A 54,464-nucleotide genomic window follows, 5' to 3' on the forward strand; every position below is an offset into this window, starting at 1 on the left:
TTCTGAACTTGCATTCGCTCTAACACTTCGCACATCGCACACGTTTTTTCGATCAACAGAGGACTGACGTTCCCGACCGGCGTTCGGGGAGTTTCCTTCCTGATGAAAGTTTCTGAAGCTCTGTCGTCCGCTTTTCGAAGCTCAGCCCAAAACGAGGCCCGCAGCGGGAGATGGCATGGTCTGACGACTCTTGTAAGATAGCCCGGCGCGCCGCCTGGTTGCGACGCCTTATCGAGCGAACAAAGAGAAGACTATGAACAAGAACAAACTGGTTGTCGTCGACGCCGGACATGTGGGTTCCTACGTCCTGGCGGGCGCCATGAAGATCGGCCTTTTTGCCGAAATCGGGGTCACCGACATCCTGAAGGACGTCGCCTTCGGTGAGGCGCTCGATCAGGCACAGGCAACCGCTTTGACCTACATGAACAATGTCGACGTCACCGACGACGGATACGAACAGTGCGCCGATGCCGACGTGATCATCGTCGCGGCCGGGCCGAGCGTAATCCCCGATCCCACTGACCCGAAAGGCGAGCCGGACCGCACCTTGCTGACGAAGTCATTCGCGAGGTCATGTCGGGGATCACCAAATACACCAAGGATGCGATCGTCATCCTGATCACCAACCCGCTCGACACGATGGTCTATATCGCGGAGAACGAGTTCGGCTATCCCAAGGGCCGCGTCTTCGGCACGGGCACGATGCTCGATTCCGCCCATCTGCGCCGCCTGATCGCCGACACCTACAATGTCGATCCGAAATCCGTTACCGGCTACATGATGGGCGAACACGGCAGCACCGCCTTCCCCGTCCTGAGCCACGTCAACATTGTCGACGTTCCCTTCGACGAACTCGACGATTATTTCGAGGCCTCGCAAGACATCCGCGATCCGGAGACAGTCAAGTCCAAGATCATCAGCGCCGCCTATGAAGTCTTCAACGGCAAGGGCTGGACCAATGCCGGCGTCGCCCAGTCCGCGGTGACGATGGCCAAGACCGTCCTGCTGGACGAGCGCAGCGTCTGTCCCGCCTGCACGACGCTTCGCGGCCAGTACGGGCATGACGGCGACGTTGCCTTCTCCATGCCGTGCGTCATCGGGCGCGAAGGCATCCTGAAGCAGATCCCGGTCAAGTTGAACGAGTGGGAAGCGAAGAAGCTGGAAGCCTCGATCGCCTTCATCAAGGAAGCGATGAAAGACGCAAAGACCGGCCCCGACAAGCGGAGCTGACGGAACCCGATCGTTGCGGGCAGATGAAGACATTTGCCCGTTTCGACGGCGCGGCCCATCCTTCGACGGATCGAACCAAAACCGCCGGGCCCTTGCTGGGCCCGGCGGTTTTGGTTCAGCCGTTGTAGTCTTCGTCGGAAACATGCTCCATCCAGGTAACGGGGCTGCCATTGATGCTTTCCTGAATGGCGATGTGGCTCATCACCGTATCGGGCGAGGCTCCGTGCCAGTGCTTTTCACCGGCCGGGAACCAGACGCAGTCGCCCTGGGAAATCTCTTCCACCGGGCCACCTTCGCGCTGAACGCGGCCGCGACTGAAGGTGACAATCAGCATCTGACCGGTGGGATTGGTGTGCCACGCGGTGCGTGCGCCCGGCTCGAAGGTGACGTGACCGGCGCTGGCACGACCGGGCTCTTCGGCGGCCACAAGCGGATCGATGCGCACCGTGCCGGTGAACCAGTCGCCCGGGCCCTTGGCCGAGGGGGTGGATCCTGAACGAATGATCTTCCTTTCCTTGCGCTTGCCGCACCTTGCCCATCCAGGGCCTTGCACGTCGGGACGCACAATTTCTCAAATCGATAACTCAATGGCGAATCGTCGGGCCGGTCGGCGGACGAATACGCCGACGAGCGTGCCGCGGTTACGCGGAGAGAAACCAGGAGGCTTCGTCCCGGCTCATCGAACTTCGCGATAAGATGATCTGGACGTTGCGGGCGGCAATCTGAATAGCCTTATTGCCCACACTACTCATGACTTCAGCTCATGAACCCCGGATCCGGGTGCAATTGCTCAATAAAACCGACCAAGCCCGGCCGATCATCCGTGCTCGCGCAGAACGTCCAGCACAAGCTGAAATGCGGAAGAAGGCCGTAACCGGCTGGGATAATGCTGGGATAATAGAGATGGAAGCCGGGGAAATAGGAGGAATAGGCTTCCAGGCAGGATTTCAGGCGACCGGCGGCCAGACGCTCGGGCACGAGCGCGAGGCCATAGCCCTCGCGTGCAGCGCGCAGCACCGGATTGACCGTGTTGAAACAGACCTGCCTCTACACCTTGACCCGGATTTCCTGCCCGTTCTCGTCCTCGAATTCCCAGGCATAGAGGACACCGTGGGTCGACAGGCGCAGGTTGATGCAAGTGTGCTCGCTCAAGGACTGCGGTGTCTCAGGGATACCGTGTTGCGCGAAATAGTCCGGCGCGCCGACACAAACCATGCGCTCGTCCGGGCCGATGCGCACGGAGATCATGCCCTCGCTCACCTGATCGGAATAGCGCACGCCCGCATCGCAGCGCGCGGCGGCCAGATAGGTGTATCCGTAGTTCATCACGAACTCGACATTGACCGCCGGATAGTCCCTTCAGGACCGGGGCAAGCTTCGGCCAGAGCAGTGACTCGATCGCATATTCGACCGCACCCAGCGCACCGTGCCGGTGCGCTGGGTGCGGTGATCGTTGAGGGCCTGCAGGCGCGCTTCGATCATCTCGAAACACGGATTGAGCGTCGCCAGCAGATCCTCGCCCTCCTGCGTGGAGGTGACGGATCGGGTGGTGCGGGTCAGAAGCCGCAGGCCGAGCCGTTCCTCCAACCCCTTGATGGTATGGCTCAATGCGGATTGCGACACGTTCAGCCGCGCGGCCGCGCGCGTAAAGCTGCTTTCCTCGGCCAGGGCGATCAGATCGTGGATATTTTCCCTGAGCATATGCGGGGCCTTAATTTGCGCGTCGAAACTCATGAACGGACTCTCGCCACTATATGGACAGTGCCGGAAGCGTCCATTGCGTCTACGCCTCTCCGCACTTCCCCTTAAGGTCGCCGCTGCCGCGCTCCACCGTGCCAAAATCGCGGCAGATCATATCTGGCGACAGGATAGACGGACGCGTGCGCGGGATAATCCGTCGAACGCGGATGCCTCCCATAAGCATGGCTCTGAATGCCGCGCCTCTTGGCGTCGCTTCAGTCCCCGTCGCGGTGGACGTGCGCGTGGGCATGCGTATGGGGGTGGGTATGGATCTTCGCCGGTTCAAGCTGCCCATCCTCCAGGATCAGCGCCCGGCTCGCCAGTTCGGCCACGAAGTCGCTGTCATGGGAAACCAGCACCATCGCTCCGGTGAAACGCGTCAACGCATCGCGCAGGCGTTCGCCGTTGGGCCCGATCGATGCCGTTGGAGGGCTCGTCGAGCAGCAGCACGTCCGGCGACATGGCGAACAGTCCGGCAAGGCACACGAGCCGCTTTTCACCACCCGACAGCTTGTGGCTAATGCGCTGCGCCAGATGCGCGATGCCGAAGCCTTCGAGCGCGGCTTGCGCGATCTCCTCCGCCTCCTTCGGCGTGTGGCCGATATTCAGAGGACCGAAGGAAACATCCTCGATCACCGTCGGACAGAAGATCTGGTCGTCGCTGTCCTGAAACAGTAAGCCGATGCGCGGACGGTGGGTACGGAACTGTTTTCCGATACACAGATCTCGTCGAAGAGCCGGACCTCGCCCGCCTCAGCCGTTTCCAGACCGACGATCGCAAGCCTTTCACCGGCCGACAAGCTCATGGACACGGACTTCAGGACAGCGTTGCCGTCGCGGGTGACCGTAACGGCATCCAATACGATGGGATCGTTCATAAACGATCCCCTAGCAGCGCGGCGACAGCGCATCGCCTCCTCCACCCGGTCGGCGCGTTCCAGCGCACGCACCAGAAGCATGCCGATGAGATAGCCGTAGCTGCGCCAGGTATGGCGGTTGGAGCGGGGATGGAAGGCGCGGGCGCGCATGAATTCGCGCAGGCGGTGCGCCTCCTCGCGGATCAGCGACAGGTAGCGCACCATCATGACCAGCAGGCGCACGATCGTCTCGGGAACGCGCAACGACTGGAGGGCCGCGCCCAGCCGGTTCACCTCCACCGCGCCGAGAAAGAGCATCAGGATCAGGGCGGCCACCGACACCTTGCAGGCAACGAGCGCCGCCCGCGCGATGCCTTCCGCGCTCGCCGCCAACGGCCCGTATGTGAGAACCGGCCTCCCCTCCACCACGAAGGGAAGGGTGATCAGCAGCAGCACGAACCCTTCCACATGCAGCAAACACCGCAGCAGACGCCGTTCGATCCCAGCAGCAAGCGTGACGAGCGCGACAGCGAGAAGCACGAAGACCGCAACGGTGAGGTCATGCAACTGCGACAGCGCGGCCACGACCGCGAAGGCCGTCACAAGGCGCAAGCGCAGGTCCTGAGGGACGATCAGTGCCGCCGCGCGCCCATAGCCCGATCCCGACAAGTCCGATGATGAAAAAGACGCCCGACAGGATGTCCGTGAAGCGCAAGCGCTCATCCATTTGCTCGATCCGCTCCAGAAGCGGTTCGACCTGCCGCTGAACCGCGGCCTCCACCAGAAGGGCGATCTGCTTGTCGGAAAGTCCGGCAGAAGATCCTGCACTTTCCTTCTCGTTGTCGCCGGAAGCGGCCGGGACTTTCGCGGGAGCCGATGCGGGGGCGCTCAGTGTTGCGGTTTCCTCGGAGAGCGCCAGCGCGCCGAAGCGATCCGCCCTGACCGTACCGGAGGCTATGTGGCCCTCGTGCGTATCGACTGTGACCGTGATGTCGGAGGTGACGGACTCGGGTGGCACGAGGCGGAAGCGGCCCTCGCGCCGTCTTGCCTGACGCGATGACCTTGCCGGCGGCATCCTTGGCCACCCACGGCGTGCCCATGGCGCGACCGCCGCCGATGAAGAAGGCATAGCCCGTCATGGCATCGCCCTCGACGGTCGCGAAGACCTTGAGCTTGTGGGCGGCGGCGGGACCGGCAAGTCCGAACGCAAGGGCAAGGGCCATTGCAAGCGAAAGAAGAACGGAGCGGATCATGACAGGGCAGGCTTCAGAGAAGCTGGGGAAACGCGGGCGAGGAAACCAACCACCACGGCGGTGATGAAGGCTTCCGCGATGGCGAGCGGAATGTAGGTCGCAAGCAGCACGCTGGCGACGGGGGTATAAATCGGGTGAAGACAGCGTCAACGCCAGCGCGACGCACCCGTCGGTTCCCAGTACCGCCAGCGCACCGACCAATGCCGAAAGCCCCATGCGCACCTGTTGCGACGTGGTGTTGCGGATGGTCGGGCCGAAGATCATCGCCAGCACGACACCGGGCAAGGCCATATCGACGATGTTGACGTCGAGTGAGGTCAATCCGCCGAAACCGAACAGAAATGCCTGCAACAACAACGCCACAGCGAGGGCCGGAAAGGTGGCGAAACCGAGCAGGATGCCCATCAGCCCTGACAGCAGCAGATGCACGCTGGAGGGGCCGACCGGCACCACGATGAGGGATCCGGCAAAGAACGCGGCGGCGAGAATGCCGGCGCGCGGCAGGGTGCGATCATCGAGCCGACGAAGGCCCAGTCCCACGCCGCCGACTGCGATGACGGCGCCTCCGATGAGAACGGGGGCGGATAGGATACCGTCGGGTATGTGGGCCATGGCCTGTTGCTTTCATCTTGCCGGTTCGCGCCCCCGCGCGACCGGCGTTTGGGCCCCCGGTCCGGCCGGGGCCCGAAATGTCGAGCGGCACCGGATTGTCGCCCGGTGCCGATATTGAGCTTCGCAGAGAAGCCGGAGTTGACGGCCAGTCTTACTTGCCACCCATGTCGGTCGTCTTGACCCAGATCAGGGCGCCCTCTTCCACCGGCACCTTGTTACCTTCCGGCGAGGTCATCGGCTTGTCGCCTTCCAGCAGAGCGGCAAAGCCCCACCACCCGGCGCGCGGCATGGCGTAGGTGAAGCTGCCGTTGGCATCGGCCTTGATGACCTGCGTGATGAAGGCATCGTTCGGCGCCTTGACCGAGCCGTCATTGATGAACTCGACCTCGATCTCGGCAAACGGCGCGGGCTTACCGTCCTTCAGAAGGACGCCGGAAAAGACGTTGCCCGTCCAGATACCTTGTGGGACGTGTGAGCGGCTGGATTTCCACCGGCAGGCCGACCAGTTCATCCCAGCCTTCGCCGAAGGCGTAGTTGTCGACCACAACCTTGGCATAGTGGACGATATACCTGCCTTCCGCAGGTTCCCAATAGGGCTGCGGCTCGACATAGAAGATCGCCGCGTCCGGCTCGGCAAGGTCGTAGGACACGGTCCAGGCCTCTTTACCGTCCACCGGCTTTTCGGCTATGCGCGGCAGGAGGTCGACGTTCTTGCCCTGATCGAGCACGCCGAGACGGACGGGCTTCTTCATCTGCATCACCGGAGCGCCCTCGAAGGGATGGGTGAAGATCAGATTGAGCGAAACGCTGCCGCCGTCCTCAAGAACGTCGGCAGAGGGAATGATTTCCTGAAAATGGGCCGACGCAGGAGTGGAAAAGCCTATGATGCAGGAAAAGACGGCGAGGGACATCAGAGAACGGCGCATGTGAACTCCTGTCGGTATGAAATTTTCTGCAAAAAATTATACTTTCCGTCGCCGCTCAACCCCGGGAAGGGATTTTGCCAAATAATTCAATATATTGCCGTTATGGGAAGCGGTTATACTGGGCGCCATTGGAGGCACCATGCAACGCATAACGATCACTATCGACGACGGACTTGCCGCCGAACTCGACGCGCACATGACGGCAACGGGCGTCTCGGGGCGCTCCGAAGCGATTCGGGATCTAGTGCGACGCGGGCTTGCCACAGTTCGCAACGCGCCGAGCGAAGCTCCGTGCTACGGCGTGGTCAGTTGCGCAATCGACCAGTCGGTTCGCCAACTCGCCACCCGCATCCCGCAAGGCCGTCTCGACCGGCACGACCAGACCGTCGCCGCCCTCTCCGTTCCGCTCGATCACACCACATCGATCGACGTGGCGGTGATGCGCGGCCGCATGGCCGACGTCACGGCCTACGCGGAAGCACTGTTTCTGGAACGCGGCGTGATGCACGGTTCGCTGGGGCTGATCCCGGTAGCGGAGGACAAGACCGTGCATACCCACGAGCACGGCCACTCGCACGAGCACACCCACTTCAAGGTGCAGAGCGGTTTGTAGGGGGAGCGGGTTCGAATGTAGAGCCCATCCTTCGAGACGGCCCTTTGGGCATTCTGAGTGTCCGGCTCTTAAATGGTACTGGGTTATTCCAGCTACAGTTCCCTCGTCATTGCCGGCTCCGACCAGCAATCCATGCCGTGATGCTTCAGCGCTGTAAGGGGTTGATATGGATGAAATAATTGAGCTCATTCCATACCGATAGATCACGGAATGAATCCCGGCTCGGAGGCCGGGATGACGAGCGGAAAGTGTCGCGAGAAATTCGATACCATTTACGAGCCGGACACTCAGGGTGATGTTATCGCGGTGTTGGTTTTGAAGATGCGCTCAACACATACAATGTCATCGTGAGGAGGTCGCGACAGCGACCGTCTCGAAGGATGGGCCTCCCGATGAACCACGGCCGACACCCAGATCCATTGCAAGAAGACCCTACCGCACTCCGACCCGCAAACCGGGAGACGGACGCTCGCGCAGCACCTGACGGCGGAAGCGGAAGAGTGCGGCCGGACGCCCACCGGTGCGCGAGGTGGAGGCGCCGGTCGGCTCCACCAGTTCCGTCGTCTCAACCAGCCTGCGGAAATTCTGCTTGTGCAGGTGACGGCCCGAAATCGCCTCCACGGTGTGCTGAAGCTCAGTCAGGGTGAAGGCTTTCGGCATCAGTTCGAAGATCACCGGCCGGTATTTCAGTTTTCCCCGCAAGCGGGTGATCGCGGTCGCGAGGATACGGCGGTGATCGTATTGCATGGCCCGGCCCATATAGGGGCGCGTCTCCAGTCCCGGCGCCAACGGCCGTCCGTCGCGTTCGGCTTCCGCCAGAAGCCCGACCTCGTAGCACAGCTCGTAGCGTTCCAGCGCGCGTTCCTCGTCCCACAGATTTCCGTCGCCGCCGAAGGACAGGCGCAACCGGTCCTGCCTGCGGGCCGCGCGGGCGGCGTCGCCCTCATTCAGGGGGGCCTGCGCCCAGTTATCGAGCGCGGGAAGGATCACGTCGTCCAGCATGGCCGGACGTCTCTCGCGCCAATCTTCCCAGGGGAAATAGTCGTACCACGGCCGCCAGCTTGCCCGCGCCCGGACAAGGGCGGCTTCGGAATCCGCGCTTTGCCGTGCCAGCGCCAGATAGCCGACGGAGACGACATGCGGCCCCTGATCGCCGGGCTGCGTGTGCCGACCGCGATCGCCGTAGGTGTAGAGCTGCTCCACATAGCCGAGCCGGAGCGCGGTCTGCTGTTCCACCCAGGCCCGCAGGCCGATCTCGAAGGTGCGGTGATGAACGGGATCGAAAGGGCCGAACGGCAGGGATTCCGGGACATCCGGACCGCTCCCGCCGATGGCGAGAACCAGCGGGGTCGGATGCGTCACGGCGACGATCACGGCATTGAGGCCGATCTCGATGGCGGGTGCCGCCGTGTCCATGCGTGTCGCTCCGTACCTTGTTCCCGCCCCGGCGCGGGGCGCGAGCCTTTTCTAGTCGATTTGCGCGGTATTTTGAACCGTCGAGTACGTCTGCCGGATCGGAACAAGACGTTGAGTTGCGGCTATTTTCTGCAAAACCTTGCCACAACGAAAATCATGCTGCGATTTGCGCAAGTCCCTAGTCCAGCGCCAGCTCGAAGGGTTCCCCCTCGAAAGCATCACGCCCGCGCCCGATATTGCGGATCGCGGAGACCATCCGCCCCTCGCGGCCGAGGATACGGTCGGCGAACATCACCAGCCGGGCATTGGGCGTGGCGGACGGCGAAGCGGCGCGCAGGGCGTCGGCGATCTCGGCCTCGTCGCGTTCCGGTTTCAGCGCGCAGGCCGTGATGTAGGCCGCCGCGGTGGAGCGCGAGATGCCCGCAAAACAATGGATCACCAGCGGGTCCTGCCGCTCCCACGCACTGACATACCCGAGCAGCGCTTCCACATGGATTTCGCCCGGAGGGATCATGCCCTCGATCGGCTCCACGATATCGTTGAAGCCAAGAAAGAGATGATCTTCAGGCCGGATTGAAGCCGGGCGGTTCACCGAGGTCCCCTCGTTGATCAGGGTCACCAGATGACGCGCGCCGGTGCGCTCGACCGTATCGTGCAGTTTGGAGAGGGAACAGATATAAAGCATAAGCGATATGTCGGCGATGAGCCGCACGGATTCAAGCGGCAAATGCGCAGAATGTGGCGATGGAGGTGTGGAAGAGCGGTTTCTTCAGAAGGCAGGGAAGTGAAAGATCGCGCCCGTGGTCGATCCCTCAAGACGAGCCTTCGGCCTTCCTCTGTGTCTAGCCCGCGAATGGTACTGGGTTACTCCAGCAGCAATTCCCTCGTCATTGCCGGCTCCGACCGGCAATCCATGCCGTGATGCTTCAGCGCGGCAAGGGGCAGATATCGATGAACAATCCAGCCGCATTCCATGCCGATAGATCACGGAATGGATCCCGGCCCAGATCTCGACCATGGGGCCGGGATGACGGGCGGAGAGTATTGCGAGCTACTCGATGCCATTTGCAGACCGGACACTGAAGGGGCCCAAAGGTTCGTCTCGAGGGATCGGCCGCGAGCACGATTGGCTCGGGTCCCGTCGCCCCAGCCTCAGATCGACTGGTTGTACGCGCCCACTTCCCCGTTCTCGCGCAGCACCGTGTCCACGGTCTTGAACATGGCGCGCATGCGCTCCTCGGAAACGGGGCTTTCCACCACCACTACGAGTTCCGGCTTGTTGGAGGACGCGCGCACCAGTCCCCAGGTGCCGTCCTCCGCCACAACGCGGATGCCGTTGACGGTGATGAGGTTGGCAATCGGCTGACCGTCGATCTTCTCGCCCTTCTCCTTCATCGCGGTGAAGCGCGCGATGACCTTGTCCACCACCTCGTACTTCTTCTCGTCGTCGCAATGCGGCGACATGGTGGGCGAGCCCCAGGTCTTCGGCAGATCGTTCCTGAGATCCGCCATGGACTTGTCCGGGTTGCGATCGAGCATATCGAGAATGGCAAGCGCGGAGACGAAGCCGTCGTCATAGCCGCGCCCGATGGGGGCGTTGAAGAAATAGTGGCCGGATTTCTCGAAGCCGACCAGGGCGTTCAACTCGTTCACCCGGCGCTTGATGTAGGAATGGCCGGTCTTCCAGTAGTCGGTCTTCGCACCGTTTTTGATCAGCACCGGATCAGTATTGAAGAGGCCCGTCGACTTCACGTCGACCACGAATTGCACGCCCGGATTGAGCTTGGAAATATCGCGCGCCAGCATGACGCCGACCTTGTCGGCGAATATCTCCTCGCCCGTATTGTCGACCATGCCGCAGCGGTCGCCGTCACCGTCAAAGCCGAGGCCGACGGCAGCGCCCGTTTCGCGCACTGTCTCGGCGATGGCGTGCAGCATCTTCATGTCTTCCGGGTTCGGATTGTAGCGCGGGAAGGAGTGATCCAGCTCGCAATCGAGCGGCACAACCTCGGCGCCGATCGCGCTCAGGATCCGTTCCGCGAAAGCGCCGGCAGTACCGTTGCCGCAGGCCGCCACCACCTTGATCGGGTGCTTCAGTTTCGCCCGGTCGGTGAGATCGGCGATGTAGCGATCGGGGAAGTTCTCCACGAACTGATAGGCCCCGCCCCCCTTCAGATCGAAGGCGGCTTCAAGCACGATTTCCTTCAGTCGGCCCATTTCGTCGGGGCCGAAGGTTAGCGGGCGGGCAGCGCCCATCTTCACACCGGTCCAGTCATTGTCATTGTGCGAGGCGGTGACCATGGCGACGGCGGGAACGTCGAGGGCGAACTGGGCGAAGTAGGTCATTGGCGTCGTCGCGAGGCCAATGTCGTGCACCTTGACGCCCGCAGCCATCAGGCCGGTGACAAGTACCATCTTGATGGAGGCCGAATAGGACCGAAAATCGTGGCCTGTGACGATTTCGGGGCACACGCCCATTTCATGCAGCAAGGTGCCAAGGCCCATCCCCAGGGCTTGAACGCCCATGAGGTTGATTTCCTTTTCAAACAGCCAACGCGCATCGTATTCGCGAAAGCCGGTTGCCTTGACCATGGGCGAGGATTCGTAGGCGTAAGTGTTGGGCATCAACGCGGCGGCCGGCTTGGGAAACATGGAAGCTCCTGAAATCGCTCAATGCGGAATTCGAACGGTATAGGATGGCGCTGCGACCAAAGGAAGGCGGCATCCGTTCCCGCAAGGAGAAACGATACCGGGGCCGATTGGTTCCGCAAGCCGCGTGCGACGTCTCGCACCTATTGCTGCATCACCAGTTCGCCGTTGCGCATTTCCACATGCTTGAGCTGGCGTAGAAAGCTCATGCCGCGGAGCGACGAGGGCGGGGACATCGTAGACTCGGATCGTGTCGATGCGCACTTCGCGCAAGGTGACGGGTGCGCTTTTCTGGATGCCGTTGGCGGCCGACGTCTCGATCGTGAATTCGGAATTTCCCGGCCGCATGCCAAGGCGCACCGCCTCTTCGTAAGGAAGGGCAACGGCCGTTGCGCTGGTGTCGACGAGGACGTCGACCAGTCGCCGGTTGATGCGGGCGGTGACGGCGAAGTGGTCGGTTTTCTCCGCTTCCAGCACCACAGTGCCGTGACCGACAGGACGGTAGACGGGGTCGACCTTCGCCTTCACCGGCTCCGGCTTTTGAGAGATCTGATGACCCCCCATTGCACCACGGTCGGTCCGGCAAGCGCCGCGACGATGATCAGCACCAGTATGAAAATGAACCGTTGCATCGCTCAAAACCCGCCCTCTTCCGCGCCCCGTCTTGGCACGCAGAGCATTAGCGGACAGTGAAAAACGACAAGGCAGAAGCGATCATGGTTAGCGCGTCGTTAACGGCGCCGACGCTAAGATTAGCAGCACGATATTCCCGGGCCCAAGACCTGACTTTTGCCGACCCGAATTTCGCCGTCTTGTCGACGTTCAAGAAACGCCCAAAGCGTCCCCCTCGTTGCGGAGACCTTCGATGCGCCCTCTCCTGTCCGTGTTCGCGCTCGTTTTCCTTCTGGCCGGTTGTGCGGGCGGGCTGACGGATTTCGGCGACAAAGCGGAGCTTACCCGCGTTCCCGTGAACGATCAGGCCACCCTTGCCGCGATCAACGGCTACCGCGCGCAGCATAGGCTACCGCCGCTCACCCTGTCGGCGGAAGTCGAGGTCGCGGCACAGGACATGGCCGATTACATCGCCCGGTGCGACAAGCGGAAATCCCCGCTCCACAGCAAGAACGGCCTGTTCAAGCGACTCACCGAACACGGTATCCGTCACGATGCGGCGGCGGAAAATCTCGGCTACGGCTATCAGAGTTTCGACGCCACCTTCAAAGGCTGGCAGGGCTCGCCCGGCCATGACAAGAAACTGCTCAATTCGTACGTGACCGAGATGGGCATTGCCCGTACCACCCGACCCGACGGCATGTGGACAATTTCTGGGCGCTGATCATGGTGCGTCCATCGACGCGCTGACGGGTGTCAACGGCGCCTTCAGGCCGCCTCAGGGGCGTTTTTGAAACGCATTAAAATTCGCGTCGCATTTGCGTTTAAGGTCTCTCGAATTTCTCGATTTTCTCGAGACCTTCAAAAATGCTCAGGCGGTCAGGTGCGAGAAGGCGGAAACGACGTCTTCATAGACCCGACGCTTGAACGAAATGATCAGCTCCGGCAGCTTCGCCGCCCTCTCCCATCGCCATTCGGAAAATTCCGGCTTGTTGCCTTCCGGCGGACGGATGACGTCGATCTCGCCCTCGTCGCCCTCGAAGCGGAAGGCGAACCAGTGTTGCGCCTGGCCCTGGTAGCGGCCCTTCCAGCTCTTTTGCGCAACCTGGGCCGGCAGGTCGTAGACAAGCCAGCCCGAGGCCTCGGCGAGGAGAGAGACGGAGCGGACTGAGGTTTCCTCGTAAAGCTCGCGGCGGGCGGCGGAAAGCGGGTCCTCTCCGGCATCGATCCCGCCCTGCGGCATCTGCCAGCTATGGGTTGCATCGACGTGTTCCGGCCCGCCCTTGTAGCGCTTGCCTACCCAGACGAGACCGGCCGGATTGATCAGCATGATGCCGACGCAGGGACGATAATGGGCGGGAGGGAAATCGGTCACGAAAGGAATCCTCAAACGGTGTGATGCGCGAAACCTAGCGCATATTCGGAACCGTTTGAATCATCGGTGTGGGGATTTCTCGATGGCGCGACGGGAATCCGGGACGGGCTTTCGAGCAAGCCGCCCATTCTTCGAGACGCCGTCTCACGACGGCTCCTCAGGATGACGTTATCGAGTGGATATCGCGATAAAATCTTCAATACGACAACGTCATCCTGAGGAGGCGCGCAGCGCCGTCTCGAAGGATGGGCTGCTCACTCGGAGCAGATCGCCAGGCGGCGTCAGCCGCGAAACTCAGGAGTTGTTGAAGCGAACGCCGGCGCTGAGCGGCACCAGTTGCAGGCCGCGTTTTTCCAGGCTCTTGGCCCATTCGCTGATCCGGTCGATGGAGACCCGCAAGGTAGAGGCATAGCCCACCGCGAAGCCCTTGGTGCGAGCGACCGCCTCCAGCTCCAGAAGCCGGACATAGATCTCGTCGCGCGAGGGATTGCGGTCAAGCGGCAGATCGGCACACAGGAACGGCGTGTTCGTGGTGTTGGCGATCGTGGCGGCGGTCGAGCGCGAGGAGGATCCGTCGTCCATATACATCAGCCCGCGGTGACCGACTTCTTCCAGCACCGGCTGGAGGGCTCCGGCGGATGCCGTGAAGTGGGCGCCCATCTCGTTGACGGCGCCGACATAGTTGGTGATACGCGCCATCAGCCAGTGCAGCCGGTCAATGTTCTGCTGGTGGGATTGATCGACCAGCAGGGTGTGCGGACCGGGGTCGTTGTCGGGATAGTCGAAGGGCTCCAGCGGCACCTGCAGCAACAGTTCGTGACCGTCCTGACGGGCACGGGTCTGCCAGTCCTTCAGATCGTTGCCATAGGGCGCGAAGGCGAGCGTCACGTCAGCGGGAAGCTTGGAGAGCGCCAGGTTCGTACCGGCCTCGCTCAGCCCCAGTCCGCCAACGACTATCGCGATACGGGCGACGCCGATGGTTTTGGTATCGAAGGGCCGGGCGTAGTAGTCGAGCGCCCGCGCGCCGTCATCGACCATCTTGGGCAGAATGCCGTAGCGGGTAGCTTCGGAAATCCGAGGATCTGGTTCGATGGGAGCGCCTGGGAATTCCCATCCACGGACTTCAGCCCGGCATCGGACGGCGGCAGAACGGGCTCGAAACGGGGAGAGCGGGTCGTCCCCGCAGCACCGGGCTGGCTCACGGGTTTCCCGTCGTTGGCCAGACCGGGTTGCAGCCCGACCACGGTGATATCGCGCACGGAAACGCCCTGAACGAAGGTCTGTTGAGAGCGACGACAGCGGAGGGCTCGCCGCCATAGGGATCATCGACGACCGCGACCCAGACACCGACGGTCACGATCAGAGCCGCGATGATCACGATGCCGATCAGACCGAGAGGAATACGGAAATGCCGTTTCCCAATGCCCAAGCCCAGGGGGTTGTCAGGTCGTCTCCCCGGCCATAAACCTTATTCCGCCGCTTGCCATTTACGCCATCGCACCGGGCGGCCTTACCCGGACGCACGATGGGGCGAGTCTACCGCAAACATAGTTAACATTTTCTAAGCGAACGCAATCGGAAGATGAGGGAAGGTCAGGCACAATCCGACCACGTATCGCGTCCGTGCGCGGGAAGAGAATAAGCCGAATGACGGCGCCGGCCATCCGACGTTTTCCGTAAGGCGGATCAGGGGGCCTGGTCGCGAGTTTTCGGCGCTCGTGCTCGCCCGTTTGCCGGCTCGCACCTCGTCCTCCACCGTCATTGCCCGGCGCAGTCCGGGCAGCCCAGCGAACAGCGAAATGCGCGGAGAGTGCTGGATCCCCCGGACAAAGCCGGGGTATGACGACCGCTTGGAATGGAGAGAAAGACCGCGAAGGAAGATGTGAGGCTTCGGGCATCAACAACATCCCCCTCTTCCCCAAACAAAAAGGCCCGCACCGGATGTCCGATGCGGGCCTTTGTTGTTTCAGATCGCCTGTCGGCTTAGTTGGGCACACCCGCGGAGGGATCCGGCGGGAAGGCCTTGTTGGCCTGGATGCCGCGCAGCAGGTCGTAAGCGAAGTTCAGCTGCTTGTCCTTCGAGGCGTCTTGCGGCACGTAGGCCTGGCTGCCGGACTTCTCGGTCCCGTCGGAAGAAGACAAGTGACCGCGAAGAGAGGCTTCGCCGCGTGCCTTCAGCTTGCCCTTCAGCTCGTTGGGAAGCTCCTGCTGGACCTCGATGTCGGGCGTGATGCCCTTGGCCTGGATGGAGGTGCCCGACGGCGTGTAGTAGCGCGCCGTGGTCAGCCGGATGGCGCCGTTGGGACCAAGCGGGATGATGGTCTGGACCGAGCCCTTGCCGAAGGACCGGGTGCCGACGATGGTGGCGCGGCGATGATCTTGCAGCGCACCGGCAACGATTTCGGAGGCCGACGCCGACCCGCCATTGACCAGCACGATCACCGGCTTGCCGTGGGCCATGTCGCCGGAGCGGGCGTTGTAACGCTGGCTCTCGTCGGCGTTAAGGCCGCGCGTGGAGACGATCTCTCCGCGATCCAGGAAGGTGTCGGACACCGCGATCGCCTGATCGAGCAGACCGCCGGGGTTGTTGCGCAGATCGACGACGAAGCCCTTGAGCTTGTCTTCCGGGATCTTTTCCTCGATCTCGTCGATCGCCGACTTCAGCCCATCGAAGGTCTGTTCGTTGAACTGGGTAATGCGGATATAGCCGACATCCTTTTCCTCGTGCCAGAGCACGGAACGGATGCGGATGATATCGCGGATGATGGTGACCTTGACCGGATCCTCGGCACCCTCGCGGCGGATGGTGAGGACGATGTCGGTCTTGATCGGACCACGCATCTTTTCCACCGCTTCGTTGAGCGTCAGGCCCTGCACGGACTCGCCGTCGAGCGCGGTGATGACGTCGCCGGCCAGCACACCGGCGCGGTAGGCCGGGGTGTCGTCGATCGGGGTGACGACCTTCACCAGCTCGTCTTCCATCATGATCTCGATGCCGAGGCCGCCGAACTCGCCGCGGGTCTGCACCTGCATGTCGCGGAAGCTCTTTGGCGACATATAGGAAGAATGCGGATCAAGTGATGACAGCATGCCGTTGATCGCCGCTTCGATCAGCTTGTGATCGTCGGGAACCTCGACATAGTCGGAGCGGATCCGCTCAAAGACATCTCCGAACAGGTTGAGCTGTCTGTACGTGTCGGACGCGGCCGCTTCAGCCTTGGAGCCGACAACAAACTCCGTTTGGGAGAGAGTGATCACCACCGCCGCGCCCATCAGCGCGCCGACAAGCATCAGCGAGGCTTTCCGTATCATCCGCGAACCTTTTCGTCTTCCGGCCGAGCCCACCAGGGCGAGGGGTCGATTGAGCTGCCGTCTTTTCGGAATTCAATATAGAGCACCGGCCGCGTCGAACCGAGATCCAACGTGGCGGCACTAGCGAGTTCTGTCGATCCCATCGAGCCGACGGGTTCTCCGGCCAAAACGAACTGACCGAGTTCCGCATCAATCTCGTCCATGCCTGCGAGCAATATATGATATCCATCGCCGGCGTTCAGGATCAAGAGTTGGCCGTAACTGCGGAACGATCCTGCATAGACTACCCAGCCGTCGCAGGGCGACGTTACACGGGCATTGTTTCGAGTCGCTATCGACACGCCTTCGGCGGGCGTGCCGAGGCTGTCATCCTCACCGTACGCGCGCAAGGTTGCGCCTGCGACCGGCAGATGAAGCTTGCCCTTGATATCGGCAAAGGCAATGGCCGGGGCAAGACGGCCGGGATCGGCGAAGGGATCGGAAGGCTTGACCTTGCCCGCATTCTCCTTCGCCGCCTTGGCAGCGGCCTCCGCCGCCTTGCGCGATGATTCGATCTCTTTTTCCAGCGAGGCGATCAGACCCTTCAGCGAGCTCGCCTTGGCCGCCAGTTTCTGAGCGCGTTCGGATTCGGCGGCCAGCTTCTGGCGCGATTCGTCAGCCTCTTCCCGCTTCGCCGTCAACAAAAGCTCGATGCGGGTCTTTTCCTCCGCAAGGCGGGATCCATCGCTCTTCAGCCGGTCGCGTTCGCCCGCAATGCGGCTTTCCAGCTTGCTCAGTTCGGCAAGGTCGACCGCGAGCGCCTCGGCCTCGTCGTGAATGCCGGACATGACCGCGTTCAGAAGCATGGCGGAGCGCACCGCGCCGAGCGCATCTTCCGGCCGCACGGCAAGGGCCGGTGGCGGACGGCGGCCGATACGCTCCAACGTCGCCAGCACCTCCGAGAGCACGCCGCAGCGATCGCGGAGCGAAGCACGGACCGTGTCGGCGTTTTCGTGCAACCTCAGGAGCCGGTCTTCCGTGGCGCTCAATTCTTCTTCCAACGAATGAACGCGCTGGGCGGTGCGGAGAAGATCCGCATTCAGCGCATCGCGGTGGCGATCGATCGTGTCGATCTGATGTTGCAGTTCACGCTGGCGGTTCTTGCTCAGCGTCATGTCTTCGGTCAGCGCCGCCAGTTCTTCTTCGCGCTCGCGCTTGCGCGCTGCGGGATCGAGGGCGGAAAGATCAGCGCCCTGATCGGAACTCGCATCGCTCTCATCGGCTTGCGGCGTTTCCGTCGCTCCGGCAGGCAGGACGAAGGGCGCACAGATCGCCGTGCCGACCAACGCCAGAAGAAGCGCGCACAACACGGAGCGCGAAGCGCCGTGCAATCCCGCATCCCCTTTTCGCGTCCGGCTGGCCCGCATCCCATTGGTCCGCATTGCATTGGCCGATCGCACTGTTCGTGCGGCGATCACACGCACCTCCGTTTTGATCCGTGCGCAAACCTCACGAGCCGATCGCAATAGGATCCGGCTGCCTTCGAATACGGGCCGCCCGTGCGGCCCGGATCGCATGCGGAGCGTTAACGATCCGTCAACCATAAGATCTCGCCGGACGATCCCGAAAGATGCCCGCAGCATATCGAATCCGTATCTCGCTCCCGATACCGTCGGATTACGTCAATAAGCGGGCGCGGCGCGATTCGTACAACCGTGGGTAAGCCCTTCCGCTGCGCGCACCATATGGCACGACGGCAGCCCGGCGGCGTCCGGGATGACGCTCGAGAGATTGTGCACAAGAGGCATGAGAACGTCTTGGCGAGACGCCAGTGCCCTGCCCCTCTCCACGACACCGAGAACGTGTCCGGCGAAAACCGCCCCGTTACCGACCGGGCTCTCAGGCGCAGTGATAGGGGTGGCCGGAGAGGATGGAAATGGCGCGGTAGATCTGCTCGGCCATCATGATGCGCACGAGCTGGTGCGGCCAGGTCATCGGACCGAAGGCGAGCGTCATGTCGGCCTGCTCGAGAAGCGCGCGGCCGTGACCATCGGCCCCACCGATGGCGAAGACGAGCCAGGACGCGCCGTCGTCGCGCCAGCGGCCAATCCATTCGGCGAATTTCTTGGAAGGCACCGTGCGGCCGCCCTCGTCGAGGGCGACGAGGATACGCGGGGCGGGCAAGGCGGCGAGAAGGCTTTCGGCCTCCGCCTGTTTGCGGTCGGCCGCACGCTGAGCGTGCGATTCCGACAGTTCCACCAGATCAGGCCCGTTCAGGCCCATGGCGCGTCCCACCTTGCGGGCACGCTCCATATAGCGCTCGAACAGTTCCCTGTCGGCCCCGGCTTTCATCTTGCCGATGCCGGCGATGGTCATGCGCATGACCATCGTCTTTCATCATTCGGTCGCGCGCATGCACGGAGGACCGGAGGGATCGGGGACCGACCCCGGCTATCAACGAACCTCGACCATGATGCGAGCAGGGTCTTCGGTCAGCCGTCAGTTCGAATATTGCGGCGCCGTCTCCGCATCCGCCGACCACATCTTCTCCAGGTTGTAGAAGCTGCGAACTTCGGGGCGGAAGAGGTGGACGACGACATCACTGGCATCGACAAGGACCCAGTCGCAATTGGGCAGCCCTTCGACGCGCGGCGCTCCGAAGCCCGCATTCTTGAGATCGCGGACAAGGTGATCGGTGATCGCGCCGACATGTCGATGCGAACGCCCCGATGCGACGACCATGTTGTCGGCGATCGCGATCTTGCCCTTGATGTCGATGGAAACGATGTCCTCGGCCTTGGAATCGGTCAGGCTCGCAAGGACGGCAGGCAGCGGATCCGCAAACTTTCCGGTGCGGACGGCTGCAGTCTGAGGATCGGCCAAAACCGTGTCCTCACTATTCAATGGCATGTTCAGGGGGTCGTGCCCTTCGCCATGTTCTCCATTTCTCGCACCCCGTACGCTCATTCGCCGGGATGTCACGCCACTCGATCGGCAGGTCGATCCTGCACGCCTGTCATGCTGCAATGAGTCGATGACATTTGTGCAAAACCAGGTTGTGCCTGCCAGAGCGCAGGAAACGGTGCAAACGCAAGATCCTTCCGCTCCTGCTCCCAAGGTAAGGCACGCAAGGGGGCGAATTCAAGACTTGGCGCCAGAGCAGGACTACGGACGGTAACGCGAACTCTCTGTGACAGCGCTACCCTGCCGTGCAGAACCGCGTCTAGATCGCCCAGATTCCGGCCCGTCGGATTTCGGTGGATGACGCCGGATCGCGCGGAGTGTGAAGGAAGGTCCAGGCGGGCATGGAGCCGCCGGGAAGCGTGGCCGCATCCCTTTCCGGCACGCGGAAGCGGGCATAGGTGCGCGCAGCGGGCGACGACAGCGCGGCCAGTTCGGCGCCCGGCCGGTCGACCACGGCGACCGGCACCGTATCGATGATGGAGCGCCAGGCCTGCCAGCGGTGGAAGGTGGCAAGATTGTCCGCCCCCATCACCCAGACGAACTTGAGATCGGGCCGACGCATCTTCAATGCGGCAACCGTCTGCGCGGAACAGGCGGTGCCGAGCCACGCCTCCCAGGCGGTGACGGTGACGCGCGGATCGTCGGCGCAGGCGGCCGCCAGATGCACGCGGGTTTCCAGCGGCGCCAGTTCGTTCAGCTCTTTCAGCGGATTGCCGGGGGTCACTAGCCACCAGACATGGCCGAGCTTGAGGCGACGCATGGCCGTACGGCTGACGAGCGCATGGCCGGAATGGGGTGGGTTGAACGAACCGCCGAACAGGCCGATGCGCTGGCCGTAGCCGGCCGACGGCAGACGCAGCCATTCCGGCGGCGTTCCGATCCGCCAGCCTCCCTGGCCGGAGATGAGATCTTCGCGGAGCGGTGGCGTCACGGTCTTGTCTGGCCGGTGCCGTGAACGCGGTACTTGAAGCTGGTTAGCTGTTCCAGCCCGACGGGGCCGCGCGCATGCATGCGCCCCGTCGCAATGCCGATCTCCGCGCCGAAGCCGAATTCGCCGCCGTCGGCGAACTGGGTGGAGGCGTTGTGGAGCACGATGGCGGAATCAACCTCCGCCAGAAAACGATCGGCGGTGGCCTGGTTCTCCGTGATGATGCAATCGGTGTGATGGGAGCCGTGGGTCTCGATATGCTCGATGGCCTCAGCGAGACCCTCAACCACTTTCACCGAGATGATGGCGTCGAGATATTCGGTGTTCCAGTCGGCGGCGACCGCGGCCTCCGCTTCGGGGACGAGCGCGCGCGTGGCGGCATCGCCGCGGATGACGCAGCCCGCTGTCTGGAGCGCATCGACCAGCGGTTTGAGGTAGGTCTTGGCGCAGGCCTGATCGACCAGCAGCGTTTCCGCCGCGCCGCAAATGCCGGTGCGCCGCATCTTGGAATTAACGACGATGGAGATCGCCTTTTCGAGATCGGCGTCGCGATCGACGAAAATGTGCACCAGTCCTTCCAGATGCGCGAAGACGGGAACGCGGGCCTCCTGCTGCACGCGGGCAACGAGGCTCTTGCCGCCGCGCGGCACGATCACGTCGATATTGCCGTCGAGCCCGGCCAGCATGTGACCGACGGCAGCCCGGTCCGTGGTGGGCACGAGCTGGATGGCGGCCTCCGGCAGTCCTTCGGCGATCAGTCCCTGCCGCATGCACTCGGCGATCGCCTCGCAGGTGCGGAAGGCATCGGAACCGCCGCGCAGGACCGCCGCATTGCCCGCCTTCAGGCACAGCGCTCCGGCATCGACGGTCACGTTGGGACGGCTTTCATAGATGATGCCGATGACGCCCAGCGGCGTCTTGACCCGCTCGATATGCAGCCCGTTGGGACTATCCCAGGCTTCCGTGATGCGGCCGATAGGATCGGGCAGCTCCGCAATCGCCTCAATGCCCAGCGCCATCGCCTCCACGCGTGCCGTGTCCAACGTGCCGCGATCGATGAAGGAATGGGCGAGAGATCTCGACTTCATCTCCTCCACGTCGAGCGCGTTGGCGGCAAGGATCCTGTCGCAGTTGGCGCGCAACGCCTCCGCCATGGCCTTGAGCGCGGCGTTCTTTGCATCCGTCGGCGTGTTGGCGAGTTGACGGGCGACTGCGCGCGCCTTCGCACCGATTTGGAGCATTACCGTGCCAATGGCGCCGGCTTCCCGGACAACCGACTGGTTCAACATCACTGCCATCCCTTAATCACTGCAGGCCCTTCCGGCCCTTTCAGTCGCAGGGAACGCGCTCTCGCCCGCCCCTCATCCTAGTCGTCATCGCCGAGGACCATGTCGTCGCGATGGATCATTTCCGCCCGGCTGCTATAGCCGAGGATCGATTCGATTTCGCGCGATCTGTGCCCGACCAGACGGACCGCGTCGTCGCAATCATAGGCGACGAGACCTCGGCCGATCTCCCGGCCGGACGCATCCACAATACAGACCGTGTCGCCGCGCTGAAAGCGTCCGGACACGTCCGTCACTCCGGCCGGCAGCAGGCTCTTGCCCTTGCGCAGCGCCTTTTCCGCCCCGGCGTCGATCGTCACCTGCCCCGTCGGCTTGAGCTGACCGGCGATCCAGGTCTTGCGCGCGGTGGCGGACGTGGAATGCGCCTTGAACCAGGTGCAGCGTCCGCCCTGCGCGATATTGGTCAGCGGATGGAGCCGCTTGCCGCTGGCGATCACCATCGCGGTGCCCGCATTGGTGGCGATCTTGCCAGCCTCGATCTTGGTCTTCATGCCGCCGCGCGACAACTCCGAACCGACCGCCCCCGCCATCGACTCGATTTCCCGCGTGATGCGCTCCACCACCGGGATGTGCTCGGCCAGCGGATTTTCCGCAGGCGGCGCGGTGTAGAGCCCATCGATATCGGACAACAGCACCAGACAATCCGCGCTCACCATCGTGGCGACGCGGGCAGCGAGGCGATCATTGTCGCCATAACGGATTTCCGTGGTGGCGACCGTGTCGTTCTCGTTGATCACCGGCACCGCACCGAGCTTCAAAAGCGTGGAGACGGTGGCGCGCGCATTGAGATAGCGGCGGCGCTGTTCGGTGTCGCGAAGAGTGAGCAGAACCTGGCCCGTCGTCATGCCGCGATGGGCGAAGATTTTCTGATAGGCCTCGGCCAATTCGATCTGACCGACGGCGGCCGCCCCCTGGCTTTCCTCAAGCTTCAGCACGCCCTTGGGCAGGCCCAGCACGCCGCGCCCCAGCGCAATGGCGCCCGACGAGACGACGATCACCTCCGTACCGCGCTTGGTGAGCCGGCAAAGATCATCGGCGAGAAAATTCAACCAGTCGCGCTTGAGGTGACCTTCCTCGACAAGCAGCGCGGAGCCGATCTTGACGACGATGCGGGAATGATCCTCGAGATTGAGCATCAGGGCTGTCAGCTTTCTTCATCAGATGCCGGCAGGTCGTCCTCCGCTTGGCCGTCCAGCGTTTCAATAGCGCGCCGAATCATTCTGAGCGCCTCCGTCACTCCCTCACCGGATGCCGAGGAGAGCATGATCGGCTTGGTCCCGGCTTTCGCCAGGTCCTCGCGCACCAGTTCGCGCATCTCCGCATCCAACGCATCGATCTTCGACAGGGCGACGATCTCCACCTTGTCTTCAAGGCCCTGACCGTAGGCTTCCAACTCGCCGCGCACCACCCGGTAGGCGTCTGCGGGGTAGTCCTGAGTCGCATCGATCAGGTGCAGCAGCACGCGCGTGCGCTCCACATGGCCGAGGAAGCGATCGCCGATGCCGACGCCCTCGTGCGCGCCTTCGATGAGGCCGGGGATATCCACCATGACGAATTCGCGCCCGTCCACGCCGACGACGCCCAAATTGGGGTGCAACGTGGTGAAGGGATAATCCGCGATCTTGGGCTTGGCCTGGGAGACGGAGGCGAGGAAGGTCGACTTGCCCGCATTGGGCAGACCGACGAGACCGGCATCCGCAATCAGCTTCAGGCGCAGCCAAATCCACTTGTCCTGGCCTTCCAGGCCGGAATTGGCGCGGCGCGGAGCCTGATTGACCGATGTCTTGAAATGGGCGTTGCCGAAACCGCCGTTGCCACCGCGCAGCAAAAGCAGCTTCTGGCCGACCTCCGTCATATCAGCGATCAGGGTCTCGTTATCCTCTTCTAGGATTTCCGTCCCCACCGGCACTTTCAAAATGATGTCAGGGCCCTTGGCGCCGGTGCGGTTCTTGCCCATGCCGTGGCCGCCGGTCTTGGCCTTGAAATGCTGCTGGTAGCGATAGTCGATGAGCGTGTTGAGACCTTCCACGCATTCCACCCACACATCGCCACCGCGCCCGCCGTCACCGCCGTCGGGTCCGCCATATTCGATGTATTTCTCGCGGCGGAAGGAAACCGATCCGGCACCGCCGTCGCCGGAACGTACATAAACCTTCGCCTGGTCGAGGAATTTCATGTTGAGGACTCAGGTTCTGGGCGCGAATTTCGAGAAGTTGACGCGCAGGGTGCTGAGTGAATAGCCGATTTCGGAGGGAAGGTACAACGGCTGGAACGGCCCTTGGCCGTTTTCCCGACGCCACGATGCCTCTTTTCGCCGCTTCGACAGTGCCCTGGAAACGCGTCACTGATCGCGGGTCATTCATCGATAAGCTGCCCAGAGGGATTCTTCTGGGGTGGTCTTTCCGGGGCACTCCCCGAAAATACCCGAAAATTCCCGGGATTTCAGGTCATCCCGGGAGCCTTGATCTTACGCACGGGCTCCCGGGCAACTCTGAAATACGCGGATCAACGGTCTTTACCCCACCGTGCTCCAGCCCTTGAGAGCTTCCCAGGTCTTGCGGTCGAGACGGTAGGTCTCCACCGGAACCGTTACGTCGCCGTGGGCTAGCGAGCGCATCATGCCGCTTTCACTGTACTGGAAGCCGCACTTCTCGATGACCCGCCGCGAGGCCGGGTTGGTGAGCCGGCAGGAGGCCAGGATCGCGCGATGTCCGGTGACCGTGAAGGCGTGATCGATGATCGCCTGGGCCGCCTCGGTGGCATAACCGTGGCCCCAGAAGGGTTTGCCGATCCAGTAGCCGAGTTCCGGTTCGCTGCCGTGACCGACGGGCCCGAACTGATATCCGCAGGCGCCGATGATGCGGCCGATGGACTTCAATCGCACCGCGAAATTCGTGGTGCCGTGCTCCAGCGAATAAGTGCTCTCAATCCACTTGCGGGCGTCGGCCAGACCATACGGGTGCGGCATGCGCGCCAGCATTTCCGCCACATGACGGTTATTGGCGAGGAATACGATATCGGCGGCGTCATCCATCGTCGGACGGTCGAGTTTGAGGTGCTCTAGCGTCAGTGCGGGACGAGCCGCCGCCAGAGGGTTGGGATCTTCGTACTTTTCGCCTTCCAAGAGGCTATCTCTTTCCAAAACCATGACTTTCTCCGATCTGGTCCTTGTCTACACGGTGGGCAAAAGAAAAAGGGAGATGGGTTTTTGTCCCACCTCCCCTGATCTCAAATCGGCCTTTTCAGACCACCGGGTCGATGAGACACCGGCAATCTAGTGAAATCATACGCCGGTCTTTATTCCGCTGCTTCCACCACCGTCGGAAGTACGGATACGTATGTTCGGCCGTTGGCTTCCGCGGTAAACTCGACGCGGCCTTCTACCTTGGCAAAAATCGTATGGTCTTTACCCATACCGACATTGTTGCCTGGGTGCCACTTGGTACCGCGTTGACGTAGAATGATGTTGCCCGGAATGACGGCTTCGCCACCGAACTTCTTCACGCCTAGACGACGACCTACCGAATCGCGGCCGTTACGCGACGAACCGCCTGCTTTTTTGTGAGCCATGACGCATCTCCTAAACCTTGCCGAGGCATGCGGCGCTTCAAGCGCCTGCGGGATGCCCCATCTTGTCCTGTCTGTCCGCCCGGCTTACTTGCCGGCGAGTTCCTTGGCCTGCTCGACCCAATTGTCGCGCTCGAAACGGCCCTTCAGACCGGCTTCTTCTTCCACGCGCGCCACATCATCGGCCGTCATCGAAGCGATCTGCGCGTAGGTGGTGACACCCGCGGCATTCAGCTTCTTCTCGATCGCCGGGCCAAGGCCCGTAAGCTTCTTCAGGTCGTCGGCGCCGCCCGCGACTTCCGCCGCAGCAGCTGCTTCCGTCTTGACCAGCTTCTTCGCCTTCGGCTTGGCGCCGCCGGTCAGGATATCGGAGATCCGGACCAACGTCACCTCCCGGCGGTGACCCTTGGTGCGGCGGTAGTTCTGGCGGCGCCGCTTCTTGAAGATGACAACCTTGCGGTTGCGCACCTGTTCCACCACCTCGGCCGCCACGGAGGCGCCCTCAACAGTCGGCGTGCCGATCACTGTCTCCGTCTCGCCACCGACCATGAGCACGGTGTCGAAAGTCACGGTATCGCCGGCCTCGCCGGAAACCTTTTCGACCTTCAGGAGGTCGTCTGCGGCAACGCGATACTGCTTGCCGCCCGTCTTGATAACAGCGAACATCGCTGACGTCCTTTTGCCTTCGCCGCGCGTGCCTTTACATCCAACAGCACTTTCACGGACCTTGTGCGCACCCTTCGGCGCCGCGGAATTCGCGGCCTTTGGTGGACGCGTCATCGTCGGACCGGCAGGTCGCTGACGACGTTGGAAGCGTCGAGGAGCCTTCGGACAGCACGCTGGGCGAGCGTATCCCGCCACGCGCGGAGCATGCTGCAGTATGCGGTTTCACCCCTTCGCGTCAACGGCTGATCCGGGAATTCCGCGCTTTTCGAAGCTTTTTTCCGCACGGTCCGAAACGGCCGCGACGAAGCGGCGTCAGGCTTCCCCCGCCCCGGCCACGGGCAGACAAACACGTCTGCGAGAGATCCTGCGCAGAGAACGGCGACATTATATACAGGTTATATTGCCAAAAACCTGCGGTTTTCCGGGGTTGCGCACCGCATCGACCACAAGAGAGGCCAACTTGCCCGCAGCGGGCCTTGCACGGGGGCGGACCCATGTGTACGTTCCACGCCGCTAGCCGACGTGACGGCCCTTTTGCGGAGAGGTGCCGGAGTGGTCGAACGGGGCGGTCTCGAAAACCGTTGAGCGCGCAAGCGTTCCGAGGGTTCGAATCCCTCTCTCTCCGCCATTTATCTTTTTATCCAGTTGATCTTATTGATCTTTATTTCTGGATTTCCTTCCGGCCCATCACATTGTCGCGCCACCTGCTTCAGAATCGTACTGACGACAACCTCGTCGGGGAGCCGTGACTTGGTCATTGCCGCGGCAACCGGATCGCGCACGTCGTCGGAGATCTCCTCGGCCGAGAGCACTACGATGGGCGGGGGAGGGTTCTGCCCGCCGGACGAAATCTGCGCGATGACTTCCGTGCCCGATAGTTCGGTCATGGTCGGCTCCAGGAGGATCAGATCGAACGCCTCCTTGGCAAGCAGGGCCTTGGCGTCGCGCAGCGTCGCGGCACTCACGAGGTCGACCCGGTTGTGCAAGGCGATTGCCAGCATCTGGCTGAGGTCGACGTCGTCTTCGATATGCAGGATGCGCGATACACGCTTCTCACCGCCTGCTTGCCTCGCAGGCTGACCCCCGGACGCCCCACAGACTGGCCCTCGGACTGACCGGCGGCAAGCGACGCCGCCTGGGGTGAGCGCTCTTCCAGTTCTGCTGGCTCGGCCAGGGGAAGATCCACGTAGAACGTGGTGTCAATGCCTTCCTCGGTCTCGAAGTAGATCTTCCCGCCCATCTGCTCGATGATATGCTGGCTGATGTGCAATCCCAGTCCTGTCCCGCCCTTCTCGCGTCCGGCAGAACTGTCCGCCTGGCTGAACCGCATGAAGATCTTTTCGCGGAATTCAGCCGGGATTCCGGGACCGCTGTCATGGATCGAGATCCGGGCCTGGTTATCGACGTGGTGCATTTCGATCACCACTTCTCCTCCGGCCGGCGAAAATTTCGAGGTATTGGAAAGCAGGTTGGTCAGAATCTGAATCATGCGCTCCTCGTCGACGCGGGCGAATGACTGATCGACATGTTTGAGGGTCAGCTTCACATGGAAGCTCTCGGCAAAGGCGTGGTTGGCCTCGACCGCCTATTCGATCAGGCTTTCGAGATCGGCCGTGCGAAAATCAAACCGCATCTTCCCCGCCGCGATCTTGTCGATGTCGAGAATGTCGTTGATCAGGTGAATGAGCCGCTCGCAATTCTTGTAGGCAATCTCGATCAGTTCCCGGTCATCCTCGGGGAAGTCAGGCGCCAGGGTGGCAAGGAACAGGCCGAGTGACCCTCGGATCAAGGAGAGCGGCGTACGCAGTTCGTGGTTGACAACGGAGATAAATTCCCCCTTCAGCCGGTCCATCTCGCGTCGCTCGGTGATATCGAGAACCTGGATGATGATGTAGCGGGGCGACCCGTCGGCATGGCGCGCGCGAGAGGGGGTCACGAGCCCCCAGACATCGCTCCCACTGCGATAAATACAACGTTGCTCCATCTGGCTGGTTTGCGCCCGGCCGGCGATGCGCATCTCCACCTCCGAATGCAATTCTTCGATGTCGTCGAGATGCAGCAGCATGGAGATCGGACAATCGATGAGTTCTTCCTGGGCATAGCCGAGGAACTCGCAGGCCGCGGTGTTGACGTTCACGATCCGCTCGTCGAGTTCCATCAGGATCATTCCCACCGAAGCGGAATCCATTGTCGTGCGGAACGTTTCCTCTGTCGTGCGGAACGTTTCCTCGCTCGCCGCGATTTCCTGCATCTTGATGGCGACAAGCTGCTACACGATCTCGGTTCGCTGAACGAAGAACATCAGTAACATGCCGAAGAGGGTCATCAGCAGCAGCCCTCCGCCCAGAACCAATTGCGATTCGTTGCTTGCCGTTGCCGCCTCGAATTCCTGCGTACTGGTTCATTCCAGCGTCCACGGCTTCTGCATGATCTCGATCTGCTTCACGAGCTGGAAGCGCGACGTGTGCTGCTCTGTCTCCGTTGGCGAGGTGTTGGCGTAGATGAGCGCATTCTTGTCACGCGTGACGCCGTCATAGACCCGCAGGTTGAAGCATGTGCCCCTGCGCCTTGGTCAGATCCTTCAGGAAGCTGCGACCGATGAACGGAGCGTAGACCCAGCCCTGAATCGCCTTTCGGCGCTGGGCGGTCGTGCTCGTGGGCGCGTTCTCCCGGTAGAGCGGCTGGAGAAGCAGGAACCCCGGGCTTTTGGTCGCATCCTGCACGAGCAGGATGCGTCCCGTGATGGCGGCGTGTCCGGTATCCCTGGCCTGGGTGGCAGCCTCGTAGCGGTTTTCTCGAAAGCGATGTCGAGCCCAACGGCTTCCTTGTTGATGTCGACGGGTTCGATGTACTGGATGATGAAGTGGTTGTCGCCGGAGACTTCGGGATGGTTCTTGAAGTCCGGAATGCCCTCCGCACGGACCCTCGCGATGTAGTCATCGAGACCATCGCTCGTCACGTTTGCAATGAAGCCGATGCCATTGATGTCGGAAAACAACTTTTGAACGTCCAGAGCATCGGTATACGACGCCCATTCCTAAGGCTTTATGTCCGTCGTGCCGGCGAAGAAACCCGACCCCACTGCGCAAACCCGTCTCGTAAGCTGCCGTCCGGTTTCGAAGGGCAACTTCGTTTTCTTCCGCCAGTGCGGAGAACTGCGTTTCGACACGATCGTAGATGTTCTGGCTGATCTCATGCCATGCGTAGAAAGTTGCCGCCAGGGGGATGACGAGGATCAGGAGAAGGCTGCCGGGGAGATTGCCGACCTGCTGACCGCGCCAGACGATCGTTCCCTTCTGACCGGCGGCAAACAGCGTCAAAGGCAGCAGCAGGACGCCGATGACATCTCCCAGCCACCAGGTTGTCCAGCTGTCCCAGAATTGTTCAGCGGAAAGAGAGTCCGCAGAATACAGGGCGAACGTGCCTATGCTCGCGGCAATGACGCAAGATACGGGACCTGCGAACAGGGTCAGCTTGCCGACATCGCCCCATTTTTCCAACCTGATCGGCTTGCCGAATGCGGAACGTACCAGCATGTGGGCGGTGATGACCTGCAACGTCGAACCCCCGGCGATCACGGCCGCGGTCCACAGATCGGCATTGATCCAGCTCTCCAGCGTCACGTTAGCGCCGCCGACGATGGCATTCAGAGCGAAGGATCCGAGGAAGACGCCCGGCCAGATCTTCTGGTCGCACAGGATCAACGCACCGACAGCGATACCGGAGAGAGGCCAGATCAGCGTGGCGTAGCCGGGAAAAGCGGCAAGCAGCAGGCCGAGTTTTCCCGTCAGCACGTAAATCAGCGCCAAGAGAACCACTCGAGAGATGCAGCCGGATGCGAAGTTACACCATTCCGGTTTCATGTGCGAAAACATTGCGGCTCCGTGGAATTTTCGCCGGAACGGCTTGAATTCGAGCGGCCTCAGCTTGGTGGTTGAAGCGAATTTCTGCATCGAAGCGAACGACGAAGGTCGGGCGCTCAGACCCGACCGGGGACAAGACCTCTTGTCCCTGCCAAGCTCGCCTGCATCAGCGAGTGGGCCTTCCGGGCAAGGGTTTCGGTCAGTTCGCGGACAGCCATATGCTTAGAAATGTAGTCGGCGGCACCCAGGCGCCTGCCCCAGTCGATATCTGCCGGGCGGTCTCGCGAGGACAGCAGCACGATCGGGATACCTGCGGTGATATTGTCGTTCGTCAGATGCCAAAGAAGCTGGAAGCCATCCATCCGCTCCATCATCACATCCAGCACGATCAGGTTCGGCTGCAAACGCTGCGCAACGTCGAGCGCGGTTGCGGGGCTGTCGCAAGCCTCCATTCGGAGCCCCTGAGCAGCCAGAATGATCTCCACCAGCTTGAGCCAGTCCTTGTCGTCATCAACGATGAGCGCAGCGGCCATGCCATTGTTCTCGGTCATAGTTCTCGGTCATACCAATATCTCGACTTGTTTTTTCCGCGAATAGTTTATGTAGCGAAATGATAAAAGTGTGATTTATTAACTTTAATTATTTTTGTATTGTTTTTGCAATCTTCTATTGCGGAATATAATCACTATCCGTACATGGAATATTCATATATAATCGAGAGCTTGAATGATAATCATGATTTTCTCGCTGCACTTACCAAGGAAAAACGCCGAAGGCCGATAAAAAGATCACCTATTAGTTCTGATGCAAATTTATTCAATATTTATATTTATATTTATAATCTAATATAATTAATAATAGATGACGATTTATTTATATTATGTAATATTATTCCGTATCAATTTTTCAAAATCATAGTGAAGTATCGGATCATTCGAATTCGCGGTGCAAATATCGCCCTGGTATGGGAGGTCGAATTGAGCGAACTGAAGAAGATTCTTTATGCGGATGACGAACCTGATCTTCGCAAGATCATCACGAAGACATTGAGGGGTATCAGCGGATACGAGGTGAAGGATTGTTCGGACGGCGCCAAAGCCCTCCGCGAAGTCGATGAATTCAAGCCAGATCTCGTCCTTCTGGATGTCATGATGCCCGTGATGACGGGGGGCGAAGCGCTGGAGGCCCTACGCAAACAGGAGAGGACGGCCGATCTCCCCGTCATCTTCATAACGGCGAAGGCACGTCCGCAAGACATTGGACAGCTCAAGACCGAACGCCGAACCGGCGTCGTCACAAACCTTTCGAACCGATCAAGCTGTCCCAGCAGATCCATGACATCTGGAAGGAACTGATCGAGGAGGCGTAGCGCGCCGCCACAGGCCGGAGCTTGCAGCCTCCACCGGGTCAGCGTTCGCGCAAGGCGGCATCGACGCTGAGCCTGATCGGCGACAGGATATATGCCAGCAGACTGCGATTGCCCGTCACGATGTCCGCGATCACAGTCATGCCGGAGATGACGGGCCGGTCGCGGTCGCCACCGACGAATTCTTCATCGGGATCGATATAAGCCTTGTAGTAGGGCGAGCCCTCCTCCGGAGTAAAGGTCGTCGGAGAGATCCGGGCCACACGTCCCTCGATCATGCCGTAGCGCGTGTAGTCGTAGGTCTGGACCTTGATCTTCGCCTGCTGGCCGGGATGGATGTGGCCAATGTCGCGCGTGGAGATGCGAACTTCGACCAGCGGACGGGCGAGATCCGGCACGATCTCCATAACCGTTGCGCCAGGAGCAACGACACCGCCAACCGTCTGCGTCTGCAACCCCTTGATACGCCCTGCCATGGGAGCGGTGATCACCAACCGCTGAACCCGGTCGCGCGCCCGGTCGATGTTCAATTGCAGTTCCGCCGCCTCGCGCGTGAGCTGGCTGAGTTCTGAGGCCATTTACGCCTGGTATTTCGCCTTCAACTCGATGATGCGCGACTCTGCCTCCAGTATCCGTTCCCGGATGCGGATCGCGTCGATGTCAAGCGTTGTCTTCTGCCCCAGCATGCCGGAAAGCGCGCGCGCTCGATCAGTTGCATTCTCGAAAATGGCCCTTTTTCAACGAGGTACTGTCTTGCATCGATCTGCTCGCGGGTCAGGGAAATCTGCTCGGATACGGAGATCGCTTGCGCTTCAAGAGCCTTCAGTTCCGCGCGGCGCTCGCGAACCTGCTGCGAAAGGACCGTCGACTGGCTGTCGATGCTCTCGCGTTTCGCCGTCAGCGCCTTGAACTCGACCTCAGCAATCTGCTTGTAGCGCGGTTCCACGCCATCGAGGTCAGGACTGCGCTCCTCGAGCGTCGCCTGAAGCAGATCGATCCTCAAGAGCACGCTCGAAAGCCGTGTCTGCAACTGGTAGAGTTCGGAGCGAGCGATATCGGGCGCGAGTTCCAGCAGGGTCTGCCCCGCGGTCACGCGCTCGCCTTCGCTCACCGTGATCTTCGACACGATCCCGCCCTCCAGATGTTGCACCGTCTGGATCTGCTCAGAGGGGACAATCTCTCCGGAACTCGTGGAGATCTCCGCAAACGGCACGAAATAGGCCCAGATGCCAAGCCCGGCAAAGAAACTGCAGATCAATGCGATGGCGATCGTCGCAAACCGGCTCGTCCCCTTGCGGTCGAATAGCTGGTTCGCCACCACGGCGGCCTCGCCGGTCAAGAGTTCGATCGGCTCGAACCCATCGCCGGGATGTGCGTCGTCAAGACTGGTGTCCTTGGTCATCGTTGATCCGCCTGGGCGTTGGTGACGATATCCACGGGCGCACAATCGCGCACCAGAGATCCCTGGTTCAGGACAAGCACCCGGTCCGCAGCCGCGATGAATTCCGGCAAGTGCGTGGCCATGATAATGGTCCGGACCCCGGACCCCGCGGTTGGCCTCGATGATGCCCAACAGCCCCTGCCGCGCCGAAGCGCTTGCCGCGTCGGGTTCATCGAGAAGCATGAGGTTCGTGTTGGTGAGAAAAACGCGCGCCAAACCGATTACCTTGACGAGGCTGCTGAAACGATCGAACGCGGCCATCGGGGTCGCGAACCCGGAAGGCAATCCTTTGATCAGATCGTATATGTTCAACTGGCCGCACACGACGTTGCGCATCGACCCGGCTTCTGCTTCGACCCCCAGGTTGAAGAAGTCTGCGATCGAGATCGGCAAGGTGCGCTGGTCCCGCGCCAGGTATCCAATCGACTGGCGCAGGGCGCTGTTGGAGATTTGCCGCGGATTGACGCCATCGATGGTGACGGTACCGAATTGCGGTTCGCGCAAGCCGGCGATGAGGTCGGGCAGTGTCGACTTGCCTGAGCCGGAGTGCCCGGTAATGGCGACGATATCGCCCGGGTTGATCTCGAAACTGACGTTTCGCAGAGCAGCCGTCTGCCCCCGTTCATAGGTCATCATGACGGACGAGAAGGCGACGCGGCCGTGCATTCCACCTCCGCGGCCGCTCAGCCGGTTTTCCCGCAGCGGCGAGAGTTCCGAGCCGAGGATCGCCGTGCTGGACCGAACGGCATTCTGGATCTCGTCCCACCGCAGGTACCCCTGCATCAGGGAAGGAAGAGGAGCACTCATCCGCCAAACGAGGGCGACCGACGCGATCAGGGCGCCCACGGTTATCTTGCCGTCGATGGCGACGAAGCTCCCCGCGCCCAGGGTGGCGAGCACGGCGAGGGATGTCTCCGTGCTGGAGGCAATCTGCGACCACCCCTGCAATGCCCGTTGGCGAACCAGTTCGATCTCCGCAAGGCGGGCCGATGCATCGCGGAAGCGGTTGAACCACCAGGACCCAGCGCCCTCCAGCTTGATCGTTTCCAGTCCGCTGGAGATCTCGTAGCAGGTCGCGCCGTATTCCTCGGTCTGGCGCGCGACATTGCGGGTGCGCCGCGTCAACGGCGCCAGCAGCGCGACGACATAGAGGAGCGTGAACGGCGCCTCGAGGCAGGCGGCACCGATCGGGCCGACGAAAAAGGTGCGCGCACGGTCGAGATTCTTCAGCCGCGCCAGCCCGGAACGACTGTTGATGTTGATACTGGCGAGGGAGGGTGCACGCAGCAGCCGTCCGACCAACCGGGATTTCGCATTCAGGTCGATCAGGCTGGCTGTCCGCGACAGGACCGTGCTGCGCAGCCCTCGCAGGCAGAAGTCGCACACGAGTACGATGGCAACCCCGAGAGCCAGCAGCGTGAGCAATACGCGGTCGCCCGCAGCAAGGACCTGGTCGTAGACGGCAAGCGTGAACAGCGGCAGCGCGAGCCTGCACAATTCATCCAGGTCGAGACTGCGGTCGGTGGGCGCAATAAAGCTCAGGTCGATACGGGTGAGATCGGCATCGACCAAATGGAACAGCTTGCGGATGCCCTCGTGGTCCGTGCTCGTCACGCCCCCTGCCTGCACCATCTCGGGACTGGTCCGCGGATGCGTCATGCGCCCCAACCTCCCTGCGTGACCGGAACGGCGATCCAGACGTTGGCGATGATGAGCTGCCGGTCGGTGAGCGCGCAGAAGACAGGGTGATCCGTGAAGAACACCACGGTCGCTTCGCCCTTGAGCATTGTCAGAAGCCGCCAGAGGTCCTGCTCACTCCTAGCGTCGAGCGAGAACGTAACCTCATCGAAGATGAGAACCTTGCGCTTCTTGGCGAGGCCGCGAACGATCGCGACAAGTTGGCGAAAACCGTTGGGAAGGGTCTTGCGTCTTCTGCCTGATCTCGGTGTCGTAGCCCTCCGACAAGCGTCTTACGGCCTCGTCGAGATCGGTGAGATGCGTCAGGTAGCGGACATCGGACATCCGCGTAGGAGTTCTCGTCGCCGTCGGTGAGGATGTCGATCAGCCGACCGCTCGGCAGCATCGGGTCCCTTGGAATGAAGGTGATGTTGCGCCGGACCAGATCGATGTTCTCGGCCGTGACGTCCACCCCGCCCATGCGCACCGTACCATCCAGCGGCGCCAGACGGAGGAGGGCACGGGCCAATGTCGTCTTGCCTGCCCCGCGGTCCGCGGTGATCGTCACGAACTCGCCACCGGCAATGTCGATGGACAGGTTGTCGAGCGGCCGTGCCGGTCCGCCGCCCAAATGAACCACGCTGAGATTTCTGATCTCGATGTCTGGCGGTCCGGACCAAAATGGCCTGGAATTCGGCGGCGCCAGTTTTTCCTCCGCCTCGTTACCGGCCAAAGCATCACCGATCTCGACCAGCGCAAGCTTGTTCTGCCGGTATTGGGTGATGATGAGCAGCCCGGTCTGCAACGGTTCCAGCGACCGGCCGGCCAGCAGCGTGCAGGCAGCCAGGCCACCAAGTGTTAGGTTTCCGCCGATCGCGGCCAATGCGCTCGCCACCACGACCGAGGCGATCAGGGCTTGCGAGAAGAGCACGTTCACGTCGCGCGAAACCAGCGTCGCGAACACCTGTCGGCGCAGATTGAACGAGGTCTCGACCTGGTGCCGGACGAAGCGGTCCGTCATCGGCAACTCACCTGCGATTGCCCGCAGCATCAGCATGTTGTCAAAGACGCGGCCGATGAAGTCGTTCTGCCGGCCGGTACTTGCCCGCATCTCGGCCGATACGCGTGCATTAAGCGCGGAAATCGCCAAAACACAGATCGCGAAGACCGCACACAAGGTGGCGGGGATCAGCGCAAGCCAACCGCCGATGATCGCGATCAGGACGATGAAGCCGAGCCCGAACGGGATGTCGACTATTGCCTGCAGCAACATAAAGCGGAACTCGCGAACCACGGAAATGGCGGACAGGGACTCCGTGAGTTGCGTCACGGAGCGGCCGGGATCGGGCAGATTGGCCCGCGTGATGAAGCGCTGCATCAGCACTTCGCGTTGCGCGTGATCGTAGCGGGTGCCGGCTCGCGTCATTATGGCAACACGCGAAAAGCGCAGGGCGGCATCGATGATGACGATGCCCCCGGCACAAAGAATCAGGACCGCGAGGGTGGGCAAGGTGCCGTTCGGCAGCACGCAATCGTAGATCAGCAGCGCCGTGATCGGCGTCGTGATGGATAGCACGTTCACCAGGATCGATGCGCACAGGACCGCGCACACGGCGTCGAACGGCGCGAGAGGAATGGTCCTCGGCACGACGCCTGACATCTCGCGCGGTGACTCCGCGGTCTGGGTGCTCATGACCATGAGGACGTGACTGTGCCGCCTGAGTTCGAGGTTCCCGCAAGTTCAGTGCACTGTAAAAACCAGTAGTGATCCTCTGCCCGCCACGCAGTTGCGACCGGGTAGGAGCTTTGTTCCAGCATTGTAAGGCGAGGCGGAAACCGCCATCCGGCACCGTGGACGATCTTGATCCTGCGCGGTTGCGTCGGAATTTCCTCGATCTTCTTCCTCAGCCGCGCGATGAGTATGTCGATGGTCCTGTCCATGTATTGCCAGTCTCTGCCCGTCGTGGCCTGCATCAGGTCATGGCGCGACAACACCTGACCCGCATTGCTGATCAGGTGCTTGAGCAGCATCGCCTCCTGGGCCGAAAGCACGTATTCCCGCTGATAGGCATCGAACAGGCGGCAGCTCGGAGCATCAAGCCGCCAGCCGCGTCCTTGCGCTGGCGCCGACGCGCAACGCTGCGTATGCGTGCGAGAAGATGGCGCGGTTCGAAAGGTTTCGTGACGTAGTCGTCCGCGCCCGTCTCCAGTCCCACGATCTGATCGAGATCCGACGACTTGCCGGAAATAATGATGATCCCGGCGTCTGTTTCCCGCCGCAGCATTCCGACGAGATCGAGGCCATCCGCATCGGGAAGGCAGAGATTCACCAAGGCGACATCGGGTCTCCACGTATGTATTTCTTTCTCGAATTCACCCGGATTGGATACAATCCTGACATCATAAGATTCACAAGAAATATAAATGTTAAGTAAAATGTTAATATACGGGTCATCATCAATAATGAGAATGCACCCCGAGCTGCTCGACATCGGTAATAAAAAATAAATTGTGAAAGTTACATTCTGATTACAATCATATAATAATAAAAAATTATTTTTAAGAGGTATATTACTCATCGTCAGATCGGTATCTCCCGTCATTGTGGCCAGAAGCAGGCTGCCGTGCAAAGTGTTGAGAGGAGCAGATGGCAACAGATCAGAATGAAAATGGAGGATTACCGCTCACGGCCTCCAGGGATCATGTCGATCGAAAGGGGGCGGTTGCGCGAGAAGACGCCGCATTATCCTCCCTTCACCAGGGCAGCGTTATTCCCCACACCTTCGTCGCAAAGGGCGTAGAGGAGGAAGGCGCTGTCCTGGACGATGTTTCGCCTCTGCCTTACGATGCCGGGGAGCCTGCCGTGCAGGCTACTCAACCGCCGCCGCCGTCATCTGCGTCAACGTCCGAGTTCAACATTTCTGTCGTCGAAACCGCGGCACCCACCCCGGCTGAAGTCATGTCGACTCCGCCCATTGGCGACACTGCCTCTCCCGATCTGGACGAGACTGGTGCTGCGCCGACCATCAGCGCCGCGGAAATGGCGCCCGCTCCCTTCTCCGTCCCGGCCCCCCCGGTGGGTACGCAAGCAGCTTCTACCAAACCGACGAGCCCGCAAGATCCACTCGTCCTGTCCGTCGCCGATGTTTCCGGCACCGAGGACAGCGCCATTGCGCTCGACATCGCCGTGACCTCGCCCGATGCGATGAGCGTCGTCATTACCGGGGTGCCGGAAGGCGCGACCTTGTCCGTAGGCCTCGACAATAGCGATGGCACATGGATGCTCACGCCAGAAGAACTCTTCGGACTGACGCTCACTCCGCCCGAAGCCTTCAATGGCGAGATCGATCTAACCGTCACCGCAACCGCGGTCGACGGGACGGACGTCGCGTCTGTCACCGATGGTTTCACCGTCTTCGTGGAGGCAGAGGGCGGCGGAAGCGGGGGCTATGTCCGATACCCGCCCGGTCTCAAGATTGCAGGCATTCCGATAACGATCATCGCCGCCGTGCCCGATCCGCACCTGGTGACCATCTCCGGGCATCCTCCCGGCGCCATATTCTCTGCCGGTGAGGACAATGGCGACGGCACATGGACCCTCCTTGCGGAGGAAATGGAAGGGTGTCGTTCGCCCCCCCGCTGATTTCACGGGTGAAGTTTCGTTATCCGTTTCCATGAGCTCAATCGATGGAAACGTGACGGCTGCGGACTCCGCAAGGTTCCACTATGCGCGGGGATAAGCCGGTCACGACACCCGAGCCTGCGACCGAGGGGATGCCCGAGAATACCCCTCACGTATCCACCGAGGCGGACGGCGTGATCATTGAAAACACGGCCGCGGCATTCGACATCGACCTCGGTGCCGTTTCGCCATCCGACGTGGCTGACATCACCGTGTCCGGGCTTACCGACAGAATGAAGTTCTCCGCCGGCAAGGACAACGGCGATGGCTCCTGGAAGCTGGCTGCGGAAGATCTCGACGGCCTGACCCTGACCGCGACGGACCCGGGCCCGACCGTGCTTCAGGTGCAAATTTCCGTCCGCGATGCCAAGGTCTCAACAAGCACGACCTCGTCTTTCGACGTGTCCGTCAAAGTTCTCAACGTCGCCGAGGCACCGGGCCTGTCGGTTCGGCTCGGCGGCGGCGCCCTGGAGGAAGCGGAGACTCCCCTGACCATTCAGCTCAGCGACCTCACGGCGACGGAAATGGTGGCGATCACGATCGACGGTGTCGGGAACGACGACGAGTTGACTGCCGGCACGCTCAATCCGGATGGGAGCTACACGCTCGATCTCGAAGATCTGGTGGGGCTGGCCATCATTCCGCACTCAAGCGCGGACCTTGATCTGACGATCGTCGCGAACGTTACGGATACGACGACGGACACGATGGCGTCCGTCAGCGATACGGTTCACGTCGCCGTCATACCGGACATGCTGACTTGAACGCCAACGCCGCTCGCCCCGTCCCACCCCATGTCGGGTGAACACTTTCGAACCTGGGATCCATCGGATGACGGCAACGACGCCTTTGACGGACACAACACCAGAACGGGTGAGCAACGGCGTACGCTTGCTGATCTGCGACGATTCCATCTACATGCGGATGGCGATCCGCACCTTGTGCGAAGCGCATAAGGACATTCAGATCATCGGCGGGGCGAAAAGCGACGAAGAGGCCATAAAGCTCGTCACGAGCCTGAAGCCCGACGTGGTCACACGCGCATCAGGTTCCCATGATCATCTTGAGTGGCCTGACGCAGCGCCGAAGCGAGCTTGCCGGACGGTTCCTGGAAAGCGGCGCGGTCGACGTCATCTGGAAATCCGTCTCGATGATGGACATCGACGGCATCGCCAACACGATCATCGAAAAGGTCCTGTTCTGGGGGCATCCGGTGAAGGTGAGCGACCTGCCCGAGCCGGAGGAGCCGGACATCAGCCCCTATGATGTGGTGATGCTCACCTTTGGCGATGGCAGGGCTTATGCCTTGATGCACACCTTGTGCGAATTGCCGCCGACGATGCCGCCCGTAGTTGTCGCTGCCCAGGCGCCGACGGCATGCATCAATGGGCTCGTGCGGGTGATAGGTCGGATGACCGGCCGGCGGGTCGTCGCGGCCAGCGAGGATCGCCCCCTGGAGCCGGGGCAGATCGTACTCGTGGCTGGAGCCACGCGGTACCAGCTCGTTCAGAATGGCGACACGTTCGCGCTGGGAAAGACGACAGCCGTGCTAACCCATGGCGCGATCTTCGACCCCCTGTACCGGGGGTTCGTCCGTGCCGGGCGGAACGTGTTGTGTATCGCGCTGTCCGGCACGTCGGTCGATTGGAAGCATGCCGAGCCGCCGCATCCGGAACGGACCCAGCTTCTGGTTCAGACACCGCAGACCTGCACGGATCCGGACGGCTGCCGCAGTCTGATCGACACTGTCGACTTCGCGCAACCGGTCGGCTTTGCGACCTTGAGAAAGGCACTGAGGTTCCGATCATGAACGGGCTGCATGACGACGTCGCCCAGCAAATACAAGAACAGCTTCTGGAATTGCGACGGGAGTTCGTGGAAGGGCTTCCGCCGCGCTTGAAGGAAATCGGGGACCTCTGGGGCGACTATGCCCCGGACGGCGACCGGAAATCCGGCAAGGAACTGCTGTCGGCCATTCACAAGATCGCCGGAACCGCAACGATTTTCGGCGTCACGGATCTCGGGCAACTCGCGCGCAATCTCCAAATCGCGCTGGAAGATATCTTCGATGACATCGAGGTCGAGACGAATGAAAAATTCATCGCGGAAAATATCGACAGATTGATCAGCTACGACGTGAGGACATAGTCCCGCGACATCGTATGACGCGCTGACCGAAGGGCGCGCCGGGGAACGGCATGAAGTCTCCCCCGCCGATCCGGCACACGCGTCTCCGGCTTTCTCAACCATCGCATTTGATCAATCCCCCGTCCGAAATGGGCCCGGCAACGTTTCCAACAGGTCTGTGGGATATCCGCGGAAAACATTGGTCGCACCCTGTATATTTATTGGTAACTCAATTCTATTACGGTGGATAACCCGTTTTTCCGATATATATACATATCATTTTTGATAAAATCTGCCAATAAGATAAAAAACTATATTAATTATTCAGAAACTATTCTAAGTTTCACTGTTTAATTGAGAAAATCACATAGTGCATTAGCTTTTTTCACTTGATGAATTAATCCCCCGTTTCAGTATACTCCCATCGACGAGCGCAGGACATGAGCCAATCAAGGCCGGCTGTGCTCGCTGGCCCCATCGCTCCCACCAGGGATACAGAGACATGAACGTCAGATACATCCGCAAGACTTTCGGCAGCGGGAACATCGGCCGCAGGACTTTCGGCCTCGCCCTTGGCACCGCCCTCGCCACCTCCTTGCTCGCCGGCTCGGCCTCCGCGGCCTCCGATTACAAGGGAGTGAAGTTCCTCAACATCGCCACGGCGACGACCGGCGGATCCTTCTATCCCGCGGGCATCGCGATCTCGAAGGTCATCAACGACAACATCAAGGTTCGCGCCTCCGCCCAGTCCTCCGCCGGTTCCGTCGCGAACACCGATCTGCTGCGCAACAACGAGGCGAATGTTGGCATTCTCCAGAGCAAGATCGCCAAGGACGCGATCGCCGGTACGGGCGCCTTCAAGGATCAGGGGCAGCTGAAGCTCCAGGTTCTGATGCCCCTGTTCATCAACGCCGACCACATGATCATCAACACCGGCAGCGGCATCGACGACATCAAGGACGTCAAGGGCAAGCGCTGGGCGGTCGACCGTGTCGGCTCCGGCACGCTGTCCTCGGCCAAGGACATCCTGGAATCCTTCGGCATCACCTTCGACGATATCAAGCCGCAGTATATCGACCAGAGCGAAGCGCTCTCCGGCGTGCAGAACGGCATGATCGACGGCGCGGAGCTGACCTCGGGCGTGCCCTTCTCGCAGCTGACCGAAACCATGATGTCGGCCAACGGCAAGGTGAAGGTCCTCGACCTGACCCCGGAAGAGCAGCAGCAGATCGTCAAGGCGACCGGCTGAAAGATCCCCTTCACCATCCCGGCCAAGACCTATCTCGGCCAGGACAAGGACGTGCACACCGTCGCCCACATGTCGCTGGTGATGGTGCGTTCCGACTTCCCGCCGGACCTCGCCTATGACATCGTCTCCGCGCTCTTCGCGCACCTGCCTGAGCTGCAGCCATCCCACGGCGCGTTCAAGGCCTGAGGCCTGAAAAAGACCGCCGACGTGATCGACAACCTATCCCTGTCGATCAACCCCGGCACGAAGCGCTTCTTCGACGAACAGAAGTAGGTCCTTCCCGCCAGCATGTGCCGCCGACCAGCCTGAAGCTTTCCGGTCGGCGGCGACATGCTCAAGGGATCTATTTCGAGTGATTTTTCCGGGTTGAGGGCGACTTCGCCTGATCCCGGGACGCTCCGAGAAGACGTCCCTGCCACGTCGATATTTCGGGCTCCCCCGAAAGCGGCGCGGCAGCGGACGACCCGGTTCCGGCTCCCGCAAGAGCTCCGCCCCACACGGTGAGATCACCGTACAGCGGACGCATTCCTCCCCTTCGAGATGGCGGGGCAAGATGGCGGGGGCCTGCTTGTTTTCCAAAGAAAGGTCGATAGGCGTGCCCGAGATGGTTCGTGACTTCGTAAAGGGCGTGAGGCTTCCCAACGGCAGCGTCGGAGGGCGGAACCTGACAGGTGGTCAGGCTTTGCTCACCATTGTTCTCTGTCTTGTGTTTTCCGTCTTCGTCCTGGCGATCAACAGCGTCCTGCTGATGGACCAGATGCACCGCAGCGGCGTCTTCGTCGCGCTGTTGCTGGCAATCCTGTTCCTGCTGTTCCCCGCGACGCCGAAATCACCGCGTGACAGATTCACGACAATCGACTTCATCCTGGCGATCGCGGGTGCCGCGATCGGCCTCTACATCTATTTCCGCTATGAGACCTTCACCGGTGGCGCCTTCACAATATCGACGACGGACTATGTCTTCGCGATCGGCGCGATCCTGCTGGCGCTCGAAGCGGGACGCCGGTCCATCGGCATCTGGATGTCGCTGCTCTCCATCGTGTTCTTCGCCTATGCTCTGTTCGGCGAATATGTGCCCGGCCCGTTCGGTCACTTCCCCATCGCCTGAACCCGTCTGGCAATGCGGATGTACATGGTCGACGAGGGCATGTTCGGCCAGACACTGCAGGTCGCCCAGTCCTATATCAGGCTCTTCGTCATCTTCGACTCGTTCCTGACCGTCATCGGCGCGTCGGAAATGCTGACCAATCTCGGCCTGTGCGTGTCCGGCTCCTATACGGGCGGACCGGCGAAGGTGTCGGTGCTGGCGAGCGACCTGACCGGCATGCTGAGTGGCACGGCCGCCGCCAACGTGGCGACCACTGGCACGCTGACCATCCCGATGATGAAGCGCACCGACTTTTCGCCCGCCTTCGCAAGCGCGGTGGAATCCATCGCCTCCACGGGCGGCATGCTGATGCCGCCGATCATGGGCGCCGCCGCCTTTCTGATGGCCGACTTCACCCAGACCCCCTACTCCACCATCATGCTGGCCGCCGTGCTGCCGGCGCCCTTCTATTACGGCTCACTGCTCTTCGTCGTGCATCCGCGCGCCGTGCGGCAGGGGATCTCGGGGCTGCCGAAGTCGGAAATCCCGAATTTCCTGACGGTCATCAAGACGCGCGGCCACCTGCTGCTGCCGATCATCGTCTTCGTCTACCTGCTGATGTCCGGCAGCACGCCGACCTATTCGGCGGTTCTGTCGATCGGCGTGGCGATTGCCGCAAGTTTCCTGCGCCGCAACACGTGGATGACACCGCGCAAGTTACTCGACGCGCTGGTGCTGGGCGCGATCGCGACGGTCGCCGTGGGCACGGCGTGCCTGGTGGCGGGCTTCATCGTCGGCGTCGTTTCCATGACTGGCGTGGCGCAGGTGCTGACGATGTATATCGACACCCTGTCGGGCGGCTACCTATTCCCTGCCCTGTTTATCACGACCTTCGCCGCCATTCTGCTGAGCTGCGCGCTGCCGGCGACCGCCGTCTACATCGTCGCCGCGGTGACCGTCGCCCCGGTGCTGGTGGCGATGGGGGCGGACCTCTTGTCGGCCCACTTCTTCGTCTTCTACTTCGGCGTCCTATCGAACATCACGCCGCCGATCGCCATCGCCTGCTTCACGGCCGCCGGCATCGCGGCGGAAGGGTCGATGAAGATCGCCCTGCATTCGCTGCGGCTCGCGCTGCCGGCTTTCATCCTGCCGTTCGTGCTGATCTACCACCCAGCTCTTTTGATGATCAACGCGCAGCCGCTGAACGTGGTCGAGATCGCCGTGATCGTTGCCTTCGGCACCGCCTGCTATGTGATCGCCGCCGAAGGCGTTCTGGTCACCCGCCTGGGCGTTCTCTCGCGGCTCACCTTCGGTGCGGTCGCGGTGCTTTGCCTCGTGATCCAGGACAATGCGATCGGCCTCGTGGCCTGCGTGCTGGCAGTCGTTCTCGGGGGGCGATCTACCTCCAGTCACACCGAGCAGCGCCCGTGGAAACGGAGATCGTGCCGACGACCCCGTGCACGAAAGAGGCCTAGGACACCCGATCTTCAAAGTCGCCAGCGTCCGGTTTCGGATGCCGGCGCGAATGCCCGGTTCGTAGCGGCTTCGCCCGCACCTCGTCGCGACATGGATGGTGAACCACGCCGCCGCGGCATTCTTTTCAAGTGATCGGAAAGGATCTCGCAATGAAAGCCGTATCCCTTTACAGCCCCTACGCCTGGCGTGGCCGTATCGGGCTGGTCGTGCCGTCCACCAACACGGTCAACGAGCCCGAATTCTACCGCATGGCGCCGGAAGGCATCGGCATCTACACCGCCCACGCGCTGCTGCTGGGCGCCGCCTCACACGACAGCTACAACGCGATGAAGAGAACATCGCCATCGCCGCAAAGCAGCTTGCGACGACCGAGGTTGACGTGATCGCCTTCGGCTGCACCTCCGGCAGCTTCATCTGCCCGGGCGACAGGATCGAGCGCACCATGCACGAGGCGACGGGTGCCCCGGCGGTGACGACCGCCTATTCCGTGCTCGCCGCCCTTAAGCACATGGGCATCACTAAGCTCTCCATGGGCACGCCCTATACCAACTTCGTCAACGAGGAGGAGATCGCCTTCCTCGCCAAGAACGGGATCGAGGTGGTGAAGTTGCACAGCCTGCAGCTCGGCGAGACGCAGGAAGAGCGCCGCAGCATCGGCCGCGTGCCGCCAGAAGCCGCCTATCGCATGTGCCGGATGATCGACCATCCGGATGCGCAGGCGATCTTCCTGAGCTGCACCAATCTCGCGACCATCGAGATCATCGAGGAGCTGGAGCGCGATCTCGGCAAGCCGGTGACACCTCCAATCAGGCGACCTTCTGGCGTTGCCTGCAGATGATCGGCGACCGCCAGCCGATCGAAGGTTACGGCCGACTACTCGCCGAGCCCCGCGAACCGGCGACCTTCACGCCGAGCCAACCCGCCGCAGCCGCCGAATAATCACTTTCAACGAAAAGTCCTGCCTGACATGCGTATGGAATTGCAGCCCTATTCGGCGATCGCCGAATACCTGAAGAAAGAGCACACGATCCTCATCCCCGTGGGCGCGGCGGAACAGTACGGCCCACACCTGGCGACCGGCACGGAACTGAAGATCGTGGAACAGATCGCGCGCGATGCGGGCGAGAAGAACGGTTTCGCCGTGACGCCGGTCATCCCCTTCAACTACTCCCACATGTTCCTCGACTATCCCGGCACAATGTCGATCAACACGAAAACGGTCGAGAATTATGTGAGCCAGATGGCGCACGGTCTCGCCAAGCAGGGCTTCCGCCACTTCCTGTTCGTCAACATCCATGCCGGTTCGCTCGGGCCGCTTGAGAGCGTGAGCCGCTCGCTGCGCGCCAAGTGGGGCTGCGTCGGCGGCCTGATCGACGTTTTCTCCATCATGCGCGACGTGGCCGAGGTCACGTACGAGATCAAGCAGCTCCCGACCGGCCATGCCTCGGAGGTGGTGACCTCGGTGGCGCTGCACATGGCGCCGGAGATGATGTTCATGGACCGCGCGGTCGCCCCGCCGGTGCTACGTCCCTTCGTCGACAGCGTGCGCACTGTCTCCAGCAGCAAGGTCGCGCTAGGCGCCTCCACCTTCCAGGTCTTCAGCGACATTTCCGACTACACGCCGCTCGGCATGCAGGGCGATCCGTCCGCCGCCACCGCCGAGAAGAGCAAGGTGATCTACGAGAGCGCCCTTAACTACATCGCGGAAGCTGCGACCAAGTTCTCCGGGATGATTCTCGATCCGAAACTGGCCGCAGAGGCTGCGGAATAAAAGCGTTCCCCCGGCCCCCTTCGGGTTCGGCCGGGGACATGCGAACAGACAAAAGAAAGGGGGCCCAGCGGCCCACTTTTAAGTTTTCAGCGCTGTCTCTTCGCAGACCACGTGCAGGCTAGATCTGCTCCCTCTCGCGAGAGGAAAGGATTGGGGTGAGAGGTGTCGGGCTCTCGTGGATACGGAGAGCACGTCCCCATCACCGGGCGCATACGCGCTGACCTCTCCCCATCGGAGAGGAGCTTGCGTTCCGGACACAACCGAGGATCAGAATATGAAACGCTCCTGATCCCTCAGGATGCCCCTAAGGTTGCGGCCAGGCGATAGCCGGATTGGCGAAGAGCGCGACGAGGGCGGCGAGGCCTGCGTCGAAGTCTTCCAGCTCCATGTGTTCATCCGGGTTGTGGCTACCGTTCTCGTTGCGCAGAAACAGCATCACGGACGGGACACCGGCAAGGGCGAAGGTCCCGGCCTCGCTCGCCATCACCCGCGAAGGCACCTTCGCGCTTTCGCAGGCCGCGCTCATCATCGCCACGAGACGTTCGTCCATGAGCGCGGGCGTACTGCCCGATTTCTCGCCCCACTCGAAGCACGTTCCGGTCTCTTCGGCGATCGCGCCCGCCGTGGTCATCAGCTCGCGCTCGAAGCGCTCGAGCGTTTCCACCTCGGCCGAACGCATGTCGAGACAGAGATCGACGTGACCCGACACTTTCGAAAAGGAATGCTGCTCGGGATCGGTTCCGATCTTGCCGAAGGTGACGACGAGATCGCCGCCGTCCTGCTCGATCCGATCCCAGATCTTCGAGGCTTTCGTGATCAGCTTGGCGCTCGCCTGAACCGCATCGCGGCGCAGCTTCTGGGGCATGGCGCCGGAATGCGAATATTCGCCGATGCAGCGCGCGTCACGATAGCGGAAGCTGCCGCGGATACCGCTGACGACGCCGAGCGGAAGTCCTTTGCTCAGGAGTGCCGGGGCCTGTTCGATATGCGGCTCCAGATTAGGCGACGATGGTCGCAGGATCGAGAAAGGTCTTGCCGCGTGCAACAGCCGCCGCATCGAAGCCGGAAGCGTCGATATGCGCGCCGAGCATTTCCCCGTCATCCGACCGTGTGACGCTGGTCAGCACGTCCGGATCAAGCAGGTCGAGCGCCATCTTGGAGCCGATATAGCTGTGCGGGAACCAGCAGCTTTCCTCCGCGCGCAGGCAGGCAACCGTCAGGTCGAAGGGCGGACGGGTTCCGCTCTCGGCAAAGTGGCGCTGGAGGGCCACGCCGAGGATCACGCCGACCGCACCATCGTAGTTGCTGCCGTGGGGCACGGAATCCAGATGCGATCCGAGAGATCGGCCAGCATCTGGTGGCCCAGACTGGCGGCCGAGCTCAACGGGTCAAACATGTTCGAGCTTGCCTCAGGCACGACCGCCGACCTTGCGCAGTGCGCGGGCAGCGTTGATGACCATGGCCGCGTCGTTCTGGTAGGGGATCCAGCGCGCGTCCTTCTCGAACCACTTCGCCGCCATGTCCGGGTTCTGTGCGGAAAGCTCGAACTCGACGCCCACCTCACGGCACTTGGCGAAGACTTCTTCGTAGGCTTCCAGCAGCACCGGGGCCTGCATGTCGCCCGGCACGCCCAAATCCTGCGAAAAATCGTCGAAGCCGATCATGATGCAGTCGAGGCCGTCGACCTTCAGAATCTCGTCGAGATTGTCAATCGACTTGCGGGTCTCGGCCATGGCGATGCTCAGCGTCTCAGCATTGAGGTGCGAGATGATCTCGTTTGCCGGAGCGACTGCGTAGTCCGTGTGGGGGCCCTTGAGGTTCATCGGGCGATTGCCGCGCGGATAGTACTTGGTCGCGGTGATGATCGCGTCGAGCTGTTCGGCGGTGTCGATGGAGAGAAGCAGCAGGCCCTGCGCACCCGCATCGAGCGGGCGGGTCAGGCCATGCGGCTTCATGGTGCCCACCGGACGCACGATCGGCGTCAGGCCGCATTCGCGCGCCAGCATGGCGAGGCGGCCGACCGTCTCGAACGAGAAATCGGTGTGCTCCATCTCAATGATGACGAAGTCGAAGCCGGCGGAGGCCAGGATCTTGACCACGCGCGGATGCGGGCAAAGCGTGATCCAGGTGCCGAAACCGGGCTTGCCTTCGCGCCACAGCGCCTTCAGGAGATTGCTCTTGATCATTTCAGGTACTTTCAAGGTGGGGGAGACGAAAGGACAAAAGGACGGATCACGCCCCGTGCGGCATTCGTCCCAGACGGTGGGGTTCACCAGATATTCGGGGCGCCGGCCGTTCAGCACGTCGACCACAGCGCCCGCGACCTGTAACGCGGTCCGACACATGGCCTCTTTCGTGGCGCCGCCGATATGGTGAGACAGCAGAACGCCCTCGCAGGCCGTATAGGGGTGGTCGGCGGGGAGAGGCTCGGTGTCGAAGACATCCATCGCGGCACCGCGCAGATGGCCAGAATTGACCGCCGCAATCAGCGCTTCGGTATCGACGAGCGCGCCGCGCGCGGTGTTGATGAGGACCGCGCCCTTCTTCATCGCGGCAAGGCGCCCGGCATCGAAGCTGCCGCGCGTGCGATCGTTCAGCACCTGGTGCAGGGAGACGAAATCCGCCTCGCCGAGGGCTATATTGATATCGGGCGCGGGCACGAAACCGGCGGCCTCGATATCGGCAGCGGGCACGCTCGGTGAATGGACGAGGACGCGCATACCGAAGGCGGCGGATGCAATCTCGGCCGTCCGGCGGCCGATGCGGTCGAAACCGACGATCAGTAGCGTGGTCTCGTTCAGTTCCCGTAAATCGCGGGTGTAGCGATAGTCGAAGCGGCCCTCGCAGACCGCGCTGTCGGCCTCGCGCACCCCCTTGGAGATCGCCATCATGTGCGCGATCACGAGTTCAGCGACCAACTGCACATTGCCGTAGGAGGTGAATGCCACGGGCAGGCCGATCGACGTCGCATAGTCCACGTCGACCGGGTCGACGCCGATGCCGTGATTGCCGATAACCTGGAGCTTTTCCGCGCCCTGCATGGCCGCAGGATTGAGCCCGGCATTGCGGGTGATCGCGGCATCCATGTCGACGATTTCGCGGGCGACCGTCTCCATGTCGTGGGCACTGGCGTGAACCACCTCGATGCCGGCCTCCTCCAGCAGTTTTTCACCGGCAGGATGGATCGGCTGGATGATCAGGCACTTCATGCCACGGCTTCCTTCTTTTCTGATTTTTCGACCTGCGTCGCGAGGGCGACCGCCTCCTCGCAACCGACGAACTGGCCGCGCGCCTTGGGAATGAATTCGAGGAACTGGCAATAACGCTTCAGCCAGTCCGGCTTTCCGAAGGATGCGGTGTGGAACAGGCAATGGACGGACCTGCGCCCGATCCTCACGCTCCGCACGATCGAGGATCGTGTTCCAGATGCGCTTCAGGTTATCGAGCTCGGACATCTCCACATGCAGGATGTTGCCGTAAACGGAGCCCTCGCCGTCGGAGCCCATCGGCACCTCGACGACGGACGAGGCGGACTAACCCGACCAGTCGGCGCGCGGATCCTCGGGCAGATAGGAGGCCGACAGCGGCGCCTTCGTCCACACCGCCTCGTGCTCGGGGAAATTCATGCCCGAGCAGCAGGAGAAGTCGGCATAGATCTCGTACTTGGCCAGTACCTCGTTCATAAACGGCGCATAGGCATAATGCCCGCCGCGATAGGCCACGGGGCGCAGCCCCGCATTGGAAAGGCGCTCGTAACAGTCGTGGAAAACCGTCTCGATGTGCTCGCGTTCCCCGAAACGCGTCTCCTCGCCCTTGATCTCCTCGTGCAGATGCACGGCGATCTCGGCACCGCCGGAAATCGCATAGCTGTAGACGTCGAGGATCTCGCCTTCATAGAGGCCGCTTCGTCAGTAGGTGCCCGAGTGCGGCGTCAGCAGGAACTTGCCGTCGGTCATGTTGCGCAGCATGCCGGCAATATGGCGGGTGTCGCTGGTCGACTGCGGCACGTCGGGCGGATCTACCTTGAAGTTCCTTCCGGGATCGAACGGCGCGAAAGTCAGCCAGTTTACGTCGATGACGGGAACGACATAGATGCGGGTTTCGGCGTCTTGCCAACTCATGTGCGACCTTCTATTTCCTCTGCGCTCGTTTGGCCGTTTTTTTCAGGAAAGGAAGCATGCAAGTGGGCTATTGCTCAGGCAAATCGATTAATGTAATCAATTAATTGATGAGTGCGAAGAATGTGACACTGCGCGAATTGCGCTGCTTCGTTGCCGTTGCGGACAAGGGGAGCTTTGTTCGCGCGGCTTCTGTCGTTGCCCTGTCGCAGCCCGCCCTGAGCCAAAGCATTCGGCAACTGGAGGAAAAGGTCGGCGGCTCGCTTTTCATCCACACGACCCGCAGCGTCAATCTCACGCCGCTCGACCTCAGCCTGCTCGCCAACGCGCGCCATCTGCTCCATCGTTTCGACGGGCTGATGGACGACCTCGATGACATAATCAAGCATCGTCGCGGACACGTCACCATCGCCTGCCTGCCGTCTATCGCCTCCCGGCTGATGCCGCGGGTGGCCAAGGTCAACGACGAGATGCATCCCGGTGTCCATATCTCGATCCGGGATTCCAACATGCGCGGCGTCACCTCGATGCTGCTGTCGGGCGAGGCGGATCTCGGCATCGGCGGGCTTGCCGCCGATCACGCGGATCTGAGTTCGGCAGTCATCGCGCATGACACGTTTCACACGGTGGTGCCCGTCACCCATCCCCTGTCGCGCCGCCGCACGCTGACCTGGAAGGACTTGACGGCGACGCCCTTCGTCGCCATGACCTACGAATCCGGCGTGCGCGAGCTGATCGACCGGGCGATGGAGGAAGCGGGGCTCAAGCTCTCCACCATCACCGAGGTGACCAGCGTTTCCACGTTGATGGGCATGATCGAGGAGGGCATCGGTGTTTCGGCACTGCCGAGCCTCGTCATCCCGCGCTCCAGCCAGTCCTTCATCCGGACCCGCCCGCTGACCGATCCGGTGCTGCAACGCACGATCCAGATCTACTGGAAGCACAGCCACGGCCTATCTCCCGCCGCGCAGGCGATCGTCGTGGCCCTCGTGCATGCGGTCGACAACGATTTAAACGGAAAGCACTTTCCGAGCGTGGAATGGGACCTGTAGGAGCTGAGGCGCGGGACGCTCGGCTGAGCCGTTTCCCCGCCGCCGCGCAACGCGCACCGTAGGTGCGGCGACAACCGACGGATGCCATCCGCATCAAAACTCTGGACAGGCAGGGTGCGGTTTGCTCAAAGCGCGGGAACGAACATCAGGGCGCCGGGCGACGTACCGGCCGACCCGTTTTCCCCGCGGCAGGACATAGTGGCGGGGCATCAAGCGCGAGAGAGGCAAACATGAGCGACCAGATCGAGATCATCCGCCCGGACGACTGGCATCTTCACCTGCGTGACGGCGCGATGCTCAAGGCGGTGGCGCCGATCAGCGCCGCGCTTTTCGGCCGGGCCATCATCATGCCGAATCTGGTAGCGCCGGTCAGGACGCTTGAGAATCTGCGCGCCTATCGCGGACGCATCGAGGCGGCGCTGCCTGAGGGAAGCACGTTCAAGCCGCTGATGACGCTCTATCTGACGGAGACGACCGATCCGACCGACGTGACGGAGGGAGCTGCAAGCGGCGAATTGACGGCGCTCAAGCTTTATCCGGCGGGTGCGACCACCAATTCTGATGTGGACGTCAAGGACATGACGCGCGTGCACACGGTGCTGGAGGCGATGCAGGAGGCGGGCGTACCGCTGCTGGTGCATGGCGAGGTCAACGACCCGGATGTCGACATCTTCGACCGCGAGGTCGTGTTCATCGAGCGCGTGCTGGCGCCGCTGCACCGCTATTTTCCGGCCTTACGCATCGTGATGGAGCACATCACCACCGAGGAGGGTGTCGCCTTCGTCAGTGAGAGCGACGAGAACATTGCCGCCACCATCACCCCGCAGCACCTGCTCATCAACCGCAGCGACATTTTCCGCGGTGGCATCCGGCCGCATTTCTACTGCCTGCCGATTGCCAAGCGCGAGAACCATCGCCTGGCGCTGCGCAAGGTCGCAACCTCCGGTAGCCCAAAGTTCTTCCTGGGCACCGATTCCGCGCCCCATCCTCTCGGCTCCAAGGAATGCGCCTGCGGCTGCGCCGGTATCTTCAACGCACCCGTCACCCTGCCCTACCTGGCGCAGGTCTTCGAGGAAGAGGGCGCGCTCGACAAGCTGGAGGCCTTCACCTCGCTGAACGGCTCGACCTTCTACCGACTGCCCGTCAACGAGGATCGCATCGTCCTTCGCCGCACCCCGCCTAACGAGACGATCTTCCAGCCGATCGATGCCGGTGCCGAGGGCCGCGTGGTGGTCTTCCGCACCGAGAAGCCGCTGAACTGGTCGGTGGCGAAGGCCTGACCGGGAAGACGCGACGGCGCGGAGCGGGACAGCATTCCCTCGTCTTGTGAGGCGCGGTTTCGTGCGCGCCTCACCTTTTCCATCCCGGCCGCAGCCCCCGTTCTCTCCTCCGTCATCCCCGACTTGATCGGGGATCCAATTCCCTTTCCACTCGGGCAGGCCCGTGCCGGCTCGCGCGATTCCCCATCCCGATCCCGCTCCGTGCCACCACCGCGTGCCTTGCCGCTTTGCGCTGCCAATGGATCCCCAATCAAGTCGGGGATGACGGATACGGAGATATCGAAGCGAACGCGGGCCATCATTGGTCGTCGAGCCCCCGCCGCTTACCCGCGAACCTGCGCCACTCCGGCCGCGACCCAATTCATTGGGAATTCCGAATAAAGCTTTCGATCGTTTGATTTGATGAATTCCCACTTCCCCTATCCAAGACGATACTGGATCGTCCGTGGGCTCTCCCGTCGCGCCCGGCTGACGACAAGGTCCCGATCAGAAGATCTGCCATGAGCGAGACAAGCGAGAACCGCACCACGCTGGCAGCCGAGACGTTGCGCGCCCATTGTCAGGCGTTGCCCGAAGCAGCGGGCGTCAGTGCCGGGGACGCAGCGCAGACGGTCGACGTGTTCCTGCAGGCGGAAATGATGGGCGAGGAATCGCACGGGCTGCGCCTGTTCTGCCAGATCGTGGAGCGCGTGCGCGCCGATGGCGACAAGGCAGAAACGAAAATCGAGATCCTGAAGGCGCGTCCCTCCGCCGAGCACTGGGATGCGGGACGCAGCCTCGGTCAGGTGACCCCCGCGCGCGCCATGACCCGCGCCGTAGAGATGGCGCGCGAGACCGGCGTCGGGCTCGTGTGGGCGTGCGCAACGGCAATTCGTTTACGTCGGCCAAATACGATCCCATGCTCGCCGCCGATGCCGGAATGATCGGCTGCGCCTTCACCAATACCAGCCCCAAGCTGATGCCGGCGCCGAGCGGCATCAAGCCGGTTCTCGGTAACAACTCCGTCGCCTATGGCGCACCGGCGGGCAAGTACGGCACCTTCGTGCTGGACATGGCCTGCACAGCCGCGGCGGTTGAAAAGATCGTCAAGGCGGCGGAGCGTAATGAGCCCATTCCCAAAGGCTGGGCCTATGACGAGAAGGGCGTAGAGACCGTTGATGCGAACGAGGCGCTCAAGTCGCTGTCGTTGCAATCCTTCGGCGGCTACAAGACCTTTCACCTTTCCACCGTGCACGAGATCCTGACCTCGGTTCTCGCCGCCGGTCAGCTCTTCGCTGGTGCCTCCACCGGGTTTCGACCCTATGAACACCTCCTTCACGATGCTCGCAATCGATGTCGAGACCTTCCGCCCGCGCGCCGAATTCGAGGCCGCGATGTAGGAGATGATCAACACGCTGAAGGAAGGGGCGAGCGGCATCTATTTTGCCGGCGAAAGATCCCAGGTCGAACGCGCCCGGCGCAGCCTCGACGGCGTCCCTGTCGTCAATTCCACGGTCGAGACCCTCAACGCGCTCGGCAGCGCCATCGACCGCTCGCTCTAACAAAAAGATCAGAAATCAGGAGATCACGCGTGGCCCGCTACACAAAGATCGGCGTCATCGGTTCTGGCAAGATCGGCGGGAACATCCTCTCGCACATCCACGCGGACGGAGAATTGAAACTGACCTTCGTGCTCGATCCTGTGGCCGATCCGGCTAACTGGGACGGCGTGCCCGCCGAGATCTTCGTGACCGATGCGGAGGCGGCTCTGGAGCGCCCCGTCGATCTCGTCATCGAGGCGGCGATGCCGAAAGTGCTGGCCGAACTTGCCCCGCGCTTTCTGCAAAGCGCCGCTTTCTGCGGCTTCAGCTGCACAACCTTCGCCGATCCCGCGATCGAACAGGCGGTGCGCGGCGCCTGCGAGAAGAGCGGTCATGTCTTTTTCGTGCCGCACGGCGCGATGCTGGCGCTCGACGGTATCGGTGACGGGCGCGCGCTTCTCGACAACGTCACGATCACGCCCACCAAGAGCGGACCGAGCCTCAGGCTCGACGCGGACGCCTCCGGCCTGCTCTTCGAAGGCTCGACGCGCAACGTCAACGTCCACGCGACCATCGCACTCGCAGGTATCGGCTTCGACAAGACGGTCAGCCGCGTCATCGCCGCGCCCGGTCAAGAGACGATGGAACACCATGTGGAGGTGAGCGGCACGGGCCTTCACTGGGATCTGAAAATTTCCTCGCGTTCGCTC

At 61.8% G+C, this 54,464-nt stretch carries 58 protein-coding genes, 1 tRNA gene and 6 pseudogenes (1 of these 65 running past the window's edge); 21 read left to right on the forward strand and 44 right to left on the reverse strand.

What is annotated here, in order from left to right:
• The first annotated feature begins 253 nt into the window (after nt 1-253).
• Both QNJ43_RS23685 and QNJ43_RS23690 read left to right on the forward strand, forming a co-directional pair.
• Entirely contained in the window at nt 254-619 is a 366-nt protein-coding gene (locus QNJ43_RS23685; RefSeq protein ID WP_300473833.1) for a hypothetical protein, read from the forward strand.
• Nucleotides 574-1,230: a hypothetical protein gene (locus QNJ43_RS23690; protein WP_300473836.1), complete on the forward strand. Its 657-nt coding sequence runs from the start codon at nt 574-576 to the stop codon at nt 1,228-1,230. The genes QNJ43_RS23685 and QNJ43_RS23690 overlap by 46 nt, the downstream gene beginning before the upstream one ends.
• A gap of 115 nt (nt 1,231-1,345) precedes the next feature.
• On the opposite strand, the gene QNJ43_RS23695 is transcribed toward QNJ43_RS23690, so the two are convergent.
• The 8 genes and pseudogenes from QNJ43_RS23695 to QNJ43_RS23725 form a co-directional block, all read right to left on the reverse strand.
• Entirely contained in the window at nt 1,346-1,795 is a 450-nt protein-coding gene (locus QNJ43_RS23695; RefSeq protein ID WP_300473838.1) for a cupin domain-containing protein, read from the reverse strand.
• Nucleotides 1,796-2,047: 252 nt separating this feature from the next.
• Nucleotides 2,048-2,931, reverse strand: a pseudogene (locus QNJ43_RS23700) (LysR family transcriptional regulator).
• 254 nt (nt 2,932-3,185) lie between these two features.
• The gene (locus QNJ43_RS23705) at nt 3,186-3,332 is read right to left on the reverse strand and encodes a hypothetical protein (RefSeq protein ID WP_300473841.1); all 147 of its coding nucleotides are present in this window, start codon (nt 3,330-3,332) and stop codon (nt 3,186-3,188) included.
• Nucleotides 3,313-3,693: an ABC transporter ATP-binding protein gene (locus QNJ43_RS23710; protein ID WP_346433109.1), complete on the reverse strand. Its 381-nt coding sequence runs from the start codon at nt 3,691-3,693 to the stop codon at nt 3,313-3,315. The genes QNJ43_RS23705 and QNJ43_RS23710 overlap by 20 nt, the downstream gene beginning before the upstream one ends.
• A complete protein-coding gene (gene cbiQ, locus QNJ43_RS23715; protein WP_300473992.1) occupies nt 3,603-4,430 on the reverse strand; it encodes a cobalt ECF transporter T component CbiQ in 828 nt (275 codons plus the stop codon). The genes QNJ43_RS23710 and cbiQ overlap by 91 nt, the downstream gene beginning before the upstream one ends.
• Before the next feature lie 116 nt (nt 4,431-4,546).
• Nucleotides 4,547-5,155 (reverse strand): annotated as a pseudogene (locus tag QNJ43_RS27670) (hypothetical protein); the annotation flags it as partial.
• A pseudogene (gene cbiM / locus QNJ43_RS27675) lies at nt 5,077-5,692 on the reverse strand (cobalt transporter CbiM). The pseudogenes cbiM and QNJ43_RS27670, both read right to left, overlap by 79 nt.
• Before the next feature lie 151 nt (nt 5,693-5,843).
• Nucleotides 5,844-6,603 (reverse strand): annotated as a pseudogene (locus tag QNJ43_RS23725) (DUF4198 domain-containing protein).
• Between the two features lie 154 nt (nt 6,604-6,757).
• Here QNJ43_RS23725 and nikR point away from each other — a divergent pair.
• Entirely contained in the window at nt 6,758-7,231 is a 474-nt protein-coding gene (gene nikR, locus QNJ43_RS23730) for a nickel-responsive transcriptional regulator NikR (RefSeq protein ID WP_300473845.1), read from the forward strand.
• A 432-nt stretch (nt 7,232-7,663) separates the two neighbouring features.
• Here the strand turns inward: nikR and QNJ43_RS23735 are convergent, their stop codons facing one another.
• The 4 genes from QNJ43_RS23735 to QNJ43_RS23750 all read right to left on the reverse strand — a co-directional run bounded on the left by QNJ43_RS23735 (nt 7,664) and on the right by QNJ43_RS23750 (nt 11,860).
• A complete protein-coding gene (locus tag QNJ43_RS23735) occupies nt 7,664-8,647 on the reverse strand; it encodes an NAD regulator (RefSeq protein ID WP_300473848.1) in 984 nt (327 codons plus the stop codon).
• A gap of 178 nt (nt 8,648-8,825) precedes the next feature.
• Nucleotides 8,826-9,332 carry a tyrosine phosphatase family protein gene (locus QNJ43_RS23740; protein ID WP_300473850.1) on the reverse strand — a complete coding sequence of 169 codons (507 nt, stop codon included), beginning with the start codon at nt 9,330-9,332 and terminating at the stop codon, nt 8,826-8,828.
• A gap of 467 nt (nt 9,333-9,799) precedes the next feature.
• Nucleotides 9,800-11,299, reverse strand: a complete 1,500-nt coding sequence (locus QNJ43_RS23745; RefSeq protein WP_300473852.1) for a phosphomannomutase/phosphoglucomutase — start codon at nt 11,297-11,299, stop codon at nt 9,800-9,802.
• An 18-nt stretch (nt 11,300-11,317) separates the two neighbouring features.
• Nucleotides 11,318-11,860, reverse strand: coding sequence for a TIGR02281 family clan AA aspartic protease (locus QNJ43_RS23750; RefSeq protein WP_300473855.1), 543 nt, complete (start codon nt 11,858-11,860; stop codon nt 11,318-11,320).
• 301 nt (nt 11,861-12,161) lie between these two features.
• Here QNJ43_RS23750 and QNJ43_RS23755 point away from each other — a divergent pair, with 301 nt between their 5' ends.
• The gene (locus QNJ43_RS23755; RefSeq protein WP_300473857.1) at nt 12,162-12,632 is read left to right on the forward strand and encodes a CAP domain-containing protein; all 471 of its coding nucleotides are present in this window, start codon (nt 12,162-12,164) and stop codon (nt 12,630-12,632) included.
• A gap of 147 nt (nt 12,633-12,779) precedes the next feature.
• Here the strand turns inward: QNJ43_RS23755 and QNJ43_RS23760 are convergent, their stop codons facing one another.
• From QNJ43_RS23760 to rplU, 14 genes are all read right to left on the reverse strand, one after another.
• Nucleotides 12,780-13,283, reverse strand: a complete 504-nt coding sequence (locus tag QNJ43_RS23760; RefSeq protein ID WP_300473860.1) for an RNA pyrophosphohydrolase — start codon at nt 13,281-13,283, stop codon at nt 12,780-12,782.
• A 294-nt stretch (nt 13,284-13,577) separates the two neighbouring features.
• Complete coding sequence (locus tag QNJ43_RS23765) at nt 13,578-14,321, reverse strand: divergent polysaccharide deacetylase family protein (protein ID WP_300473862.1); 744 nt, start codon at nt 14,319-14,321, stop codon at nt 13,578-13,580.
• 160 nt (nt 14,322-14,481) lie between these two features.
• Nucleotides 14,482-14,712 (reverse strand): hypothetical protein, encoded by a 231-nt coding sequence (locus tag QNJ43_RS23770; protein WP_300473864.1) that lies wholly within the window; start codon nt 14,710-14,712, stop codon nt 14,482-14,484.
• Nucleotides 14,713-15,266: 554 nt separating this feature from the next.
• A complete protein-coding gene (locus tag QNJ43_RS23775) occupies nt 15,267-16,595 on the reverse strand; it encodes a S41 family peptidase (RefSeq protein WP_300473866.1) in 1,329 nt (442 codons plus the stop codon).
• Nucleotides 16,592-17,965, reverse strand: coding sequence for a peptidoglycan DD-metalloendopeptidase family protein (locus QNJ43_RS23780; protein ID WP_300473869.1), 1,374 nt, complete (start codon nt 17,963-17,965; stop codon nt 16,592-16,594). The genes QNJ43_RS23775 and QNJ43_RS23780 overlap by 4 nt, the downstream gene beginning before the upstream one ends.
• Nucleotides 17,966-18,473: 508 nt before the next feature.
• On the reverse strand, nt 18,474-18,950 hold the full coding sequence (gene rlmH, locus QNJ43_RS23785; RefSeq protein ID WP_346433107.1) for a 23S rRNA (pseudouridine(1915)-N(3))-methyltransferase RlmH: 477 nt from the start codon (nt 18,948-18,950) through the stop codon (nt 18,474-18,476).
• A 123-nt stretch (nt 18,951-19,073) separates the two neighbouring features.
• A complete protein-coding gene (gene rsfS, locus QNJ43_RS23790; protein WP_346433108.1) occupies nt 19,074-19,541 on the reverse strand; it encodes a ribosome silencing factor in 468 nt (155 codons plus the stop codon).
• A gap of 256 nt (nt 19,542-19,797) precedes the next feature.
• A complete protein-coding gene (locus QNJ43_RS23795) occupies nt 19,798-20,397 on the reverse strand; it encodes a nicotinate-nucleotide adenylyltransferase (protein ID WP_300473994.1) in 600 nt (199 codons plus the stop codon).
• A gap of 68 nt (nt 20,398-20,465) precedes the next feature.
• Complete coding sequence (locus QNJ43_RS23800) at nt 20,466-21,755, reverse strand: glutamate-5-semialdehyde dehydrogenase (RefSeq protein ID WP_300473995.1); 1,290 nt, start codon at nt 21,753-21,755, stop codon at nt 20,466-20,468.
• Nucleotides 21,756-21,832: 77 nt separating this feature from the next.
• Nucleotides 21,833-22,948 (reverse strand): glutamate 5-kinase, encoded by a 1,116-nt coding sequence (proB, locus tag QNJ43_RS23805; RefSeq protein WP_300473875.1) that lies wholly within the window; start codon nt 22,946-22,948, stop codon nt 21,833-21,835.
• 8 nt (nt 22,949-22,956) lie between these two features.
• Nucleotides 22,957-23,988, reverse strand: a complete 1,032-nt coding sequence (obgE, locus tag QNJ43_RS23810) for a GTPase ObgE (protein WP_300473878.1) — start codon at nt 23,986-23,988, stop codon at nt 22,957-22,959.
• Nucleotides 23,989-24,327: 339 nt separating this feature from the next.
• A complete protein-coding gene (locus tag QNJ43_RS23815) occupies nt 24,328-24,936 on the reverse strand; it encodes a GNAT family N-acetyltransferase (protein WP_300473881.1) in 609 nt (202 codons plus the stop codon).
• Between the two features lie 173 nt (nt 24,937-25,109).
• Nucleotides 25,110-25,382, reverse strand: coding sequence for a 50S ribosomal protein L27 (gene rpmA / locus QNJ43_RS23820; protein ID WP_300473883.1), 273 nt, complete (start codon nt 25,380-25,382; stop codon nt 25,110-25,112).
• Between the two features lie 84 nt (nt 25,383-25,466).
• The gene (gene rplU / locus QNJ43_RS23825; RefSeq protein WP_300473886.1) at nt 25,467-26,045 is read right to left on the reverse strand and encodes a 50S ribosomal protein L21; all 579 of its coding nucleotides are present in this window, start codon (nt 26,043-26,045) and stop codon (nt 25,467-25,469) included.
• 538 nt (nt 26,046-26,583) lie between these two features.
• Between rplU and QNJ43_RS23830 the strand changes: the two genes are divergently transcribed.
• A tRNA-Ser gene (locus QNJ43_RS23830) sits at nt 26,584-26,673 on the forward strand.
• Nucleotide 26,674: 1 nt separating this feature from the next.
• Here the strand turns inward: QNJ43_RS23830 and QNJ43_RS23835 are convergent.
• Genes QNJ43_RS23835 through QNJ43_RS23845 form a run of 3 tightly spaced genes read right to left on the reverse strand, consistent with a single transcriptional unit; the run spans nt 26,675 to nt 28,296 of the window.
• Nucleotides 26,675-27,046 (reverse strand): response regulator, encoded by a 372-nt coding sequence (locus QNJ43_RS23835; RefSeq protein ID WP_300473889.1) that lies wholly within the window; start codon nt 27,044-27,046, stop codon nt 26,675-26,677.
• Nucleotides 27,007-27,591: an ATP-binding protein gene (locus QNJ43_RS23840; RefSeq protein ID WP_300473892.1), complete on the reverse strand. Its 585-nt coding sequence runs from the start codon at nt 27,589-27,591 to the stop codon at nt 27,007-27,009. The genes QNJ43_RS23835 and QNJ43_RS23840 overlap by 40 nt, the downstream gene beginning before the upstream one ends.
• A gap of 39 nt (nt 27,592-27,630) precedes the next feature.
• Nucleotides 27,631-28,296, reverse strand: a complete 666-nt coding sequence (locus QNJ43_RS23845; protein WP_300473894.1) for a PAS domain S-box protein — start codon at nt 28,294-28,296, stop codon at nt 27,631-27,633.
• Nucleotides 28,297-28,354: 58 nt separating this feature from the next.
• Here QNJ43_RS23845 and QNJ43_RS23850 point away from each other — a divergent pair, with 58 nt between their 5' ends.
• Complete coding sequence (locus QNJ43_RS23850; RefSeq protein ID WP_300473896.1) at nt 28,355-28,546, forward strand: hypothetical protein; 192 nt, start codon at nt 28,355-28,357, stop codon at nt 28,544-28,546.
• A 30-nt stretch (nt 28,547-28,576) separates the two neighbouring features.
• On the opposite strand, the pseudogene QNJ43_RS23855 reads toward QNJ43_RS23850, so the two are convergent.
• The 3 genes and pseudogenes from QNJ43_RS23855 to QNJ43_RS23865 all read right to left on the reverse strand — a co-directional run.
• Nucleotides 28,577-28,828: pseudogene (locus QNJ43_RS23855) on the reverse strand (CHASE domain-containing protein); the annotation flags it as partial.
• 153 nt (nt 28,829-28,981) lie between these two features.
• Complete coding sequence (locus QNJ43_RS23860) at nt 28,982-29,908, reverse strand: MASE1 domain-containing protein (RefSeq protein WP_300473898.1); 927 nt, start codon at nt 29,906-29,908, stop codon at nt 28,982-28,984.
• Between the two features lie 116 nt (nt 29,909-30,024).
• Nucleotides 30,025-30,441, reverse strand: a complete 417-nt coding sequence (locus QNJ43_RS23865) for a response regulator (RefSeq protein WP_300473900.1) — start codon at nt 30,439-30,441, stop codon at nt 30,025-30,027.
• Nucleotides 30,442-30,885: 444 nt separating this feature from the next.
• Between QNJ43_RS23865 and QNJ43_RS23870 the strand changes: the two genes are divergently transcribed.
• Entirely contained in the window at nt 30,886-31,263 is a 378-nt protein-coding gene (locus QNJ43_RS23870) for a response regulator (RefSeq protein WP_300473902.1), read from the forward strand.
• A 52-nt stretch (nt 31,264-31,315) separates the two neighbouring features.
• Here QNJ43_RS23870 and QNJ43_RS23875 read toward each other — a convergent pair whose 3' ends face one another.
• Genes QNJ43_RS23875 through QNJ43_RS23900 form a run of 6 tightly spaced genes read right to left on the reverse strand, consistent with a single transcriptional unit; the run spans nt 31,316 to nt 37,022 of the window.
• Nucleotides 31,316-31,852: an HlyD family efflux transporter periplasmic adaptor subunit gene (locus QNJ43_RS23875; protein ID WP_300473905.1), complete on the reverse strand. Its 537-nt coding sequence runs from the start codon at nt 31,850-31,852 to the stop codon at nt 31,316-31,318.
• Between the two features lie 20 nt (nt 31,853-31,872).
• Nucleotides 31,873-34,374: an ATP-binding cassette domain-containing protein gene (locus QNJ43_RS23880; RefSeq protein WP_300473907.1), complete on the reverse strand. Its 2,502-nt coding sequence runs from the start codon at nt 34,372-34,374 to the stop codon at nt 31,873-31,875.
• Complete coding sequence (locus QNJ43_RS23885; protein WP_300473910.1) at nt 34,371-34,502, reverse strand: hypothetical protein; 132 nt, start codon at nt 34,500-34,502, stop codon at nt 34,371-34,373. Before QNJ43_RS23885 ends, QNJ43_RS23880 begins: the two co-directional genes overlap by 4 nt.
• Nucleotides 34,503-34,504: 2 nt before the next feature.
• A complete protein-coding gene (locus QNJ43_RS23890) occupies nt 34,505-36,085 on the reverse strand; it encodes an ATP-binding cassette domain-containing protein (protein WP_300473912.1) in 1,581 nt (526 codons plus the stop codon).
• Nucleotides 36,082-36,423, reverse strand: a complete 342-nt coding sequence (locus tag QNJ43_RS23895; protein WP_300473914.1) for a helix-turn-helix domain-containing protein — start codon at nt 36,421-36,423, stop codon at nt 36,082-36,084. Before QNJ43_RS23895 ends, QNJ43_RS23890 begins: the two co-directional genes overlap by 4 nt.
• Nucleotides 36,405-37,022 carry a response regulator transcription factor gene (locus QNJ43_RS23900; protein WP_300473916.1) on the reverse strand — a complete coding sequence of 206 codons (618 nt, stop codon included), beginning with the start codon at nt 37,020-37,022 and terminating at the stop codon, nt 36,405-36,407. The genes QNJ43_RS23895 and QNJ43_RS23900 overlap by 19 nt, the downstream gene beginning before the upstream one ends.
• Nucleotides 37,023-37,351: 329 nt before the next feature.
• Between QNJ43_RS23900 and QNJ43_RS23905 the strand changes: the two genes are divergently transcribed.
• The 10 genes and pseudogenes from QNJ43_RS23905 to QNJ43_RS23950 all read left to right on the forward strand — a co-directional run bounded on the left by QNJ43_RS23905 (nt 37,352) and on the right by QNJ43_RS23950 (nt 45,784).
• Entirely contained in the window at nt 37,352-38,035 is a 684-nt protein-coding gene (locus tag QNJ43_RS23905) for a hypothetical protein (protein WP_300473919.1), read from the forward strand.
• 173 nt (nt 38,036-38,208) lie between these two features.
• On the forward strand, nt 38,209-38,838 hold the full coding sequence (locus QNJ43_RS23910) for a hypothetical protein (RefSeq protein WP_300473921.1): 630 nt from the start codon (nt 38,209-38,211) through the stop codon (nt 38,836-38,838).
• Nucleotides 38,839-39,128: 290 nt separating this feature from the next.
• Nucleotides 39,129-39,884: a chemotaxis protein CheB gene (locus QNJ43_RS23915; protein ID WP_300473924.1), complete on the forward strand. Its 756-nt coding sequence runs from the start codon at nt 39,129-39,131 to the stop codon at nt 39,882-39,884.
• Nucleotides 39,881-40,222, forward strand: a complete 342-nt coding sequence (locus tag QNJ43_RS23920) for an Hpt domain-containing protein (RefSeq protein ID WP_300473926.1) — start codon at nt 39,881-39,883, stop codon at nt 40,220-40,222. The genes QNJ43_RS23915 and QNJ43_RS23920 overlap by 4 nt, the downstream gene beginning before the upstream one ends.
• Nucleotides 40,223-40,703: 481 nt before the next feature.
• Nucleotides 40,704-41,636, forward strand: a pseudogene (locus tag QNJ43_RS23925) (TAXI family TRAP transporter solute-binding subunit).
• A gap of 442 nt (nt 41,637-42,078) precedes the next feature.
• Nucleotides 42,079-42,558: a hypothetical protein gene (locus tag QNJ43_RS23930; protein WP_300473928.1), complete on the forward strand. Its 480-nt coding sequence runs from the start codon at nt 42,079-42,081 to the stop codon at nt 42,556-42,558.
• A 12-nt stretch (nt 42,559-42,570) separates the two neighbouring features.
• Nucleotides 42,571-44,145, forward strand: a complete 1,575-nt coding sequence (locus QNJ43_RS23935; protein ID WP_300473931.1) for a TRAP transporter fused permease subunit — start codon at nt 42,571-42,573, stop codon at nt 44,143-44,145.
• A 17-nt stretch (nt 44,146-44,162) separates the two neighbouring features.
• Nucleotides 44,163-44,396 carry a hypothetical protein gene (locus tag QNJ43_RS23940; RefSeq protein WP_300473933.1) on the forward strand — a complete coding sequence of 78 codons (234 nt, stop codon included), beginning with the start codon at nt 44,163-44,165 and terminating at the stop codon, nt 44,394-44,396.
• Nucleotides 44,393-44,851, forward strand: a complete 459-nt coding sequence (locus QNJ43_RS23945; RefSeq protein ID WP_300473936.1) for a hypothetical protein — start codon at nt 44,393-44,395, stop codon at nt 44,849-44,851. Before QNJ43_RS23940 ends, QNJ43_RS23945 begins: the two co-directional genes overlap by 4 nt.
• Nucleotides 44,852-44,980: 129 nt before the next feature.
• Nucleotides 44,981-45,784 (forward strand): creatininase family protein, encoded by an 804-nt coding sequence (locus tag QNJ43_RS23950; protein WP_300473940.1) that lies wholly within the window; start codon nt 44,981-44,983, stop codon nt 45,782-45,784.
• Nucleotides 45,785-46,088: 304 nt separating this feature from the next.
• On the opposite strand, the gene QNJ43_RS23955 is transcribed toward QNJ43_RS23950, so the two are convergent.
• The 6 genes from QNJ43_RS23955 to QNJ43_RS23980 all read right to left on the reverse strand — a co-directional run bounded on the left by QNJ43_RS23955 (nt 46,089) and on the right by QNJ43_RS23980 (nt 49,905).
• Nucleotides 46,089-46,841, reverse strand: coding sequence for a M20/M25/M40 family metallo-hydrolase (locus tag QNJ43_RS23955; RefSeq protein WP_300473942.1), 753 nt, complete (start codon nt 46,839-46,841; stop codon nt 46,089-46,091).
• Nucleotides 46,783-47,112 (reverse strand): hypothetical protein, encoded by a 330-nt coding sequence (locus QNJ43_RS23960; protein ID WP_300473997.1) that lies wholly within the window; start codon nt 47,110-47,112, stop codon nt 46,783-46,785. The genes QNJ43_RS23955 and QNJ43_RS23960 overlap by 59 nt, the downstream gene beginning before the upstream one ends.
• A gap of 81 nt (nt 47,113-47,193) precedes the next feature.
• Nucleotides 47,194-48,993, reverse strand: coding sequence for an aldolase/citrate lyase family protein (locus QNJ43_RS23965; RefSeq protein ID WP_300473945.1), 1,800 nt, complete (start codon nt 48,991-48,993; stop codon nt 47,194-47,196).
• Nucleotides 48,990-49,181 carry a hypothetical protein gene (locus QNJ43_RS23970; RefSeq protein ID WP_300473947.1) on the reverse strand — a complete coding sequence of 64 codons (192 nt, stop codon included), beginning with the start codon at nt 49,179-49,181 and terminating at the stop codon, nt 48,990-48,992. Before QNJ43_RS23970 ends, QNJ43_RS23965 begins: the two co-directional genes overlap by 4 nt.
• A gap of 136 nt (nt 49,182-49,317) precedes the next feature.
• Entirely contained in the window at nt 49,318-49,620 is a 303-nt protein-coding gene (locus QNJ43_RS23975) for a hypothetical protein (protein ID WP_300473949.1), read from the reverse strand.
• Between the two features lie 72 nt (nt 49,621-49,692).
• Nucleotides 49,693-49,905: a hypothetical protein gene (locus QNJ43_RS23980; RefSeq protein WP_300473952.1), complete on the reverse strand. Its 213-nt coding sequence runs from the start codon at nt 49,903-49,905 to the stop codon at nt 49,693-49,695.
• 107 nt (nt 49,906-50,012) lie between these two features.
• Between QNJ43_RS23980 and QNJ43_RS23985 the strand changes: the two genes are divergently transcribed.
• The 4 genes from QNJ43_RS23985 to QNJ43_RS24000 all read left to right on the forward strand — a co-directional run.
• Nucleotides 50,013-50,954 carry a LysR family transcriptional regulator gene (locus QNJ43_RS23985; protein WP_300473955.1) on the forward strand — a complete coding sequence of 314 codons (942 nt, stop codon included), beginning with the start codon at nt 50,013-50,015 and terminating at the stop codon, nt 50,952-50,954.
• A gap of 230 nt (nt 50,955-51,184) precedes the next feature.
• The gene (gene pyrC / locus QNJ43_RS23990) at nt 51,185-52,234 is read left to right on the forward strand and encodes a dihydroorotase (RefSeq protein WP_300473956.1); all 1,050 of its coding nucleotides are present in this window, start codon (nt 51,185-51,187) and stop codon (nt 52,232-52,234) included.
• A gap of 500 nt (nt 52,235-52,734) precedes the next feature.
• A complete protein-coding gene (locus QNJ43_RS23995) occupies nt 52,735-53,157 on the forward strand; it encodes an Ldh family oxidoreductase (protein ID WP_300473959.1) in 423 nt (140 codons plus the stop codon).
• Nucleotides 53,133-54,464 carry the 5' portion of an Ldh family oxidoreductase gene (locus tag QNJ43_RS24000; protein ID WP_300473961.1) on the forward strand. It continues 87 nt past the right edge of the window, so the window shows 1,332 of its 1,419 coding nt (coding positions 1-1,332); it begins with the start codon at nt 53,133-53,135; its stop codon lies off the right edge, out of view. The genes QNJ43_RS23995 and QNJ43_RS24000 overlap by 25 nt, the downstream gene beginning before the upstream one ends.

Origin of the sequence: Breoghania sp. (assembly GCF_030066895.1) — a bacterium.
GTDB lineage: Bacteria > Pseudomonadota > Alphaproteobacteria > Rhizobiales > Stappiaceae > Breoghania.

What these genes read in the sequence shown, in the direction of transcription:
- QNJ43_RS23685 (WP_300473833.1), top strand. Translation starts at nt 254, where the DNA reads ATGAACAAGAACAAACTGGTTGTCGTCGACGCCGGACATGTGGGTTCC.
- QNJ43_RS23690 (WP_300473836.1), top strand. Translation starts at nt 574, where the DNA reads ATGTCGGGGATCACCAAATACACCAAGGATGCGATCGTCATCCTGATC.
- QNJ43_RS23705 (WP_300473841.1), bottom strand. Translation starts at nt 3,332, where the DNA reads ATGGTGCTGGTTTCCCATGACAGCGACTTCGTGGCCGAACTGGCGAGC.
- nikR (WP_300473845.1), top strand. Translation starts at nt 6,758, where the DNA reads ATGCAACGCATAACGATCACTATCGACGACGGACTTGCCGCCGAACTC.
- QNJ43_RS23735 (WP_300473848.1), bottom strand. Translation starts at nt 8,647, where the DNA reads ATGGACACGGCGGCACCCGCCATCGAGATCGGCCTCAATGCCGTGATC.
- QNJ43_RS23740 (WP_300473850.1), bottom strand. Translation starts at nt 9,332, where the DNA reads ATGCTTTATATCTGTTCCCTCTCCAAACTGCACGATACGGTCGAGCGC.
- QNJ43_RS23745 (WP_300473852.1), bottom strand. Translation starts at nt 11,299, where the DNA reads ATGTTTCCCAAGCCGGCCGCCGCGTTGATGCCCAACACTTACGCCTAC.
- QNJ43_RS23750 (WP_300473855.1), bottom strand. Translation starts at nt 11,860, where the DNA reads ATGGGGGGTCATCAGATCTCTCAAAAGCCGGAGCCGGTGAAGGCGAAG.
- QNJ43_RS23755 (WP_300473857.1), top strand. Translation starts at nt 12,162, where the DNA reads ATGCGCCCTCTCCTGTCCGTGTTCGCGCTCGTTTTCCTTCTGGCCGGT.
- QNJ43_RS23765 (WP_300473862.1), bottom strand. Translation starts at nt 14,321, where the DNA reads ATGGTCGATGACGGCGCGCGGGCGCTCGACTACTACGCCCGGCCCTTC.
- QNJ43_RS23775 (WP_300473866.1), bottom strand. Translation starts at nt 16,595, where the DNA reads ATGATACGGAAAGCCTCGCTGATGCTTGTCGGCGCGCTGATGGGCGCG.
- rlmH (WP_346433107.1), bottom strand. Translation starts at nt 18,950, where the DNA reads ATGACCATCGCCGGCATCGGCAAGATGAAAGCCGGGGCCGACAGGGAA.
- rsfS (WP_346433108.1), bottom strand. Translation starts at nt 19,541, where the DNA reads ATGAGCGTACGGGGTGCGAGAAATGGAGAACATGGCGAAGGGCACGAC.
- QNJ43_RS23800 (WP_300473995.1), bottom strand. Translation starts at nt 21,755, where the DNA reads ATGTTGAACCAGTCGGTTGTCCGGGAAGCCGGCGCCATTGGCACGGTA.
- proB (WP_300473875.1), bottom strand. Translation starts at nt 22,948, where the DNA reads ATGCTCAATCTCGAGGATCATTCCCGCATCGTCGTCAAGATCGGCTCC.
- obgE (WP_300473878.1), bottom strand. Translation starts at nt 23,988, where the DNA reads ATGAAATTCCTCGACCAGGCGAAGGTTTATGTACGTTCCGGCGACGGC.
- rpmA (WP_300473883.1), bottom strand. Translation starts at nt 25,382, where the DNA reads ATGGCTCACAAAAAAGCAGGCGGTTCGTCGCGTAACGGCCGCGATTCG.
- rplU (WP_300473886.1), bottom strand. Translation starts at nt 26,045, where the DNA reads ATGTTCGCTGTTATCAAGACGGGCGGCAAGCAGTATCGCGTTGCCGCA.
- QNJ43_RS23835 (WP_300473889.1), bottom strand. Translation starts at nt 27,046, where the DNA reads ATGCTGGCAATCGCCTTGCACAACCGGGTCGACCTCGTGAGTGCCGCG.
- QNJ43_RS23845 (WP_300473894.1), bottom strand. Translation starts at nt 28,296, where the DNA reads ATGCAGGAAATCGCGGCGAGCGAGGAAACGTTCCGCACGACAGAGGAA.
- QNJ43_RS23850 (WP_300473896.1), top strand. Translation starts at nt 28,355, where the DNA reads ATGCCGAAGAGGGTCATCAGCAGCAGCCCTCCGCCCAGAACCAATTGC.
- QNJ43_RS23860 (WP_300473898.1), bottom strand. Translation starts at nt 29,908, where the DNA reads ATGAAACCGGAATGGTGTAACTTCGCATCCGGCTGCATCTCTCGAGTG.
- QNJ43_RS23865 (WP_300473900.1), bottom strand. Translation starts at nt 30,441, where the DNA reads ATGGCCGCTGCGCTCATCGTTGATGACGACAAGGACTGGCTCAAGCTG.
- QNJ43_RS23875 (WP_300473905.1), bottom strand. Translation starts at nt 31,852, where the DNA reads ATGGCCTCAGAACTCAGCCAGCTCACGCGCGAGGCGGCGGAACTGCAA.
- QNJ43_RS23880 (WP_300473907.1), bottom strand. Translation starts at nt 34,374, where the DNA reads ATGACGCATCCGCGGACCAGTCCCGAGATGGTGCAGGCAGGGGGCGTG.
- QNJ43_RS23885 (WP_300473910.1), bottom strand. Translation starts at nt 34,502, where the DNA reads ATGCTCAAGGGCGAAGCGACCGTGGTGTTCTTCACGGATCACCCTGTC.
- QNJ43_RS23890 (WP_300473912.1), bottom strand. Translation starts at nt 36,085, where the DNA reads ATGAGCACCCAGACCGCGGAGTCACCGCGCGAGATGTCAGGCGTCGTG.
- QNJ43_RS23895 (WP_300473914.1), bottom strand. Translation starts at nt 36,423, where the DNA reads ATGCTGCTCAAGCACCTGATCAGCAATGCGGGTCAGGTGTTGTCGCGC.
- QNJ43_RS23905 (WP_300473919.1), top strand. Translation starts at nt 37,352, where the DNA reads ATGTCGACTCCGCCCATTGGCGACACTGCCTCTCCCGATCTGGACGAG.
- QNJ43_RS23915 (WP_300473924.1), top strand. Translation starts at nt 39,129, where the DNA reads ATGATCATCTTGAGTGGCCTGACGCAGCGCCGAAGCGAGCTTGCCGGA.
- QNJ43_RS23920 (WP_300473926.1), top strand. Translation starts at nt 39,881, where the DNA reads ATGAACGGGCTGCATGACGACGTCGCCCAGCAAATACAAGAACAGCTT.
- QNJ43_RS23935 (WP_300473931.1), top strand. Translation starts at nt 42,571, where the DNA reads ATGCGGATGTACATGGTCGACGAGGGCATGTTCGGCCAGACACTGCAG.
- QNJ43_RS23940 (WP_300473933.1), top strand. Translation starts at nt 44,163, where the DNA reads ATGAAAGCCGTATCCCTTTACAGCCCCTACGCCTGGCGTGGCCGTATC.
- QNJ43_RS23950 (WP_300473940.1), top strand. Translation starts at nt 44,981, where the DNA reads ATGCGTATGGAATTGCAGCCCTATTCGGCGATCGCCGAATACCTGAAG.
- QNJ43_RS23955 (WP_300473942.1), bottom strand. Translation starts at nt 46,841, where the DNA reads ATGCGGCGGCTGTTGCACGCGGCAAGACCTTTCTCGATCCTGCGACCA.
- QNJ43_RS23965 (WP_300473945.1), bottom strand. Translation starts at nt 48,993, where the DNA reads ATGAAGTGCCTGATCATCCAGCCGATCCATCCTGCCGGTGAAAAACTG.
- QNJ43_RS23980 (WP_300473952.1), bottom strand. Translation starts at nt 49,905, where the DNA reads ATGAGTTGGCAAGACGCCGAAACCCGCATCTATGTCGTTCCCGTCATC.
- QNJ43_RS23985 (WP_300473955.1), top strand. Translation starts at nt 50,013, where the DNA reads ATGAGTGCGAAGAATGTGACACTGCGCGAATTGCGCTGCTTCGTTGCC.
- pyrC (WP_300473956.1), top strand. Translation starts at nt 51,185, where the DNA reads ATGAGCGACCAGATCGAGATCATCCGCCCGGACGACTGGCATCTTCAC.
- QNJ43_RS23995 (WP_300473959.1), top strand. Translation starts at nt 52,735, where the DNA reads ATGAGCGAGACAAGCGAGAACCGCACCACGCTGGCAGCCGAGACGTTG.